Source organism: Wolbachia endosymbiont (group B) of Horisme vitalbata (assembly GCF_964028625.1).
In the GTDB taxonomy this organism is placed as follows: Bacteria; Pseudomonadota; Alphaproteobacteria; order Rickettsiales; family Anaplasmataceae; genus Wolbachia.
Map to the genome: position 1 here is coordinate 1,499,457 of NZ_OZ034797.1, position 57,671 is coordinate 1,557,127.

The window sequence follows — 57,671 nt, forward strand, 5'->3', positions numbered from 1 at the left end:
TCACTTTAACTGGTCATACTGACAATCGTGGTTCTCACGAGTATAATCTTGCACTAGGAGCTAGAAGAGCAGATGCAGCTAAAAAATTTATGGTCAGCTGTACACCTTATCTAGAAAATAGAATAAAAACTGCTTCTAAAGGTGAAACTGAGCCTTTGGTTAATGTAAAAGATGATTCTAGAAATTCTAAATATGAAAAAGAGCATGCTAAAAATCGTAGAGTGGAATTTTCATTTTCTGGAATAAAGAAGTAGTTTCTTGCATTAAAACCTGGATCCCAGTGTCAAGCACTGGGATGACAAAAGAGAGCAATTCCGCTGCTTGTTAGCGGGATCTATATATACCACAAATAAGTCGCTGTATGACGTAGAGACTATCTGGCCATCAAGAAACATAATGAAATTAGAGTTATTATTTCAAAATATAGCTAATAGTTTTGCTTTCCATAACCAAATCGCAGTTGCAGTATCAGGTGGTGTAGATAGTATAGTCTTACTGCATTTAATGACTAACTGGGCAAAAAAAAACAAGCTTTCACTTCCTATAGCATTAACAGTAAATCATGGGTTACGTTCAGAGTCTCAAAAAGAAGCTGATTTTGTTATAAGTTATGCAAAAGAACTTGGAGCAAAGGAATCGTTCATATTAAATTGGGAGAAGCAAAATATTAAAGGTAATATTCAGTTACAGGCACGAAAAGCACGATATAAGTTACTAGCAGAGTGGTGTAAAAACAATAATGTTAAATGTTTGCTCGTTGCTCATCACAAAGATGATCAAGCAGAAACGTTCTTATTAAGATTGGAGCGAGGTAGTGGAGTAGATGGATTATCATCAATGGATTACAAATCTTTCTTAAATGGTATTTATATATTTAGGCCGTTGTTAAATTTTAGTCGTAGTGAAATAGAAAAGTACGCTAATCTTCACCGGTTAAAATGGATCGAAGATAGAAGCAATTATGACTTAAAATACAGACGAACTTTATACCGTAACTTACTTAAAGCAAGTGACAATCAAGAGATTTTAACAGAGCGAATATGCCTCACAGCCCTTCATATGAAAAGAGCTGCAAAAGCGTTGATGCACTACACACGCCTTGCACTTAATGACTGCGTTAATATTCATGATCTTGGTTATATTGAAATTAAACTAGATGAACTTTATAAACTGCCAGAGGAAATAGCTTTAAGGCTTCTTCTTTATTCTATAATGGCAATTGTCAACAAGCACTATAAACCAAGGTGCCGTAGCCTTATCGCAATATTTAATAGAATATTGCAACAAAATAGTGATGTTAATTGCACACTCTATGGATGCAAAATAAGAAAATATGGAGAAAGTATTTTGATAATGAGAGAATCGTCAAATATACAGGAAATTACTGTACACTTACCATTAAATGGTTCTATTGAATGGGATAACAGGTTTAGCTGCACAATATTTGGAGATCAGGAGTGTTCAGTAACTATTGCTCCGCTAAAAAAAACACAAAAAATCCCTGAATTTCTAAAAAATTATGATTATTGCTCTGAAGTTTACTATTCTTTGCCTACAGTACAAAAAGATGGAAAGATGCTTGCTTATCCATGTATAAAACATGATAGCAAGCATATTGGTGATGATGAGATTAAATATTTTATCACTAGCATAATAAAGGAAAATTTGCTAAAGTTAATTGATGTTTAATTAAGGATTACAATGAGTGGGGCAAGGTTTTTTAAATTTGTTTTATTATGTCTAACAATCGCTGCTTTTATTTATCTTATGTATGTTCTTTTTTTTAATTAAAGCTGCTGCAGCCACTATATCCTTCATGCCTATTATTATAACATCTGCTGTAGTGACATGTTCAGTAATATGCACTGCAGCTGTATTAGGTTTTGTTATCTATTTAATGACACCATCTAAAGTAATAGAAGTTGAGCAAAGTAAGCAAGAAGTAACGTTTAACGATGTTATAGTATCAGATGAAGTAAAAGAAGAGTTACGAATGATTTGTGATATTATATCACAAGAGACAAAAATAATGTTTGAAAAAGTTGGCTTTAAGCCACCACAAGGTTACCTTTTACACGGTCCACCAGGAAATGGTAAAACACTTCTTGCTCGCACTGTTGCAGGTGAAGCTAAGCTTCCGTTTTTTTCCACTTCCGGAGCTATTATTGCTGGTCAATTTGTTAATCAAGGTGCACACAATATACAAGAACTTTTTCAAACAGCAAGAAAAAAGGCTCCTTGTGTAATTTTTATAGATGAGATAGATTCTATCGGTTCAGAACGTATTGACTCTAGGAGCCAATCTAATAGAGCTATAAACGAGGACCATAACAAAACTTTAAACCAATTATTGATTGAAATGGATGGTTTTAATGTTAGCAAGGGTATAATAGTAATTGCTGCAACTAATCGTCGTGAAGTTTTAGATGAAGCGCTTCTTAGGCCTGGCCGTTTTTCTAAGCATATCTATATTCGCCTACCAGAATTGGGCTCACGAGAAAAGATATTAGATCTTTATATGAAGAATGTGCCAGTTGGATCAGATCTAAACCTTAAAGAAATTGCAGAAAAAACTGAAGGCTATTCAGGTGCTGAGTTATCTAATTTAGTAAATGAGGCCAAGCATAATACTGTAAGGCGTACTCAAGAGCAAAAAATGGAAGAACCTGTTGTTAGCATGGGTGATTTTACAAAAGCACTTGAAGAGTTTAATAGTACACATAAAAAATTCAAGAATAGAAAAGCGAGCAATACAGGTAATAATGTAATAAGTGCATTACTACAACCTACTGTAGAAAATTATATGCAGCAGCATCTTACCAGTACATAACACATATACTTATTGCAGTGAAAAACAATTTTTTAAATTTGTAATTATTTTTCTAAAGTTTACTACTCTTTTCCAACAGTGAAAAAAATGGAAAGGTGGTTGCTTATCCTGATGTAAATTACAACGGAGAAATACGGTGATGATAAGATTCGATGCATTATTAATAGCACGATAAAACAAAATTTGGTAAGCTTGATTAGTATTTAATTAGAAATGTAAATGAAAAAATTTTTAGAAGGCTTATTGATCTGGTTAGTGATTATTGTTCTTATTTCAGTTGCTTATATTCAATTTAGCGGAAGTATAGGTAAGAGTAAAACAACCATACCTTTTTCAGAATTTTTAACTAGACTAGAAGATAATGATATAGAAAATATTACAATAAGAAACCAAAGCATCGAAGGGAAGTTTAGGGATGGGTCAGCCTTTAACTCAAGTGGTGTTATATATAGTGACTTAATAAAAAGTTTGCATGATAGGAAAGTGAAGTTCTCCTTTTCAATTGGAGACTCTGCAATAGGTATAATTGGTGGATTACTTATTCAATGGGTTCCGACCCTTATCTTTATCGGTTTATTACTTTTCCTTTTTAAACAAACGCAAGCAGGAGGTAATAGAACTATAAGCTTTGGCAAATCAAAAGCTAGGCTTATGACTACTGGAAAAAAAGTGACATTTGATGATGTTGCTGGGATTGATGAAGCAAAAGAAGAGTTGGTTGAAATTGTTGATTTTCTTAAACAAAGGCAAAAATTTCAAGTGTTAGGTGGGAAGATACCAAAAGGATGCCTTTTAATTGGTTCCCCTGGAACTGGTAAAACTCTACTTGCTCGTGCAATTGCAGGTGAAGCTAATGTACCGTTTTTTAGTATTTCTGGATCTGATTTCGTTGAAATGTTTGTCGGTGTTGGTGCAAGCCGTGTCCGGGATATGTTTGATCAAGGTAAGAAAAATGCTCCTTGTATAATTTTCATAGACGAAATAGATGCAGTAGGTAGGCATCGCGGCATCGGTCTTGGTGGCGGTAACGACGAAAGGGAACAAACATTAAACCAGTTACTGGTTGAGATGGATGGTTTCGAGTCTAATGAAGGTGTGATAATAATTGCTGCAACTAACCGTCCAGACGTCCTAGATCCAGCACTACTTAGACCTGGTCGTTTTGACCGACAGATTACTATTTCTTTACCTGATATAAATGGGCGTGAGAGAATATTAAATACGCATATAAAGAAAATATCGATAGCACCAGATGTAAACGTAAAAACAGTTGCGAGGGGAACGCCAGGTTTTTCAGGGGCTGATCTAGCAAATTTAGTGAATGAGTCTGCGCTTATTGCTGCAAGAAGAAATAAGAAAATTGTTACCATGGATGATTTTGAGTATGCACGTGATAAAGTGATGATGGGCATGGAAAGAAGGTCCTTAGTCATTACAGAAGAAGAAAAAAAGCTTACTGCTTACCATGAAGCTGGTCATGCAGTAGTTTCAGTTAATATGCCTGCTTCTGATCCTATACACAAAGCAACAATTATTCCACGTGGTAGAGCACTCGGTTTAGTTATGAGACTACCAGAAACAGATAGAGTGTCCCTCACAAGAGAAAAGATGCTAGCAGATATAACTGTTGCAATGGGTGGACGTGTGGCAGAAGAGCTAATTTTTGGCTATGATAAAGTCACAAGCGGTGCATCTTCAGATATAAAACTAGCATCAGATTTATCACGTTCTATGGTGACAAAGTGGGGAATGAGCGACAAAATAGGTCCGATCTATCATAATCGCGAACAAATCACACATGATTCTGAGACAATTTCTGAAGATACGTTAAGACTTATAGATGAGGAAGTAAAGAAAGTCGTATTTTCTTGCTATGAAAAAGCAAAAGACATTTTAACCAAGCGTAGGAAAGACTTGGAGCTCATTGCTGAAAATCTACTGGAGTTTGAAACTTTAACAGGAGATGAAATAAGAGACATATTAAGTGGAAAAAAAATTGTTAGAAGTGAAAATGAAGGTAAAGAAGAGATAAGAAGATCCTCTCTCTAATAAGATCTGGCTTTATTTAACCGCTAAAACAAAAATTTTTAATTAATTAGCTTAAGTTATAAGATCATAGTTAAGCCGATGTATTTTATAAATGGACTTTTTTGAACATTCTTCCAATTTTTTTCTAAATAACTCTTTGCCTATTTAAATAAGTATGTTCAGTATTAGAGCTTTCCAGACCGCTACTAGGAGAAAGATTAGGTTCTTGACCTTTAAACATCTCTATTAGCTTTAATACAGGAGCAGTTCCTGCTACAATAGCTCCTATAACAGCAGTAGCACCCATGATGAGAAGAATCGGTTCTGCAGTGGTGATTACACAAAGCTCAATACATAAACCAGCAATGACCATACCAACCATTATACCAATGAAAGCACCTACAATTATGGATGAAACTACACCAATTAATTCTCCTATTTTTGAACTAAGTGGTACTTCTCTTTCACGTCTAATACGCCTAATATAGCGTGACCTCATTTGTCCTCTCATTATTACATTTTCATCCCTGTTTCCAAAGAGATTCAATGACGCTTCTCTTTACTCTAATAAAATTTGGCCGCATTTGTTGTTCTCTTGCCCTTCTTCGCTCTCTCATTATTATGTTTTCCTCAAAGAGGTTTAGTGGTACTTCTCTCTCACCTCTAATTCTAACATGATTTAGCTGTGCTTGTTCTACTAATAACCTTATTGTACTTTTTATTTCATTTAGCGGTGCTCTTCCTCCAATATCCTTAATTGCCTTCTCAAATTTTAATAGCGACTTGTTATTTAGTCTGACATTATTCTGAGAATCACAAACAATAACCCAATCTAAAATTGGCTTTTTTTGACCACCATACTCTATATAATCATTAATGTGTTCCTTTAGTTTTTTAATTATCTCTACTGCTCTTGTTTCCATAGCTTCTATGGCGCTATCTTCACTTTCTATGAGTATATTGAAAACAATTCCTAATAACTCCTGTTGTAAATCCTTTCGTTCTTTAATATTCATAATTAGCCTCAACTTTTATATGCTATTTTGCCAAAATAATTTTACCAAATAAGTAATATATATACAATAATTCTCGTTTAAAAATTTTTTTACATTGGCTTATCTCAGTTATGTTTTAGGATGTAAAAGCTTCTTACTTTAATAATTTATTAAAGTAAACCATATATGGATTGCTATTTAGGAGCAGCTGTTGTACTTTAATCAGAAGGTACAGTAATGTAAGAAGGAGGTACTTTATGTCTTTAAAAAATGAAATTTCTGAATTGATAGAGCAACAGCTTGGCATTAAATATCATGACAATTGCTTAGCTTACACTATCCATAATTCGGCTGCAGGTGAAATATCCGATTCTATTGCTCTTTGCATAGTTGGCTGTGGCGATTGTGAGATTAAGTATCAAGGTATTGCTAATTCATTTAACATAACGAAAGAAGAAATTAACCAAAGTAATATAGAAAGCATAAAAAATAAGATAGAAAGTGAAGCTAGAAAAGAAGGTAGTGAATTTTCCGAGTTGATTTCTAAGATGGATCAATCGCTGAAAGAACAAAGTGAAAAGTCTATTATACAGATTTTAAATTCATCTGCTGAAGAGATGTTAAGGAGTTTTTGTGGTAGTTCTATACAGAGAACAGAGGATAAAGAAGTTAGTCTGTCCTCTGCTTCACATGAAGAGCCTGCTACAGAAGATTCGGAAACTACTATTAATTCTGATCTTTTATCAATTTAACCAGCTCCTCATATAAATTTTTTCTGTACCCAAGCTATATGTTTGTGAGAGGATAGTAAGCACTACATTTTTCTATTTCCATTATAACAGATTCGTCTATTTTCATGATGATCTTACTATTTGTACTCTGTCTAGGACTAAGCAATAGAAATAGTAGGATAACAGTAGTCAACCAAGATTCCAGCATCACGTACTAGGATGATATAAGTATCATGATTTACGATTAGATTGACATAGGGTAAAGAGTAAATTAAAAATTAAATAGATCTTTTAATGCAGAATAAATGCCTATAGAAATATTGATGCCCGCTCTTTCCCCAACAATGAGTAAAACTGGAGGGAAAATTGTAAAGTGGTGTAAAAAAGAACAAGATAAAGTTGAAATAGGTGATGTAATCGCTGAAATTGAGACTGATAAAGCCATAATGGAGTTTGAATCTGTCGATGAAGGAGTTTTAGCAAAAATTTTAGTGTCGGAAGGAACAAGTGGTGTGCCTGTAAATCAACTGATAGCTCTAATGTTAGAGGAAGGGGAAGATAAAAGCGCACTTGATTTAGCTTCTGCCATCAATACCAAGGTTGAGAAGGAGGTTGAAGCCGATTTTTCAGTATCATCCAACCCTTCGATTTCATCTAGCTCTTCAATGTCATCCAAGTGCGTGACACTGGGATCTAAAAAAGAGGATAGAGCAACAGAAAATAGAATAAAAGTAAGCCCCTTAGCTAAAAAAATAGCTCAAAATGAAGGTGTTGATATAAAGCGATTAAAAGGTACAGGTCCATATGGTCGTATCATCAAAGCTGATGTATTAGAATTTTTAGATCAAACTAAAAGCTATGAGAGATTTGAGGAAAATACAACAGTTGAAGTAAGTAATATGCGCCAAGTGATAGCGAAGCGCCTAGTTGAATCTAAGCAAAATATTCCACACTTTTATTTAACTGTAGACTGCCACGTTGATAAGCTAATATCGCTCAAAAATGAGGTTAATTCAGCAAATGAGAACAATAAAGTAACAATTAATGACTTAATTATAAAAGCTGTGGCTTTCAGCATGAAAAAATTTCCTGACATAAACTCATCGTGGATAGATACTAAGATAGTAAAATATTCAAATATAGATATCTCAATTGCTGTAGCGCTTGAGGATGGACTTATTACTCCTATAGTAAAAAATGCTGATGAAAAAAGTGTTTTATCTATATCAAAAGAAGTGAAAGATTTAGTAAATAGAGCACGATCTGGAAAATTAAGGCCTGAAGAATTTCAAGGAGGAGGGTTTACCATTTCTAATTTAGGCATGTTTGGTATAAAAACTTTCAGTGCTATAATCAATCCACCACAGTCTTGCATTATGGCTGTCGGCGCATCTAAAAAACAACCAGTTGTCATAAGTGAAAAAATAAAGATAGCAGAGGTAATGACAGTTACTCTCTCTGTTGACCACAGAGCAGTTGATGGAGCACTCGGAGCAAAATTTTTAAATGCCTTTAAGTACTATATAGAAAACCCTACGGTGATGCTTCTTGAGCCTTTATTATTATAATAAAATTAATACCTCTTAGTTTATACTTTTGTTAGTTAATAGGTTTAGAGGTAAAATATGACTGATAAAAAGATAGAAAAACGTAGTATATCTTTTGATGCTACAAAATCAAAATTTTCAAACGATAGGTTTCAAATAGATTCCTCATCTAATGAGTCAATAGATACCATTGGTAAAAAATTTAAGTATGAAGTGAAACTTCCAGGTGTTATTCACACTACAACAAGAAAAAATAATGTTGGAAGCGGATTAAATGAGTTAGATCTAAGAAAGAAAAATGAAAACTCTTTCAAGACACCAATAAAGAATATTGAAGAATCAGATAGTAAGAGAAACCAAAGTCATTTGCTGTTTCAGGAGGACTCATTTCCAGAACTACCAGCATGTGCATATAAGCCAGCACTGCTGCCAAAACCATCAAAAGAAAAAATAAAGGAAGCTGTAGATAAAATGCGCAATAATAGAAAAGCTCATAATTCTGCAAGTGTTGAAAATGGTGTTAGTTCAGACAGGTTCAAAGTGCGCCCGTTCTTATGTAGTGATATAGATGGATATGTAGCTCCTGACAAACGTGACCGTAATCTAGAAAGGTGTAGGGTTACACATGATAGCAGTAAGCTTGAAGCACAAATGGAAAGAAAGCATGGGTTTCAATCAGATCCAAGTGTTAAGCATGTAAAGGCTGATACTGTAGTATGTTCTATTACTAAAGGTCATGACAAAAAAGGCGTTAAATCTGATGTCTCATATACACAAGAGCCTATATCAGAAATGTCTAAGGTCAATGTGAGAGAATTAGCAAATAGGTTCCGCGGCTAATCATTTAACAATTGCTTAAGATTTTATAAACTGTGCATATAGTACTCTATAAGAGAAAGAGAAGTGTGACAGCCTCTCTCTTTCTTAACCACTTGCTGAAGAACGTTTATCTTCTGTGGCATCTGGTGATGGAGCAACTAATCTGCTCAAAATCTCATCTTTTGGTCCCATATCATAAATAACACCATCTGACATGATAATCACTTTATCAACTACGGATAGTAACGGTAGCTTATGAGTGATGATAACAGTGGTAGTATTTTGCTTTCTTGCAACATTGATTGCATTAATCAAGCGCTCCTCTCCATTACTGTCTAAGTTAGCATTCGGTTCATCAAGCACTAAAAGCTTAGTATTACCATAAAAAGCCCTTGCAAGTCCAAGAAGCTGTTTTTGGCCACCAGAGAGTATTACTCCTCCAGGTCCTCCTATTGTTGTATCATACCCATTTGGTAAGCTCAGTATTAATTCATGTATTCCTGCAGTTTTTGCTGCTTTGATTATTTCTTCAGGATTTGGGTCTGGTCTCATTCGAGCAATATTAGCTTTAACACTAGTGTTGAACAACTCAATATCTTGAGGTAAGTAGCCAACATAATTACCAAAATTTTCTCGATTCCAAGTGTATACATCAGCACCATCTAGTCTGACTACACCAGATATGGGTTTCCATACACCAACAATTAGCTTGGCAATGGTGGACTTACCAGAAGCGCTTGCGCCAATAACACCAACTACATCCCCTGGTTCTATTAAAAATGATATTCCTTTTACTGTTGGCTTATTACTCCCATAAGGAGTAAAGAATACTCTATCAAATTCCAACTTCCCTTCAGGCTCTGGTAGAGCCATAGTTTGCTCTCTTTTTGGTGATGTTAGGATAAGTCTTTGCAGCCTGCCATATGACATTTTGGCTTGATTTAAAAATTTCCAAGTATGAACTGCTGCATCAAATGGAGCCAATACTCTACCCATCAAAATTGAGGCAGCAATGATACTACCAGCAGTTTTGTGAGCTGTGATTGCGAGTAATGCACCTGTTCCAATTACTGAAATTTGGAGAGTCGAGCGTAAAAACTTAGTAATCCCAGTAATCACATTAGAACGATTCTGCGCTGTAACTTGCATTGCACGATTTTGATCATTCCGTTTACACCAATCAGAAACTATAAATTCTGACATACCCATAGCTTCAACCACCTCTGCATTTCGTGTTGCAACATCTATAGCATTAATATTACGTATAGTTTCTTCATTGGTTTCTCTCAATATACGCTTAGTAGCAAGTTCATTCCATACTGCCATTGAAACTAATATAATAATTCCGGCAATAGCTATAAACCCTGTAGAGGTATGTATCATAAAGATGAAAACAAGGTAAATTAACGACCATGGAGTATCAAATAGTGAAAATATACCATTTCCTGTAATGAAATTTTTTATTACCCCAAGATCTCGTATTGCTTCACCGCTGGAAGTTGAGCTCTGCACTGATGTTAGCCTAATTGACCTTACTATTAGGTCTGGTGTTGCAGTTTTATCAATCCAGTCGCCAATTTTTGCCATGGCTAAATATCGACAAGTTTCAAGCATTGCAGAACATGCAAACGCAGATAAAGTAATAATCGTCAGCATAACTAATGTTGATACACTCTCGCTCGATATCACTCGATCAAGTACCTGAGAAGTATAGAGTGGCAAAAATAACATCAACGCATTAATCCCTGAACTAAACCAGAAAATGAACCAAAACGCACTCTTGCATTTCTCTAGACAAGTGTATAGTATACTTTGCTTTAATTCTTTTTTTATTGATGGAGTAATTTCCACAATCTTCCTTTTAACTTAACTATATGCACCATATATAACTTTTATTTCAAAAGTATTAACAGCTATTGCCTTACCCTATCGTTAATATAATAAAATGTTAACATATGCGAATAGGAAAACATAAACTTTTTTATAGCAAGACTATCTAATTCCTTCTCTACTATAATCTTATACGATAGCCTTGCCAATTGTTCTATGTTTTCCTTATCTACTACTCAATGACAGTTTACTATAATGCTTACTATCACTCCTCTGAAAGTTGATGCTATCAGAGTCAGTGATTACAATCTGCATCTATTTTCCTCTTTCTATATGATCAGGAAGTATTACATATTCCAATGATCTAGCTGTAATTGCTCTTTTTCTCACACAAGATGGACTTGAATATAACCTTGGTCTATATCTTTCGAATTTAAAACAGTCAACAGTAATCCCCTCCTCAAAGTTAGAAAGTATTAGAGATGGAGATTTACTAACTTCCTTATCACTCACAGAATTATTTGCACTACCATAACTCACATGACGCGCTGCACTATGATTGTTACCACACTCTTCTCTTGAGGTTGAACCGCTTGGATTAAAAGGAGTCGAAAATGTTGAATACCCATTGGTATCACCAAATCGTTTTATCAACCCACAGTTTTCTTCATTCATTTTTGTAATATTCTCTTGATTAGCACCTTCTGATAAGCTTGATGAAGCAATAAGATCTTCTTTTTTCTTACTAAAGATATTGCCTATTTTTAGCTTGGTTGCAACATTCTTGAATTTGTTTTTCGGAGCTTTTGGTTTAATTTCTGGATGCTCATTTATAGTAATTACACATGATGGATTATCTAACTTGTCCATTGTATTTTGTACTCTACTGTTGCGTCTTGAAAACAGACTAAGTTTTGCTGTTAAATCATTCAAAACAGGTGAACTTTTTCTACCTTCTAAAGAATTATTCGAACATGGTACTGCACTACCACCCCTACTCATTTTCTGAGGAGAAATATTGAGTTTGTCTTTACTCTCTAATCTAGTTTCATGCGTAAACTTGTAAAGTTCATTTTCCAATCGTGAAATATCTTCTGCATTCTTTATTAATAGTTCCAATATTGAGTTGTATTCCTCCAAATCATGATCCCCTACTTTTGTCTTAGCTAACTTTCCTGTAACCTCTTCAATTCTGTTCATTTTTTCAGTATAGTTTTCTATCTTACGTTTAACAGGTTCTTTTTGAAGGCCAATCACTAAGTTGTATAAGATAAGTAAAAATGATATCGAAGAAAATGCAATGGAAATCCAGGTAAGAATTTCTTCCTTTTCAGGTTCTGCATTATTATACTTAACGCAAACAGAAATAATCACACTTGATATTGACATGGCCAGATTATAGTAGTCTAGAAGCTTTTTGCTTCTTTCTTGATCTTCCATATTAAGTCTATCATATTTCCTTTTTTTGTTTTCCCTTATTTCATAAAAGAAATCTAAAAATAACCTCAAGATATTTGTGTCGCCATGTTTAAAAGCATAATCTAAAGCTGTTTTTTTTGCATTATCCTTTATATCAAAATTTATCTTCTTATTTACAGTTTTCTCTCCGGTGCTGATTGTTAGGTAGAATAAGGCTTTAATAGCTTTTTCCCTTAAGCGCTCATTTTGTTTACGCTTTTCTAAAACCAACTTTTTCAAAAATTGACCTTGCTTAAAATCCTCATTTATAGTTTTTTCAAAATCATTATCACTCATTACAAGATAGTGTAATGCTGTTCTTCCAGATTTAGATACAACATTTAACATTTTCTTATTATAGGGGTAATGATTATCTGTCATAAAATATTCTATTAACTCAGCATTAAGGCTCATGGCAGCTAAATGTAGAGGTATAAGCCCTTGACTGTTTGTGTTAAAAAGTGGTACTGTGTTCCTAATAATTGACTTAGCAATACTTTCAATAACATACTGAGAGAATCCTATGTCGTCGGCAAGAGCAGCCATGTGTAACGGTGTATTGTCATTTTCATCATATAACACTTTGATGTTAGCAGCCACCTTTTTACCTACAAGTTCTTTTGACACAAATTCAAGACATTCCTTATTGCCGCTCAAAATAGCTGCAAATAACAACTTTTTTTGTGTATCTTGTTCTAAAAAAATACCCTTTGGGCTTTTTTTTACCAAATACTTAACGCATTCTACTCTTCCACTGAGGATAGATAAGTGTAGTAAAGTTTGTCCATCCTTATTTTTCTTACTTAATATTTCTCCCACTCTCTCTTTTTTAAAAAGGTGCTCAAGGCATGATTTATTACCAACACGTGCTGCCATATGAAAGACGGTGTCACCGTTGCTATTCTCACGCAAAACCTCTTGATAAACGTCAAATTTCTTCTCTTCCAACTTTTTTTCTATCATGCTTAAAAACGATAAATCAAGTTGGGCAGCAAAATGTAAAGGGGTGTTTCCTTCATTATTACTCTTATTTACTTGCATGCTTCTGTCTATTAATAGACTCACACATTTTTTTCTTAGTTCTGTTTCTGTATTACTCGATAGAGCTAAGTGTAGGGCCATATTTCCTTTGCGTGTTTCTGTACTTAAATCGTAATCAGGAAATTTATTGAGTAAAAATGTTAGACAATCATACTTCCCGTACATTGCAGCTAAATGTACAAGATCTCTTCCATACTCACCTTTGGATTGAAGTATGCTATTTCCTATATTTTCATAAAATAGCTCTATACAATATGTATTACCATGTATAATAGCAATATGTAAGGGGGTGTTACCTTGTTTATTCTGAACAATTTTTGCACCTGATTTAATAAACAATTCTATTAGCTGTTTATTTCCATGTTTTGCAGCTATATGCAATGGGGTGTTACCATCTACATTTTCTTGATCAATTTTACTGTTTGGTCTACCTAAAAATTCTAGATGCTTTATAAGAAAATTTATGGCATTTTCTTGAGTTTCTGAGTTACCTGCAATCTTATGAAAAGGATTCTCATTATATTTATTTTTTAAAAATTGTACTTGATTATCAATGAAGAATTTTATGCACTCAGCATTTCCAGATTGCACAGCATAGTGTAATGCGTTATTTCCATATTTATCTGTTTTAATTTTCTCCTTATCAAAAATTCCTTTTGCTGTCAATATTTCTTTTAAATATTCTAGGAGGTTAGGACTTCCGCTTCTGGCAGCATAGTGTAACTCAGTTTTATTATTGGTAGTGCAACTAAAATCTGCTTCATTTTCTATGAGAATTTTCAAGCATTCTTTATTACCAGATTTAGCCGCATAGTGTAGTGGTGTTTTGCCATCTCTATCTTTATTCCTTAATGCTTCTTCAATGTCAAAATTAGAATTTTCTATCACAAAACGTAAAATATCTTCTTTACCCAACTCAGCTAAATAATGTAGAAGTGTTTTATCATTACTATCTGCAAAATTCTCCAGTTTTGTAATCAATTCTTTCTTCATACCAAGAATTAGAGATACAGCCATTTTAATATCACAATCCCTATTTTTCTTTTGTTGTCTTTCCCTAATTCTTTCAATAGCCACTGTTAATAGCGAAGAACCATCATTACTTATTATATTCCATCCATCTTGACAAAATTTTTCAGCTAATGAATCACTTATATTTTCTTCTAAAATCCTGCTTTTTATATAATCAAGATTATTAGTACATATATTATAGTTTTCTTCTTGAGTTACTTTGTTAATATAATCATATATGATTATTAGGTCTTGCTTATTGACTTTATCTTCTGAATTGCCTTGTAATGAAGAGAGGTCTATATTACTAATTGCTTTGGCCATACCAACGTTTACCGAAACAAATAAACCCGACCTGAGTGTCTTTGCGCTTGTACTAGATTTAGCTTTGAAAACATTAGTAACTGTGTCAAATTTATTTTTGAACATACTGTACCTCATAAATAATAATGCCGGTAGTGAATAAGGCTTTAGTAGATACCACTGTAATTTTTAAGCCTACAAAAATTCACCAGCGGCCGCATTATATAGTAGATAATTTTTTGTGCTAGTAATATTTTTCTAATTCCCACTTTTGCCTTGGTGCAAAGTCAAGAGAGTCTACATAGTTTCTCTGTAACCTTTCAATTCCTGTCCATCCAACCATCACTGCATTGTCTGTACATAAATTGCTTGGAGGAGAAAGCACGTTCAAATCTATGTATTTTTTCAATCTCTCCTTCAGAAAATTATTTGCTGCAACTCCACCGGTAATTACAAAATCATTGATTTTAATATTTAAAGATGCAGTGATATCAATAGCATTTCTGACTCTATCGAGTAATATGTCGCTAATACACTCTTGAAACGAAGCACACATATCGCAAACATCTTGCTTGCTCATTGCAAGCTCTTTAACTAAGTTTTTTACTGCTGTTTTAATTCCAGAAAATGAGAAGTCACATCCAGAACGTTTTATCATTGCTCTTGGCAGCTTAAATCTCATACCATCACCTTTTTTAGCTAACTCTTCAATCAATGGACCTCCAGGATAGCTTAGATCCAGCATCTTAGCAATTTTATCAAACGCTTCACCCAGCGAGTCATCAAGTGTTTTTCCAAGTTTAATATACTTACCTACATCCTGTGCAATTAAAAATTGACAATGGCCACCCGATATAAGTAGGACTAGAAATGGAAATTTAACCTCATATAGCAGCCTAATAACTAATGTGTGTGCCTCTAAGTGATTAACTGCAATAAACGGTTTTTGTGCTACATGCGAAATTGCTTTAGCCATCATTGTACCAACTATTAGTCCACCTATGAGTCCTGGTCCTGATGTTGCTGCAATTGCATCTAGATCACAAAAGTTAAGGTTAGATTTTTCTATAGCGCTTTTTACTAGACCACTTAAATGCTTCATATGAGCACGTGACGCTATTTCAGGTATTACCCCACCGCGTTTTTTGTGCTCTTCCTGAGAAAGAATTTCGTGAGCAAGGACTTGCTTATTACTATTTACAATTGCTGCTGCAGTTTCATCACAGCTTGTTTCAACAGCTAATATAGTTTTCATATATATTTGAACTCTTTAATTGTGAGAACTATAACTTGAAATGTTGAAGAAGTGAACTTTGTTCTGTTAAGCTAATTATCATCTCCAAATATAGAACCAATTTTTTTACTCCCAGAGGAAAATTTATTAGTCCAACTGCTTTGTACTTTGTTTATATCTTTAAAGGCAGTTTTATTGCTATACTCCTTTACTTCTTTATCTATTATCTTCATTATTTGTGGATCCAGGCATCTCTTTTTCCATTGGTTAGTAGCAAGAAATACTTTATTTAAATCTTGAGTGCGAATTAGATATTCTTTATCTTTAGGATAAACTTCCTGAGCCCAAGCAAACAGCTCAAAATAGCGTGCGAATAACTCAGACGCACGTGATTTTGGAGTTTGGTAAACTTGTATCTCCTTAAATATAATTTGACCAATAATTTTTTGTACCAGAATATTTGACTGCTTTAAGTTCTGCTCAATATCCTGATAAACTTTATAGAGAAATTCTTGCTCTAAGCTTAAGTTCAGTTCATTTTCAACCATATGTGAAAGTTCATGTACTATGATGTAAGGATTTGACCTTCTTAGCACAATAACATACTTATTTAAACCAGAAGAACGAATTGTCTTACACACTCCCTCTTCCATATCCACTAATCCTTCTTGATATATTTCAAACGAGAGTCTAGTTTGCTTTATTAGTGACAAAGTGAGGTTTAATGTATTTCTAAACTTCTCAAATTGATAGAGATATTTGACATATTGTATTACGTTTTCACTATTTCCTACTTGAGTTGCTTGTTTTATTAAGTTCCTGATTAGCATGCTTCATTATTAAAGGAATTTTCTTTATGCTCAAGAATTATAAAGTGTTTTCAGGAAGTATAGCTAAAAAAAGTTTAATTTACTTACATTCCGCTACTTATTATTAGCCAAGAGGTATCACGTCAGTATGACTTAGGAATGTACTAGATATAAAAGTGCAATATCAAATATATTTTACTAAAAATCAATCAACTTTTCACATGTTTGCTCTTCATAAAAGAAGCTCAATGTTATCGTAGTACCAAGTTTTGCTTCACTTTGAATGTTGAAAGTCCCACCCATTAACTCTACTAATTTCTTGCTTAGAGGTAATCCGATACCTGTGCCTTCGTTTCTATATCCCGAATCTGCTTGGCCAAAAACGGACATAACTTTATATATGTCCTGCTGCATTATCCCTATTCCATTATCATGAAACTCAATAGTTAATAAATTTTTTTCTATATTCTCTTTAATAATCATTCTTATTAAACCACCTTGAGGAGTGAACTTGATTGCATTTGATAACAAATTTATTATAACTTGCTTCATTCTTTTGGGATCGGCGATAACTAATAATTGTTTATCAGATATCTCTTTCTTTAAACTAATACCTGTTTCTTTTAGTTTAGGTGATAACATTTTTAAGCACGAATCTATTATCTTATTCAGATTAAACTTCACTTTCTCTACTGTTAAACTACTTGATTCAGCTTTAGAAAAATCGAGCACATCATTAATCAAAGCAAGTAAATGTGTACCAGCATTATATATATCGTCTACGTATTCCTTGTATTTAGAGTGATCTACCGAACCTAAAGTTTCATTTTTGATCAACTTTGCAAATCCAATAATAGCATTAAGAGGTGTACGCAACTCATGTGTAACACTTGCAAAAAATTTTATCTTATTTGCATTTTCTTGCTCTAATGCCTCTTTAACCCTTTGTAATTCAATATTAGTTTTATGCTGCTTGGCTAGCATTTGGGTATTGGAAAAGTGCAAATAAAGCATTATTAGTATTAAGATAACCAGTAATAAGCCCATTAATATTGAAAATAGACTATATACCATAATATAAGAGTCATTATAGCTTTGAATGATCTTCAAAAAAAATGAAGGCTTAATGTCATCTTCATGAAATATAGGGAAAGTAGAAGTTAATGTATTTCCTGTAGCGTAAAATATTTCTTGATTGCTTAGCAATTTATCAATTTCATCATTTGTAAGCAACTGCTCATAGTCATGACCTTGAGTATTAAAATTACTGAAAATTACTCTGGCATTTTGATCATACAGTATTAAGCTAAAATTTCTTACTTTGCTTACTGATTGTAACAATTCAGCACGCAATTTTACCAACTGGTTTATGTAATCAAAACTGTTATATTTAATATGATGTTTTTCTATTAGTAAATAATGATATTTTTTTATTATACTATTTTCCAATAGATCTTTTAAGTTTGCATTTGAATTACGGTAAAAAGAAAGAAAATTATTCTTTAATGAATAACTGCGGTATATTGTGCCCAATAAAACCACAAAAATTAATAAGAATAGCGAGATAATTTTTGTATATCTATTTGTTTTTAGTGTAGTAAAAATTAATTTACTTAATTTATACATATTCTTCTCATTGTGAAATAACGTCTTTTATGGTATTAATAAAAAATTAGCATATCATACTTTTATGACAATTTCTCCTATCTTGCCAGTTTATTCTCCTGTTAACATAAATTTTTCTTATGGCAAAGGTATTTACTTGTATGATATCGATAATAAGCGCTATATAGATTTTCACTCTGGAATAGCTGTTAGCAGTTTAGGTCATGCCAACCCACGATTAACTGATGTCCTAAAATTACAAGGAGAAAAACTATGGCATATATCAAATACCTATAATATATCTACTGCCAACAAATTTGCAGAAAATTTAATAAACAACAGCTTTGCTAATACTGTATTTTTTGCAAATTCTGGATCAGAAGCAGTGGAATGTGGACTTAAAATCGCTAGGGCCTATCAAAATGGAAAAGGTAATAAAAATCGCTATAGAATTCTAACATTTCATGGTGCATTTCATGGAAGGACATTTTTAACTTGTGCAACAAACGATAGACAGAAATTTTCTGAATTACTGAATCCTTATATTGACTGGTGTGATAACATAGAGCCCAATATTGAGAGTGTAAAGAAAGCAATTTCTAATGGCATAGGTGTTATATTAATAGAACCAATACAGGGACAAGGTGGTATTAAAGTAATGAGTGAAGTCTTCATGAAAGAGCTAAGAGAACTATGTAACGAAAACGACATACTGCTATTTTTTGATTGCGTTCAGTGCGGTGCTGGCAGGACAGGAAAGTTATTTGCATATGAACACATAGGAATTAAGCCTGACATATGTGCTCTTGCAAAAGGAATAGGAGGAGGTTTCCCTCTGGGGACTTGTCTTGCAACTGAAAAGGTTGCTAAGTACATGGCGGTCGGTATGCATGGTTCTACTTTTGGTGGTAATCCACTTGCAACTTCAGTAGGTAATGCTGTATTGGATGAATTGCTCAGCCCTGGCTTCTTAGAAAATGTTGAAGTTAGAGGTAAGTACTTAAAAAACAAACTAGAAAATTTAGCAAGCAAGTTTCCAATGATAGAAGAAGTGAGAGGAAAAGGGTTGATGCTAGGAATAAAAGTAAAAATGAATAACCAAAAATTTGCAGAAGAGCTAAGTCACCGTGGTTTACTCACTGTTGGAGTAACATCAGATAACGTTGTAAGAATCTTGCCTCCACTCATTATCACTGAAAAAGAGATTGATGAAGGCATTGAAATCCTCACTCAGTATTTATCTGAAAAGTTCTAGTTAAAAACTAAACCTTCCTGCTCACTAGTTGTTGGCTGTATCAAAATTGCTGATAAAGCAGTAGCTACAACTTTATCAGCTACTTCATTTGTACACTTTGCCTTTTCCTGTTCTCTTATCAGTGTAAGCTCATTTATATCACTTAGTGAGTCAAATTTTGTTATATCCTCAAATATAAACGATTGCACGATGTCTTTCGGAATATTGAAAAAAGCCGAGTTACCAAGCGATAATGTCATATCTAACAAACTTTTCATTAAGCCGTTTCTCAAAACACATTTAGACAGTTCTCCTAAAAGAATTGGCACTCCAAAAGTAAAAAATGCTCCTCTCACTAAATAGGTTGTTATTTCATATAACAATGCACCACACAAGAGTGCCAATGGTCCAAATACTATAAAACCGCAAAGTAAAGGCAATGGCATGGTCTGACCTGATGATATTCTACCTATAAGCTCCATTGAAATTATAAACCCAATAAGTAACATAGCTCTACCTAGATATGTCCTTTCTTTAGAGCGTTTGTTAAAGTTTTTCTCACGTAACTTAGAAAAATCATTGTTAACTCTGACTTCAAAAATATTATGGTTGATTTTTAATTTTAGCTCTAAGTCCTCTATTCCATGATGCCACTTATGACACCTTACAATTTCATCAATTATCGTACTAACTTGATTATTGATTTTGTATAATTTGCTTTCTTGATATAAGTTGCCTTGATAATATTTTTCTCTCAAGTCTACACAATTTAAATTCTTTAAATCACATAAAAAATCTTTGATTTCTTGTGCCATTTTATTAGCATCATCTTCGTAGCCTACAGCTTTCAAAATTGTTACCAAGTGTTTATTTTCAATTTGAGCAATTGTTCTATCTAATGCACGTATATATTGCTTGGATTGAAAATATGAGATGATTTTTTCTTTACATCTATCCTCATTGCCTTCGTACAAACTATTTCTTTTGAAACTGCTGTCATGTTCTTTGGCAATTTCTAATGCATGAACCAATACATTTTGCGCCTTCACACTACTTTCACAGTGACAGTTTCTGATTATGTGTACATACGCTCTTGCACTGGTATCTCCAGATTTATCTATATTGTACGCTTTAGCCAAAAAGACTAAATAGTCAAACCCTGCCCAAAGATAATACATTACCTTTGTTATAGCACTCCCCACAGAAAATAAAGCTGAGCGTGTGCAAGATAATTTACCGTTGTTTTTAATTCTGTTCTCATATGAACGAAGGTATGCCTCTGTACTTTTTAAAATCTTATGTAAATCTTGTTCTGTCTTTTTGACATCAAAATCATTTATATCATGAACTTTTTCATACGTTTCTTTTATCAAATCACTAGAAAACTTCTTCAGAGCTGAATCATCAATATTTCCTAATGCATCAATATTTTTACTAATATAGATTTCTATTTTTCTTCCAAGTTCTTCTCCCATTCTATTTTTTAGCAACTTATTGTATTTATTAGTAGCTGGAAACAAAACTTTCTGACAAAATTTCTGTGGTTCGTTTTTAAAATTTGCTAAGATCTTATTCACAAATAGCTCAACTTCTTCACCTGCAGCAGCGAAAAACCATGATTGTCTGCTCTCATTACGCTCTCTATTTCTTCCAAGATTCTGTAGGGCTTCAGATGGATTATTGAACTGACTAACCGAATCTGCAAATATTGATGCAACATGATTATATTCACTATCAAATCCACGACCTTTCGATCCATCTATAACCGTTGTCAACGCATATTTAGCCAATGAATCAAAATCTCTTTTTTCATAATCACAATAAAGAGTTCGATATCCACCTATCTGATTACGTATTATCGCTGAAAAGAGTCTGTTTTCTCCAATACCAAGATCATTTTTCCCAATTCCTGCAAAGATACATTTATTTTGTTTGCAGAAATCAATGAGACTATGTAGTATACCTTCCTCTCTTTCCATGAGGTCATGGAGCTCTTTGCTTAAGCGCCAATTATCAACTATTAAGCTGCATTGCTCATTATCACTTTTACTCAGTGCTTCAATTACTGTCTTTATTTGCAGTAAGAGCTCATCTCTAGCAAATTGCTCACTAAAGCCTTTTCTCTCTAGGTAGCTTATAATATTGTTATCATTAGTGGTGCTAACATTCTTTTTAACATCTTCTATCAATTCACTCAAACCTTCTCTTCTTTTTTTATCTAAAGTAATATTATCACACTTCATTAAATATGAGAGAGTAAGATCGATCATTGAATGCATTACTCTATATTTTAGATATTCAGCAGTACTACTGAAATCCACCTTTTCTTTTAATTCAGATATCTGCTCTTCTGTCAGACTAGGATGTTGCTTTTTAACGCAGCTTATAAAGTTCGCTTCGCGTAACTTGAGCCTATAGTCTTGATAAGATATCCCTTCAGGCTGAAATTTATTATACACTTCATAACGTGTACTACCTTCATATACTAAATTATCTCTACCCTGCAACGCAAAGTTAAGATTAACTATACTATTTACATCATCAGCTAAAAGCAGAGCACTTTCTCCAATTGGGCTTTGCACATTCCATCTTATAGAAGTTAATAAATCATCGGTATCAACAAGCTTATTGTAATTAAAAACTTCTTCGCTCTCTTCAACATATTCATGAGCTGGGCTCGATTTTTCTCTAGTAAATAAGCTACGCACGTTAGCAAGAAATCTAGAAAGCAGTTCTTTTGACTCTACACCAGTTGCTTTAGTTAGTACCCACCAAATTGGCAACATTACTATACCAAATATAAACATAGAAATTGTATAATATAAGTTTCCAATCAAAGCAGAATACAGCCAATAATCTGAAGTTAGACCAATTACAGCAGCAACATTACTATTTATAACAGGAAATAATGTAATCATAGGTATTATAGTAACAGCAATATTCACTACAAATGCTAGAGTGAAATTTGTTCTCCTATTGGTTTTTGCAATAACACTTGCTGTTTCGATGGCGTTTGCAATACAACGTCTACTCAATCTTGTCGGGCTGATAACTTTTCCGCATCTATTTAAAATCCTTCTCTTTGGTGTTGCAGTTAGGTAAGTCGTAGGATATTTCTCATCAAGCTTGCACATATTCTCAAAATCCTGCTGCTTGTTAATACTGTCTGCTTCATCAACACTAATCCACAACTTGGTATTTTGGTCTTTAAATTTACGATCATTTTCTTGCTGTAATAACAGGTCATGTGTCACTATAATTGTTGTAGGTTTAGTTGCCTTCAGTGCATTTTTAATTTCCTCAGCAGTTTTAGGTGTCCTAATGTTTACAGTAAATGCACTACTCATCATTTTTTTAGCTTGGTTTACTAGATCACTGCTTGGTACTGCAACAAGATGATGAAATCCTGCTTGGGCTAGTACATGACTCAGTATTCCAATGTCGTAAGTCTTACCAAATCCAGTTTCTGCATCGATCATAACATTACAGTTAGCAATGGAAGGGTTTTTGAGATGTTCCAATATCCCTTTAACAACAGATTTACGACGTGCTACTATTATAGATTCCTTTGTATCATCAAGTTTTATAGATTCACCTTTTAGCTTGCAGTTGATTTTTTCTAAGCTACTTATAATACTTTGCTTTTCTTGATTACTGATAGAACTCACACATTACCCGCTATAATTATTACAATATTAATTGTATGTTAATTCAGTAAATTGTCAATTCTATGGACAAAAAGCTGATTTCAACTATCATATTAATATGAATATATGCCTCGGAATAATTACTTCTCCTCATGGAATCAAAGGAGCTGTCAAAATAAAAACCTTTACTGAAAAGCCCGAAAATATTTTCCTATATGGTGAACTAATAATCGAAAGTGAAAATTATAAAATAAGCTTGGTGTCTGTTGTCAGTAATAATTTAGTAATAGCAACAATTAGCGGTGTGAACTCCCGTAATGAAGCAGAACTTTTAAGAAATAAAAAGTTATATATAGAGAGAAATAAGCTACCACAATTAAATGATGAGGATGAATTTTACCAAAATGATCTTGTGAATATGGAAGTAAGATTAGAAAGTAATGAATTATATGGCTATGTGAAGTCTGTACATAATTTTGGCTCAGAGGATATATTAGAAATTTTGGTTATCAGCACAAAAAAAAACATTATGCTATCTTTCACTAAAGAAATATTTCCATACATCAACATGAAGGAAAGATATATAGTAATCAACATGCCAGAATTCATTGGCCAATAAAAATTTTGATATTTGTATAAAGTTATTTATAATCATCAGACTAAATTAAAAGTGTAATTATGGCAGAAAGGGCTAATGATATCAGGCCAGGTCAGGTACTAGAACATAACGGTGGTTTATTTTCGGTTATAAGTATTATGCATACTCAACCTGGTAAGGGTGGTGCATATATACAAGCTGAAATGAAAAATATCCAAACAGGAGCAAAGTACTATGAGAGGTTTCGCTCTGATGCAACAATCAGAAGGGCAATTTTAGATGAAGAGGAATATGTTTATCTCTTTACTGAAGGGAATATCGTAAATCTTATGCATCCAAGTAGTTACGAGCAGATTGTTATAAATTTAGACTTATTAGGGGAAAAGAAGGCTTATTTGCAAGATAATATGAAAATTAAAGTAGTAACTTATCAAGATAAAATAATTTCTGCACATGTGCCTGATCACGTTACACTAACTGTAAAAGGAACAGAGTCTGTTATCAAAGGGCAGACTGTTACTGCTTCTTATAAGCCTGCAATTTTGGAAAACGGAATACGTGTTAACGTGCCTCAATTTATAAAAGAAGGGGATAAAATTGTAGTACATACTCCTGATAACAGCTATTACGAAAGAGTAAAAGAGTAAATGGCCATTTCATCACCACGAATCAATGTGATGCTTGATTCTGTACGCAGTGCCTCCAAGCAGCTTATACGTGATTTTAATGAATTGCAAATTTCAAGCGTTAAGTCAGCAGACTTTATCAATAAAACTTATTCAAAATCCAAGCAACTTATATACGATTGCTTGAAAAACTACAACCAGAACTATGACTTTATTTTTGAAGACGATGTGGGCCAAGATCTAAAAGACGGCAGTTATACTTGGTTTATTATGCCTATAGAAGGCAAGGAAAACCTTTTTAGTTGTATGGTTTATTTTGCAGTATCAGTTTGTCTCATTCATAAAAACAGAGTTGTAGCAGCTGTGATTGATGCTCCAGCGCTTAGAGAAACTTTCTGGGCAGAGGAAAAGAAAGGAGCTTTTCTTGAAGATTTCAAATCTCGCCATGTAAAAATGCGGATGAAAGCTCGTGAAGGGGGAATAATAGACATAAGTGGTAATTTGTTAAATAAATTACCACTTGACAATAATAATCTACGCTCCCTTGGCTCAACGGTACTAGGTTTTGCATATCTTGCTGCCGGAAGATACAATGGAATAATTTACTCTGGAATTAATAAATATAAAACTTCACTCGGTAGGCTTTTTCTGCAAGAAAGCGGTGGGAGATTAAGGGAAGATAACGCGCTTGTCATTGCTGGAGATATAAACTAAAGTTCATTCAAAAGAGCAAAAGTCACGTAGTGAAAATAATAAATGGTCTTACCTACCCCTCATTGCAGCAGGGTGGCAAAATAAGATAGACGAGAAAAGACAACTATAGGAACAAATAGGTGTCATTCCAGCACGTGACACTAGAATCCAGATTGTTTAGACTGGATCCTATGGTCAAGCCATAGGATGACAAAAGAGTAAACTTTACCTGTGTGAGCTATAGATCCCAGTGTTAGCTACTTTCATGACAAGAAATAAAGCACTGATTTTGTACATTAACCATGCTTTTAAATAGATACCTTATTCTTGGCAATTTTAAACTCAACAACAGACACAAACAGACAATTTCTCAAAAACTTTTACAAGAGATTTTGTTAAATGCTCTATCATTTCATTTGTATGGTAAGGCGTAGGAGTAATACGGAAGCGCTCAGTCCCCTTTGAAACTGTTGGGTAATTTATATGTTGTACATATATTCCATACTCATCAAATAACAATTTTGATGCTTTTTTGGACAACTCAGGATCGCCAATTATGATTGGAATTATATGAGTTTCTGTTTGCATAAAATTCACTCCTGCGTTTCTCAGTGAGTCTTTTACCTTTTCAACAGACTGCTTTTGCTTCTCTCTTTCAACATTGCTCGATTTTAAATGCTCAACGCTTGCCTTTGCTGCTGCTGCTAAAACGGGTGACATAGCAGTAGTAAAAATAAATCCTGGGGCTGAACTTCTTATTACATCCACCAAGCTCTTTGAAGACGCTATATATCCACCCATCACTCCAAAAGCCTTTGATAATGTACCCTGAATAACAGTTATTCTATCCATCAAACCTTCTCTTTCTGCAATTCCGCCACCGCGCGGTCCATACATGCCAACTGCGTGTACCTCATCCAAATAGGTAATTGCATTATACTGATCTGCTAGATCACATATCGCTTCAAGCGGTGCTACATCACCATCCATTGAGTATACAGATTCAAGTGCTATTATTTTCGGCGTTTTTATATCTATAGACTTTAGCAACTGCTCTAAGTGATCAACATCATTATGCCTAAATATGTGCTTCGGTCTTTTTCCTGATTTTATACCTTCTATCATTGAAGAATGGTTTTTCTCATCTGAAAAAATTACCACGCCCGGAATAACAGACGACAAAGTGCTAAGCGTAGTTTGGTTGGCAAGGTAGCCACAAGCAAAAGTTAAAGCAGCTTCTTTTTGATGCAAGTCAGCCAAAGACTTCTCGAGTTCAACAACTTCTTTTGTTGTACCTGATATATTTCTTGTTCCTCCAGCACCAACAGATGAATTTTGAATAGCAGCAATGACACTATCGTTTTGTGACATTCCCAGATAATTATTACTGCACCAGACAATAACCTCTCTATTTCTTTCATAATCCATAATATAGGGAAGTTTGCCAGGTAATGCCGCAAAATGAGTAAATTCACGATAGCGCCCTTCTTCTTTTATATCTTTGATTTTATTTAAGAATATTTTTTCGTAGTCTACCAAGTTTTTATCTATTAACAATCAATATAATTATAATAAATTATTAAATGATAGACTACTATTTCTTAACTTGCTTCTACAGCAGCATTACGAACAACCTCCTCAACATCTGGTCCTTTAAGTGGACCTGAAGGTGCCTTATTATAATAATGTACAGCTATAGCAGCAACTATACAGAAAGCTCCAATGCCTGCCGCTACTCCTGCTACCAGCAAACTAGTACCGAGAACAAAATATGCAACTGGTGCAGCAGCTAATGAAAGTACTCCAGTTACTGCAAACATCCATGTAGCCACAGTAGGCCATTTTACGCTATTCTCTTTTGTGTAAATTTTGTTGCTATTACTAGCTTGCTTATTAGCTACTGATTTTGGTTGTATATTTTCGTTAGCAACTTGTTCTACATGCTTGGCGGGTTTATTAGAAGTTTGCTCTTTTCTGTTATTATCAATTGATATTACGGTATTTACACTACCGACAATGTTGCAAAAAACATAAAAATAAAACTAGAGAAAACCATTTCTCGAAAACTTCTGTGTCCAGAACCAAGAGTCCGATTTACTTATAGCGCTAATAATCAATTAACCATCGGCTTTAAGGAATGATATGAACATATTATTTCAAGGAAAAGTCATGAGAAACAAGAGATTAGCTATCCAAATTAGCTGTAGCTATGAACCTAATCGGTTAGCAGAACAATGCTTATCAGATGCTTATGAAAAGGTAGTGTCAAAGGAAATAAGTCAAAAAAACTTAAAACATAAAAATGGGATTCAAGGAGGGTCAAATGGTAACAGTATGTTTATATGCGAGAGTTTCTTCGGGGAAACAAGTAGAAGGAAATACGATAGAAAGTCAAATTGCAGCTTTAGAGAAGCAAATTAATCTGGACGGATACAGATTGTTAAGTGAGTATAAATTTATTGATAACGGCTACAGTGGATCTCATTTAGTCCGCCCTGATTTAGAAAAATTACGTGATAAAGTAACAGAAGGTAAAATTGATAAGATTTACATTCATTCTCCTGATCGTTTATCTAGAAAATATGCATATCAAATGGTGCTGATTGAAGAATTTGAAAAAGCAGGAGCAAAAGTGGTTTTTTTAAATTATGAGATTAACGGTAACCCAGAATCTCAATTACTGTTACAAATGCAAGGTATGATAGCAGAATATGAACGTGCGAAAATTATGGAACGAAGTCGTCGTGGTAAAATCTATGCAGCTAACAAAGGCTATGTAAATGTAATGGGAGGAGCTCCTTATGGTTATCGTTATATAGATAAGCATATGGGAGGAGGACAAGCTTTATTTGAGATTAACGAAAAAGAAGCTGATGTCGTTCGTAAAGTATTTTTGTGGATAGGCAGAGAAAGAACAAGTATTGGGGAAGTATGTCGTCGGCTAAATACTATGTCCATTAAGACACAAAAAGGAAAAGAACGCTGGAATAAAGGTACAATTTGGAGTATGTTGAAAAACCCTGCTTACAAAGGACAAGCAGCTTTTGGTAGAAGAAGGTTAGGAGTAAGATTAAAGCAAGTAAGACCACAGAAAGGCTCTTGTGAGCAGCCAAAAAGTAACCACTCTGTCTATCCTGTTGAAAAAGCAAATTGGATTTATATTAAAGTGCCAAATATAGTAGATGAAGATATATTTGATATTGTTCAAGAACAATTAGCTGAAAATAGAAAAGTAGCAAGGACAAGAAAAAGAGGAGCAAAGTACTTACTACAAGGTTTAGTCATATGTAAGCGTTGTAATTACGGATGTTACGGAACTTGCATGAGAAGTAGACGAGAAGAAGAAGGTGGTCATTATGCATATTACCGTTGTAGTGGTAAAGATTCTTACCGTTTTGGTGGTAATAAGATTTGTGACAATAAACCCATTCGCTCAGATGCATTAGAAACAGCTGTGTGGGAAGAGGTTAAGCAGTTATTGAAAAATCCAAACAGGATTTTAGAAGAATACAAGCGTAGGCTTTCAGAACTAAAAAAATCATCATTGGATCAAAAAAGTGACCTGCTAGAGAAACAAGAAAATAAATTAAAACGTGGTATTGCTAGACTTATCGATAGTTATGCTCAAGAATATATCAATCAAGAGGAATTTGAACCACGAATTAAAGCAATGAAACAAAGCTTAAAAACAATTAAAGAAGAGAAGAAAAAGATATTTTATCAAAAGGAATTAGAACAGGAGGTAACTCTGGTTGTGGCCAATTTAGAAGACTTTTCTTCCAATATTACGTTAAACCTTGATAACGCAGACTGGTTAACTAAACGTGATATTATCAGAACATTGGTCAAGAGAATTGAAATTAACCTTGAGGACGTAAATGTGGTATTTCGCGTAAAAGAGCTACCGAACTCTTCTGGACATAATGGAAAGGAAAATAAAAATTTGCAACATTGTCGTAGGTGTATTAACACTTTCATTTGCAAAACCTAATGATGATGATTGAGGTAGAACAGTAAAATCTTCTTCATTGTGTGCAGTACCACATTGACTTTCGGGAATAGGCGATGTACCCTGATCTACAGCTGTAGGTATTGTAAGATTTTGCTGATCATCTTTTTCGTTATTTAGATCATCAGACTTTCCCTCAGTGACCATTGAAGGCATTTCTGCTGCAGTTTCAGGTACTTCTGTTTCATAAATAATATCAAACGAAGGAGAATCTGAAGAAATTCTAGGAGAATCGTCACTTTCAAGTTTAGAAAAATCATCATCTTCAGAACTCGACGATGCTAAATTTGATTCACTTCCTTCAGACTCCACCACAGGAGCTTTTTTACTACTTGCGGTAGTTTTCACATCATCGCTCACTGGTGATGCAGCAGCGATGTTCTCAAGCTCTTTTTCAAGAAATATTTTAATTTTTGCGAGCTTGCTTTTAGATTCTTTATCTTTCTTACCAACTTCCGTCTTATTAGCGTCTTCTAAGGCTTTATTCAAGATTTGCTTTGTGTCTACACTATTGTCCTCTTTCCTTACCTTTTCCACTAAAGACATTACTTCTTCATAATTAAGAGCGAAGATAGCATTAGACAATTTCTCTTCTATATTTTTAGGCATTTTACCCCTCCTATAATTATTATTATCTATAGTTTCTTCTATTGAAACCTTTTTATTATTCATAATATTTTCTTCTTTATCAACAATACTCCTTTGTGGCCGTTGATTATCAATATTTTTGGATTCTGGATCTTTTTTAATATTTAAATGCAAAGGTGTTTTATCATCTAAACCTTCAAGAAATTTTGTGATTTTTGATTCACTAGAAGATTTTTCCCTGTTTTCTTCCCTTACCAAATATAAACTTTTCGTTCCTACCAGATCTAAAGCTGTTTTGCCATCTCTATCTTTAATGTTCCAATCAGCTCCCTTGTTTACAAGTAATTTTACTATTTCAAATTTATCATGGTAAGCAGCCCAATGTAAAGCTGTTCTGCCATGCCTCCCATCTTGAACATCAACATTAGCACCATTTTCAATAAGTAAGCTTATTAGTTTAAAATTATCACGTGCTACAGCATAATGCAAAGGTGCAATTCCAGAATTATCTATACTATTAATATCAACAACTTTACGATTAACAATTACCTCTGCCGCTTTACTTTCAGGAGCTAAGTGTATAGCATAGTGCAAAAGTTTAGATGAAAAAATAATTCTACCTTCAGCCTCAGTATTCTTAAACCTATTTAGTATCACTTCTACGCATTTTTGATTACCAACAAAAGATGCCCTTTCAAGTTTTTTACATATACCATCCAAAAACATAGTATGATTCGGCTTATCCAAATGCTCTAATAAAAACTTAATATAGCATTGTCCACCAACACCAATAAGTAGCCTATCGAGCCCTTCATCTTGCGTAAATAATATACTTTTATGCGTTTCTGCATATCTTTCCACAAGCGTATCATTAGCTGCAATGGCTAGTAGTGAAAGCTCTTTTACTGAATGATTATAATAACCATTTGTTTCATCATAACTATTATTCAACAGCACATTGTGCGTATGATCAGTCAAATTAAGCTGTTGAGAGCAAAAATCCTTCAAATTACCACAATTCAAATCAGTAATAAATCTATTGCTTTCCTCTATATTATTTATAGTTTTATCTAAATCTGCATAATCACCATAATTTTTTGCTTTATTTATAACGTCTATTAATCCATCAAAGGTTAAATTTTCAGGGATAATGGTAAATTCTTCTTCATTATGCCTTGGTTCTATATTAACCTGATCTTGAGGCCAAAATAACTCTGTTGCTACAACTGCTGTAACTTCTGCAACACCTACCAATACATTCGCAACATTACCTAAAATGCCTGGATCAGTAACTACTTTGTTTGCTACTTCACTACTATCAGATGAACTCTCAGTAATAGACAAGTCTTCAGCAGCAAATGACTTAGGTCCTTCATTCATATTTTTCTCAAGAGTCTCTGTAATTCTATTATCCTCATCTTCGAAATGCCTATTTATTTCATCTAACAAACTTTTGCCATCAGCTTTGTAATTCTCTAATTGTTCAGGAATAGCAAATGTTACTTTGCCGTTTTCATACTCTACCTTACTATCTCGAAACTTAAGGGTGAACTCTAAAATAGCATCAACCCTGCATATTTCTTTACCCAGTTGCTTAACAGGCATATTTGGACAATATTTAACGTTTAAAGAATCCTGATCACTACAGACAATCTCTATATGTCTATCATTAGCATCAGGCAATTGCAAACCGTGTCCCAAAAATATAAGAGAGAGCTGCATTAACAAAGAGCCATCATAACCAGCCTGATTGCAACTAGTAATTAATTCTTCTAATAGATTATCATTTGGAATTTCTGCTTTAGCATGTTCAAACATTTTTGTAAAAACATGTTTTGCAATTTGGCGTTGGTCATTTTGATTACATTTATCACGAAGCTGGCTAACGAAATTCTTGTCTATAACTTGACCATTAATTACAAAATCCATCCTGGGTAGGTCTTTGTAAGCTTGCTTGCCAGAATTTGCATTCCTATTATTCTCACTTGCCTTTACTTGACTTAGCAGAGATTGTGTTAGTTGAAACTGTAACATAATTGGTACACTAGGTTCAACATCAGAATCCCTCACATCAGCTTCTTCTTGACTCTCATCACCTGAATCTCCAGAGTAGCGACGCTCCTTAATTTCTTCTCGCCCTAAAATTTCAAACTCCTCTTCAGTGCCTGAATCTCCAGAATGGCGTCGCTCACTTTCTCCTGCAGTATCTACTGCTGGCGGCATGAGCCCACCAAGTAAATTCCACCCCATGTTTTACCCCCTAATTATTAGCTAAACTAAGTATAGCATTAAATAGAAATTTTGCCAAGCAAGTTATTGAGCCTTTTAGCAAATAGACTTACGTCTTCCATCTCTTCACCTTCCACTATACAAGCTTGATAGAACAATAAGTAAATCATATCTCCAAGTGTTGGATTTTCACCATTTTCAGCGTGAGATTCCATTATGTTTCTTATCAAAGGATGCTTAATGTTAATTTCAAGTACTTTTGGCGTGCGGTAATTTAGCTGCTTCTGTTCACGTAAAAAACGCTCCATACGGAGATCCATAGTTCCTTCATCAACTGCTAGACACACAGGACTATCGGTTAATTTCTTAGAGATCTTTACACTTTTTACTAAGCTTCCAAGAACCTTGGTGAAGTATTCGAGTATAGAATCCGCGTTTTCTTCGCTTTTGTTTTCATCTGATTTATTTTCTTCATCTTTCTTACCTTCTTCTGAAGAGAATTTTTCTAAATCAACATCTGCACGAGTTACAGACTTAAATTTTTGATCTTTATATTCATGAATTACGCTAGTCCAGAAATCATCAACTGGATCAACAAATAGAAGCACCTCCAATCCCTTACTGACAAATCCTTCAAGTTGTGGACTGTTTTTCACTGAATCGAGACTATTACCTGTGAGATAGTAGATATGTTCCTGTTCAGGCTTCATTCTGCTTATATAATCATCAATGCTAACTAGCTTACCATCACTGGTGCTATGAAATCTGCAAATGGAAAGCAATGCTTCTCTTTCATCAGTTGGCATAGCTTCGCAAAGACCTTCTTTTAACACCGCACCAAAATTGCCCCAGAATTTTGTATATTCCTCTAAATTCTCTTTTGCTTTTTTGCCGAGCTCTGATATTATGCGCTTAGTTAAAGATTTCCTAATCTGCTCAACAACGCGATTATTCTGCAGTGTTTCTCTGCTGATGTTAAGAGGCAAATCCGGTGAATCAACCACACCTTTCAAAAAACGCAAGTACTGCGGTATAATCTGCACATTATCTTCAGTGATAAACACTTTATTTACATACAATTTTACAGAGCAGCGTCTATCTGGATGAAATAAATCAAAAGGCTTGATAGAAGGAACATAAAGCAAGTTCGTATACTCTATTGCACCTTCATTTTTATTATGAAATATCATCCAAGGCTCACCGCCCACATGTGCAACACCACGGAAGAAGTCGTTGTGCTCTTCTGGAGTAACGTCATTTTTTGGCTTAGTCCAAATTGCAGCTTTGCTATTTAATTTTTCACTTTTTCCTTCTTCATTTACAAACTCAACGGGAAAATTTATGTGGTCAGAGTAAGTAGTAACGATGTTTTCAATACGGAATTTGTCTAAAAATTCGCTTTCTTCAGGACGCATGATGAGCGTAATTTTTGTGCCACGAGAGATTTGACCATCTAATTTGCTGATTGAATACTCTCCATCTCCTTTAGATTTCCACACCCAAGACTCTTCTTCTCCGGCTTTCCTTGATTCTACTATAACTTCTGAAGCAACCATGAAGCTTGAATAAAAACCAACACCAAACTTTCCAATCAGCTCTACAGCTTGGCTCGAATCTTTATTATTCTTAATTGCATCCAAGAATTTTTGCGTACCAGAACTTGCAATCGTGCCAAGATTATCTATTAAATCTTGCCTGTTCATGCCAATTCCATTGTCGGTTATATACAGCTCATTCTTATCTTTACTGGAGCTAATAGTAATCTTCAACTCATCACTTGAATCTAATAAATCAGCATTTAATTGTGATTCATAGCGCAATTTATCACATGCATCTGATGCATTTGATATTAACTCACGCAAGAAAATATCCTTATTAGTATAAAGTGAATGAATTACTATATTTAGTACTTTGCCTACTTCAGCGTCAAATTTTAAACTTTCAGTTTCTTGTATGTTGTGCATTTTGAGCTCCATTATTAGCCTACTACTCTAATAATTTAAGTATTGCACTGCGATCTTTCAAGGTCACACATGCTAAAATTTATGTGGGCCAACTTATGGTTCCAATGCTAAACTGGAATAAGTACAACCATTGTGTCATGCAAATTAAGAAGAAAGTGCTAGAATATAATATCTCTTATTTGCTTCAAAGATTTGTTAGTCTTTGATTCTTTTTTTTTAAAAGTAGTCTCAAGAGAGATTTTAAGCTTTTTCCATTCTTCTTGACCATTTGGCATTAAATCACTCTCAATCTTCTCCAGTACTTTCTGAGGTGATGAATATAATTCCTCGTACAAATCAGTGTTTACTGACTGTAGTATTACTAAAAATGTAAATAAATTCGGATCAAGTAATTCTTCTTTTGCATGGTTCAAAAAACATAGCTTTATTCTCCTTATACAGTATTGTATTGCCTGCAGTGATAATGAGAAGCTTTCTGCATAAAATATAAAGCTATCTATAATTAAGCTCTTTGATTTTTTCGGTAATTCAGAACTTTCAAACAGTTTTCTTATAAACTGCTCTGTTGGCTGTTTTGGCAAATGCAAAGAGAGATCAGTAAAAGATTTTAGGCTAAAATTTGGTCCAAGTATTGTGCTAATTGCTCTTTGCACATTACTCTTATCTTGGCTAACAGAGATAATGAAAACCAGTCCCTCGACATCAAGCATGTACTTTATGGATTCTAAAAAATCGACAATGAATTTAGGGCGACATATATCAAGATCATCGACCATTATATAAATGTTTTTGTCTTTCCTGATTTTATTAACCACATCTGCTAGTTGTATCTTAAAGTCTCTAATGTTCTCTTTTCTCCTTTGGAGAAGATTTAATTCACCCAAGACAAAACCAATGTCTTTCTTATCAGCCTCTTTTGCAGCATCGAGAAATACTGAAAGCATAGCAAGTGGAGATTTACTGATCAGCTTTCCTAATGTATTGAGAGAAAATAGTTCTTGGTTTATGTTTTTGAACTGCTGTATAACACTCCTTTTTACTTTGTATGATGCGAATAGATCCTCAAACAAGAAATGCAAAAAAGAAGGCAATGGTTGATCTAGCGCACTAATATCCCATGCGCTGTAATAAGCTGCAATTTCATTTTGCTGCTCTAGATCTTTTACCCATTCTTTCAAAAAAAATGTCTTACCCCACTTATCATATCCTTCTAAGGATACGATTGAAAAAGACTTATCGATTGTCTTGATTATAGAACTAAATTTACTTGCAATTTGCTTATAACCCAAGCAATCACCTTCCCAATTTATTACCTTAGGCAATTGTTTCTCTTCTTTTTTTCTGAAGGTTATTAGCGATGTAAGTTTTTTTAAGCACATACCTTACTTTATATTTAACTCATACTCTTGTCTTGACGTAAGCGCTATCTTCAGAGTCCCTTCATCTAGGTAGTCAATTTCTCCACCTATCGGTATACCACAAGCAAGGCGCGATATTTTTACATTCGAATTCTTTAGCAATTCAATTATATATTGCGCAGTAACTTGGCCTTCTAATGTCGGATTGATTGCAATAATGACCTCTTCAATTTTAAATTCTGTAACTTTTTTGGGAATGTTATCAAGATTCAGTTCTTTTGGACCTATGCCATTTATTGCTGATAGCCTTCCACCCAAAACATGATACATACCTGAATATATATTCCCTTTTTCAAATGCCCATAGATCACCCAATTCTTCTACTACACACATTAACTTGGTGTCACGCTTTGGGTTAGTACAAATAGAACACGGCGATTTAGTATCTAGGTTTCCACAAATTTTGCACTCTATTATAAGATCCGCTAGCTCTCTAATCAAAGATGCAAGCGGTAGCATGACTTTCTCTTTATTTTGGAGCAAATGTATAACTAACCTTCGTGATGATGATGGACCTAAACTTGGCAATTTAGAAAAAGCATGAACTAAATTCTTTATATTAATGTTCATTTAACAAATTCAGGATATAGTTTATAAAATGATAACATCAAACCTTTCGTAAAGAAAGCTTAGTTTGATTGGCTATGAAAAAGATTTCCCACTTTTTTTTAGAACTGTCTTGAAAAAATTAATGTAATCACAATCTACTGTAACCTAACTCTGATTCAGGTATAACTGAAATTATCTCACACATTTGCGCAGTTACTACGGTACTTCTTTTTTGAAAATGACGTAATTTATTTTTCAACATATTTCTTTCTTCCACATAACTGTCCGATTCTTTATTCAAACTAGAATTTTTTTCTTCATACTTGGAAAGTATTGTATCGATCAAATAATTAAAAAATAATATTAGACCTGTAGTGTTGGAGAGCAATTCAAGAGAATAATATAACATATCTTCACTCACTTCTTCATTTATTATGTCATGAGAATTTTTATACATTCTAAAACAAGAGCCGAAGGCTGCTAAGCATACGCAAGTAAGTTTTGTTTTGTTTAGGACGCACTTAATTCGCGCTAGTTTTTTATTATTATCTTCTAATTTTATACGCAACTCACTAATTTTACTACTATAGTGCTTAATAAACAATTCTATTGCCTCTTTGTTATTAGCATAATTATATGCTTTGTAAGATTCCTTATCCATAAATTCAGTATCTATATCTCTTGATTTTAGAAGCTCTTTGATTACTTCATTCTTGCCAAGAAGCACAGCTTCGTGTAGAGGTGTGTACTCACTTTCAACATCTTTCCTTCTGTTAATATGTTCACGAGTTAAGTAGTCGAAAAGAACTGAAACGCATTTTGAATTATTACCTTCAATAGCCAGAGTAATTACATCTTTTTCGTCTTTGTTCTTAGTATTAATAACTTTAGAAAGCGGCTTTTCATTCTCTTGCTTACGTTCAAAATATTTGTGCTTGTAAAACTCATTCGAACAGTATGGTTCCTTAAGAATAGACAAAAGCTTTTTTACAAAATCAGCACGATTTTTTTTTATGGCCAAATGTAAAGGTGTGTCCTGATTTTTCTTATCTTGCAACAATAAGGCATCATACAAACAGCCCTCTTTATATAGAGAATCAATCTCTTGGTCAAAATAGATATCTTCTTCTTCTCCTTCACAGATATTTAATAGCCGTGACCCTATACTTTCTGTAGTACTGTAATCAATTGCAGAGCTACGTTTCACTTTAGATTGATAAAGGTTTATGTTCATACTACCCCTGCCTTTAAACAACCCAGCTATACCTCTAAACAGTTCAGCTATACCTGATTCACTCCGAGTGGCACAAGGTGTTTCATCTGGAATGTTAATCTCAACATTTTCACTAGAAAAAAGTTCTAAAACATGCGAGCTGCTTCTTCTACTGGAAAAAGGCACATCGTTCTTTTTATCTTTAATCTCAGCACTCTTTGCATTCAAAGAATTTAGAGAGTTAGCTAAACAATCAAGATCTGTAGCATTTTTAGACTCAAGGTCTTCTGCTTGAAAATTTGCTGCAGTGTTTATTTCACCTTTCATATTTCTTTATTTTACAGGGATTGCATTTCAGGTAGGGTATCTCATCTTTAAAATTTTTCAACTCTATTTAAATTTTTTTAAAATAGTTTTTGATAAAAATATTTATGACACTAACTTTTTGGTTCTCTTGTTAAACTTTTACAAGACAGAATTATTTTATAGCTAAAAAAATTACTTCCGCATATTTTGAATCTGATTATAATAACAATTAGAGATATTTATTGAGCTCAAAAATCTATCTCCGTCTGCAGACCTTTTTTATTAAACTCATAAAAAATGTAGCGTATCCTCTTCAGTGTATACTTAATTTCTGTCATATGTGCGCTGCATTTTTTTCTAATCTTTTTTACAGGGGGATTTTATGTCCAGAATTCCAGATATTTGACCTTTACTTTAGCTAATAAAAACCAACTGGTACCTGCGGTTTTTATAGCTACGTTTCTCAAACAAGTTTCAAATGAATAGATTTCTTGCATAACTGGAATTCAAAAGTTGATGTCATTCTAGCGCGTGACGCTAGAATCCAGTCCTTTTGTGCGAAAAACGTTGTAAAGTAACTTAGTTGGATCCCAGTGGGCTTTTTAACTGTTGAAGAAAAAATATGCCACAGAAAATGAAAGTCAGTAACCAAAACGAATATAACAAATTCCTTGAAAAAAGGGGGAATATTTTTCGTTACATCGATGAAGCTATCGAAAATTGGTATGAAAATAGTCCAAAAATGCAGGGCGGCAACTATATTTATAGTGATAAAGTTGTGATTTTAGTGCATATAATCGTCAGTTTCTTTAGAATTGGTTTAAGACAAACAGTCGGGTTTATAAAAGGATATCTGCAACAAATAGGAAAAAATTTGCAGCTATTCACAAGCATCAAAAAAAAACTTAATATTAAGATAAATGATTGCAGGATTGATAAAAGCAACATGGAAAATATTGAAATTATCATAGATAGCACAAATTTACAGTAACACTCCTGGCCACAGTAAGGAAAACAGTGCAGATAGAAAGTACCGAAGCTACGAGCAAGTAAGAAAGTTACATGTTATGTTAAGTGTGAATAGTAAAAAAGCTATAGCTGCAAGATACAGTAATGGCGTCTACTCTGACCACTTGCGATTTGCTTGAAGAAGTTAATTTTCAGCACAAAATAAAAGCATTATATGCAGATAGGGCATACGATAGGCAAAAACTTTATAAATTGTGTAAGAAATACGATATAAAGACAAAAGTTCTACCAAAAAAGGATGCAGCAGAACATTCAAAAATAGATTATATGTCTGACAGAAATGCTGCTATTAGGTTAATAAAATTATATGGACAAGATGGTGTAAAAGAGTGGAAAAAGGAAGTACATTATGGGAAAAGATCTTATATAGAAGGATTTTTCTCAAGGTTGAAGCAAGTATTTGTTTAGGAATAAATCTGAGATAAATCGAGAAAAAGAACTAAATGCTATTTGCTTAATAAATTCACTGGTATTGGTATGGCTAAATTTGAAATCATTACATAAATTTGTCGTAAACCATCACTGCTTAAGGTGCTATGAAACAAAGCCATCCCAGACTGGGATGACAGAAGAAGAGTATTTTAGGTAACAGCTGTTTACTCCAAAGTAATGTTGCAAAAGGTCTAACATATAAATTATAAGACTAATATAGAATATACCTTGCTAAAAAAAAAAAAAAGTATAACCTTTGATAAGGTATGCAGGCAAAAATTCTGTAACTTGGTCAGGTCAGAAATGAAGCAACCATATCAGAATCTTTTTGGGTTGCATACCTATTTGTACTATTTGTTTTATTCTAGGCTATGAACATAGCATTAAAATATCGTCCTAGTAGCTTTAAAGATTTAGTAGGTCAAGATATATTGGTGCGTATACTACAAAATGCTTTTACTCTCAACAAAATTCCACAATCTATACTGCTTTCTGGTAGCAGTGGAATTGGTAAAACCACCACTGCAAGAATAATAGCTTTATGTTTGAACTGCTCATTGGGGCCAACTTTTGAACCTTGTGGATCATGTACAAGTTGTCTGGCAATAAAAAATTCAAGCCATCCAGATGTAGTTGAAATCGATGCGGCAAGTCACACTAGTGTTGAGGATGTTAGAGCGATCTTGGGAGATATTTGCTATTTACCAATAAGTTCTAAATTTAAGGTTTACATTATAGATGAAGTACACATGTTATCCAGTAATGCATTTAATGCATTACTTAAAACTCTAGAAGAACCACCATCTAGCGTAAAGTTTATTCTAGCAACTACAGAAATAAAAAAGATACCAATAACTGTTATTGCACGTTGTCAAAGGTTTGACTTACATAACATTCCTTCAGCTAAGATAATGGAGCGTTTAAATGATATTGCACAAAAAGAAAATTATTTTATTGAAAAAGAAGCATCGGAATTAATTGCGCACCACTGTAGTAATTCAATGCGTAACGCTTTATTTTTGATGAATCAAGCAGTGCTATATAGCAAAGATGGTACAATATCCACTCAAAGTGTTACAGACATACTTGGTCTAGTAGATAGAAACGTTATATTTGATCTACTGGAAGCAGTATTAGACAGTGATTTACAGAAGGCTTTGTTAGTATTCGACAATGTGGTAAAAACAGCAAATCCGCTCAATATTTTTGAAGATCTACTGCAAACAATCCAGTTAATATGCCGTTTTTTAATTACAAAAGAGATTGATACAGAATATGAGAAGAGCAGAGTAAAAGATTTGAGTGCGAAAAAGTCTTTAATATTTTTTTCGAGATTGTGGAAGGTGCTGCTTAAGGGTATTCAAGATATAAAAATTTCAACATGCAATGAGGTTGCTGCTGAAATGATGTTAATTAGCCTTTGTTATCTTTCTGATTTGCCTTCTCCGGAACAGGTGATCAAAAAAATTCTTTCACAGAATGTAGAGCAAGGAAATAGACAGGGCAGACCTGTTGCACCTTCCCCATCTGTCGTCCAAGTAGCTGACTACTCGGATCCAAAAAAATATGTGGAAAAACCCCACTCTGTCATCCCAGTGCGCGACACTGGGATCCATGTGAAAAATAAACAACAAAATTACGATTTTGATAAGATTTTGCAACTATTAAGGCGGAGTAACCAAATTTATCTTTACAAACAACTGTGTAGTAATCTAAAATTAATAGATTGTAAATTTGGGTATTTAAAATTAAAAGCTGTATCTAACTTGAACAGTAATTTTTGTAATGACTTGAAAAGTTACTTAAATCAAGCTACTAATCAGGAGTGGGTTATTATAGTTGATACGAGTTATATGAATAGGGAAGTGAGTAATTTAAATTATGCACCTGTAGTTAAGGATATATTAAATACGTTTAAAGGTGCAAAGGTAGTTAATATAGAAAATAAGGAGTAGGTTGTGGATTTCAGTCAAATAATGAAGCAAGCGCAAGAAATGCAAAAAAAGCTTGCGGAAGCCCAAGAAAAATATATTGGAAAAGAGTTTCAAGGTATTTCTGGTGGTGGCAAAGTTTCTGTATTAGTGGAAGTTATAAAAATAGGTGGCTATAAAGCTAAAAAGGTAAACATAGACTTAGAGCTTATGAGAAATGAAGAAAAAGACATAGTAGAAGATTTAGTGACAGCAGCGTTTAATGATGCCATTAAAAAAGCAGAAGAAGATATGGCAAATGCAACCTCTGATCTCGCAGGTATGATGGGGTTACCACCTGGATTTAAACTTCCTTTTTAAATTTACTACTGAAGTTTGCCTTAATGCAGTAACTAAGTGTTTTCCTTTTATACTAGTACTTCCATGAAGTACATTCATATTACTGCATGAATATGCAGCAATTCACAATGATGAATGCAGATCAGAAGATAAAAAGACATTAGTGAAATAGGTGTCAGAAGATCAAGAGTAAAAAAAGTAGAGTAACTCTATTTATTAATTAATAAAATCTTTGTATTTTCCTAAAAGTTAGTTAAGATACAGAAGGTTTTGTGTTATTAAGTTAGCACTTGACTTAACTTTAGTTATTATTTAGACTGCTAAAGTGGAATTTTAATTTTTTTAACGAGGGCAATTATGCATTATAAAAAGTTTTTTTCGGCAGCTGCTTTAGTGACGTTGCTAAGCCTATCAAACTCTGCTTTTTCATCAGACCCTATTGGTCCAATAAGTGATGAAGAAACTAGCTACTACGTTCGTTTACAATACAACGGTGAAATTTTACCTTTTTATACAAAAGTTGATGGTATTACAAATGCAAAAGATAAAGAAAAGGATAGTCCCTTAACAAGATCTTTTATAGCTGGTGGTGGTGCATTTGGTTATAAAATGGATGATATTAGAGTTGATGTTGAAGGGCTTTACTCACAATTGGCTAAAGATACAGCTGTAGTAAATACTTCTGAAACAAATGTTGCAGACAGTTTAACAGCATTTTCAGGATTGGTTAACGTTTATTACGATATAGCGATTGAAGATATGCCTATCACTCCATACGTTGGTGTTGGTGTTGGTGCAGCATATATCAGCAATCCTTCAAAAGCTGATGCAGTTAAAGATCAAAAAGGATTTGGTTTTGCTTATCAAGCAAAAGCTGGTGTTAGTTATGATGTAACCCCAGAAATCAAACTCTTTGCTGGAGCTCGTTACTTCGGTTCTTATGGTGCTAGTTTTGATAAGGCAGCTAAGGATGATACTGGTATCAAAAATGTTGTTTACAGCACTGTTGGTGCAGAAGCTGGAGTAGCGTTTAATTTCTAGTCTATCTTTGTCTTATTATCCCAGTGGGTTTTTCTTGTCATTCAAGTAGCATGACACTGGGATCTAGAAAAAAGAAATGTGAATTCCAGTGTTTTAGCACTGGAATAACACATTATTTATTTAATGTAGTTTTTATCGTTACACGCTAGCAATGTTAATCAGGTAGCTGATACTGAAGTGTATTGCTACTAAGATCTCAATTAGATGTAAAATTGTGCTTTTTTAATTAAAGCTTGAATTTTTCACTGAAAATCAATATATTATATGTATAGAGTTTTAATTTAAGTTATTATGTTGACCCCAGTAGCAAATTTATGTGTTAATAGTAGCACTAATCTCATGCAATATATTGCTGAAGTGCGAAAATTTCCTATGCTTTCCCAAGAAGAGGAAGTGCGATTAGCAAAAAATTGGCAAGAATACCAGGATATTTCTTCTGCTCACAGGTTGATTACTAGCCATTTGAATTTGGTAGTAAAAATTGCAATGAAATTTAAGAATTACGGTCTATTGTTGATGGACCTGGTCATGGAAGGAAATATGGGTTTAATGCATGCAGTGAAAAAGTTCAATCCTAACTTGGGATTTCGTTTTTCAACTTATGCAGTATGGTGGATTGAAGCTTCAATGAAAGACTTTATATTAAAATCTTGGTCACTTGTAAAAATAGGTACAACGCAAGCACAAAGGAGATTGTTTTTTAGTTTACGTAAAATAAAAAAAAGAATTTTACAATACACAAACAGAGAAACTTTGAGTAAAGAAGAAATAAAAGCAATATCAAATGAGCTTTCTGTATCTGAAGAAGATGTTGTACAGATGAGCTATCGTCTGGCTTGTAAGGATCAGTCGTTAAATAATTGTATAAAAATAGGTGATGACTCTAAAAAGGAGTTACAAGATATGATTCCGTGTAATTTAGTTAGTCAAGAAGTAGCTTACCAGAATCATGAAGAAAAGGCATTAAAAGAAACAATTTTAAGCAATGCGCTGGCAAGTCTTAATGAAAGATCAAGAGACATTTTCATTAGCAGATATTTATGTGAAAGTACTCAGACTTTGGATGAGCTTAGCAAAAAATATTGTGTTTCAAGAGAAAGAATAAGACAATTGGCTAAGCAAGCAATGAGTAAGGTAAAACAACATGTAAAATCAGAGAGTTTGAAACTTGGTTTACATGCGTAGTCTTTTTGTATTTCTAATACTTTTTTCAATAGGTACTCTTGCATCGGTTAGTAACGTACAACTGAAGGAAAAATATAAAGATTGGCTTGTGTACACTGCATTGGAAGATGGTGAAAAAGTGTGTTACATTGTATCTCATCCTAAGAAAAAAAGTGAACATTATACAGCTGACCGCAAGCCGTATGTAATGGTCAGTTACGTTGATAAAAAAGCAGATGAGGTGAGCGTCACTTCTGGCTTTCAGTATAATAATGAGCCTGTAGTTCTCAATATCGATAAAAAAATTAAATATCAATTGCCAATAATACAGGGAAGTCTTGCGTGGACAGATGATACAAAAATGGACCAAGATTTGATTCTAAAAATGAAGCAGGGATTATCAATGGTAGTTAATGGAAAAGTAAAAACAGCAAATGTTGATGATACTTATTCCTTGCTTGGCTTTCAAAAAGCGTACCAAAAAATGCATGACTTATGCCATACAAAGCAAATTATTGATCACTAAAGTATAAGATAGGCTGTTTTGTCTCTCAGACAAAAATATGGATATCACTTTACATAGAATATGAATATCATTTAAAATATATTTTTGAGAATTAATATGTCAAAAATTGTAGATATAGGAATCAAAGAACAAAGTTCTGTGTGTGAACAAATGCGTTTTAGTGTAAGTCGTGCAAGCCTTTTAAATACGCTATCCAGGGTAAGTGGAGTGGTTGAAAGGCGCAACGCGATAGATGTTTTAGCGTGTATAAATATCAAAGCACAACATGGCAACATAAAATTGAAGGCTACTGATCTTGACATTTCAATATTTGCCTCACTTACTGCAAATGTATCAGCAGAAGGAGAAGTGAAAATCTCAGCACATACTTTACATGACATAGTGAAAAAATTGCCAACTAATTTGGATGTCAATTTCGAAATGAATAATCAAGGAAAATTATTGATATCCTGTGGAAATGCAAATTTTTCTTTACCGAACGTAGTTTCAAATAACTTCCCTGTTCTTGAAGAAGGTGATCATCAATACGATTTCACTCTACTAAGTGCAGATTTGGTAGACTTGTTGACTAAAACGAAGTTTGCTGTGTCGCTGGATGATACAAGGTATAATTTAAACGGGATATATCTGCATACAGATGAGCAATTTCTGTACTGCGTTGCAACTGATGGCCACCGTTTATCATGTATAAAAAGGCCTAAACCTGAAGATATCAACGGAGAATTTGGGGTGATCATTCCACGTAAAACTATCATGGAACTGTTGAAAGTATTGGGTGATTGTAATGAGATAAATATAAAACTTTCAGATAGAAAAATCAAATTTACATGTGGTGAGTATATTCTAATATCAAAATTGATAGATGGGACTTTTCCAGATTACAAAGCTGTCATTCCAACGTCTCAAGATAAACAAATGATTGTTGAGAGTAGCAAACTTGCTAGTGTTATAGACCGAGTTTCCGTTGTTGTGTCCGATAAAATAAAATCAATTAAATTTTCATTGCAAGAGAATTTATTAACTCTACATTCAAATTCCCAAGAGTGCAGTGATGCGACTGAGTCTATAGAGGTGGATTACGATGGAGCTCTTATGGAAGTAGGATTTAATTCTCGTTATTTGCTTGATGCTTTATCTTGTATAAAAAACAAATGTAAGGTCAGCCTATCAGATGGTAATAGCGCTACAATTATCACTGATGAAGATGATCCAAGTGCACTATATATAGTAATGCCAATGAGGACTTAAGCTAGTAATCTATCTTTACTAAGTATAAGCCGTGAGGCGGCGCAGTGACCCCAGCGGCGTTTCTTTTGCATTGACTTAATATATTTAACATTTCTTGTGGATTAGTTCTATTTTTTCCAAATTCAACTAAAGTGCCAACAATAATCCTCACTTGGTTATGCAAAAAGGAAATCGCAGATATTTTGATGTATATGTGACTTCCATTTTGTACTATATCAATATCATCGATTGTTCTGACCGGATTTGTAGCTTGACAATCTTTTGAGCGGAAGCTTGAAAGATTATGTTTTCCAAGCAGGTGTCTAGCAGCTTCACGCATGATGTTTACGTCAAGTGGGTTAAATACTTGCCACACATAACCGATTTCCAGAGCTGCAGGAGCGTAGCGATTAATTATTCTATATTCATAATATCTTTTTTTTGCTGAAAATCGCGCATGAAATGCATCATCTACGGCTTCTGCACTAAGCACAACTATAGGAATAGCTTTTAAGTGATAGTTTATTCCATTTCTTATTCTGTAAAGCTCAAATTGCCTTTCCATATTGAAATGAGCAACTTGCCCTAAAGCATGAACCCCTGTGTCAGTTCTGCCACCACAATGCAAAGAGACTCTCTCGCCACTGAAATTAAATATAGCGTTTTCTATGGTTTCCTGAATTGAGTTAGCAGAGTGTTGTTGCTTTTGCCAGCCAGAGAAACCACTACCATTGTATTCTATCGTTATTTTGTATCGCACTACAAAGTCTATCTATCTAATTTTAGGTAACTAACGTTCTTCGTTATTAAAAAACCCTTGGCAGATTGGTTGCGTTCAATTACCATGGAGACTATACAAGTTAATAAATGATCCATGGCACATAATCCAGAAGAAAGAAATAATGATAAGCAAAAAGCACTAGATAATGCAATAAGTCAAATTGAAAAAGCATTCGGTAAAGGTGCAATAATGAAGCTAAAGCAAAACCCTGTAGAAAAAATAGACACGATATCTACAGGGTCGATTGCACTTGATTCAGCTCTGGGTGTTGGGGGATTGCCAAAAGGACGTATAATTGAGATATTTGGCCCTGAGAGTTCTGGTAAAACTACCCTTGCTTTGCATGTAATTGCTGAAGCACAGAAAAAAGGAGGTTTATGTGCATTTATCGATGCGGAACACGCACTGGATGTTATATATGCTCGTAAACTTGGAGTGAAAACTGATGATTTGGTAATTTCACAACCAGACACTGGAGAGCAGGCGTTGCATATTGTTGAGTATTTAGTGTGTTCTAGTGCAGTTGATGTAATAGTTATTGATTCTGTTGCAGCACTAACTCCAAGAGCTGAAATTGAAGGGGATATGGGCGATCAGCACATGGGATTGCAAGCAAGGCTTCTAAGCCATGGACTCAGGAAACTAACTTCTGTAGTTTCAAAAGCAAACTGTATATTGATATTTATCAACCAAATTCGTATGAAAATAGGAGTAGTATATGGAAATCCTGAAACTACCACTGGTGGAAATGCGTTAAAATTCTATACTTCTATAAGACTTGATATAAGAAAAGTTGGTGCGATAAAGGATAAAGAGAATATTACGGGTAATGAAACGAGAGTTAAAGTTGTAAAAAATAAAGTCGCTCCTCCATTTAGAGAGGCAAAATTTGATATAATGTATAATGAAGGCATATCAAAACTTGGGGAAATAATAGATATAGGAGCAAAACTTGGTGTCCTTGAAAAGGCAGGCGCTTATTATTCATATAACAATACGCGTCTTGGCCAAGGAAGAGAAAATGTAAAAAGTTACCTCAAGGCAAACAAAGAAATTGCAAATGAAATAGAAACAAAAATCAGAGATTTATTTAAAAATCACGATAACTCTATTGCAATAGAAGAGGAACGCGAACAACTTCTAGAAGAATCAGTATTCTAATCTAAATTAGTTTGTATTGGGCAGTATTCGTTTGCTATACTAAAGTTTCACTCTCAACCGAGTTGATAAAAGCTGCGATATCTCCTTGTAGCATTAGGTGTATATTTTTTGCTATTTTTTCCACTAAGAGGATAACATTATCAAAATTTTCAAATTTTGATAATACATAATCTGCTAAGCTTTTCCGATTTTCAGGCCTACCTACTCCAAATCTCAAACGCCAATAATCGTTACCAATAAAGCTATCTATAGACTTAAGTCCATTATGTCCAGCAGAACTACCACCTTTTTTTACTTTTATTCTTCCAAATTTCAAGTCAGCATCATCATGTATGACAACAATATTGTCTAGCGATAATTTGTAAAAATTTTTTATTTTTGCAACAGGAATACCTGAATTATTCATAAATGAAGAAGGCTTTATTAGCATAACTTTATTATTGTTAATTATGGCAGAGGTTATCAAGTAATCGGCTTTCTTAGAAAATGACTGAAAATTCCAATATTTGTGAATTGCGTCAATAACGATAAAACCAATATTATGGTGAGTTAATTCATATTTACTACCAGGATTACCAAGCCCAGCTATTAAATGCACTACTCCTCTGTTTTTGTTTGAGGCTCTTCAACATCACTATCGGCAGCAGAGATTGTTACAATGGTGAAATTTTCTTCCTCATGAGCTACAAATTTAACACCTTCTGGCAATTTTACATCATTGATATGTATAGACTGACCAATCATTTTGCCAGACAAATCAATTTCTATGACTTGAGGTATTTTCTCAGGAGAGCATTTGACAGTAATAGAACGACACAGAACATTAAGCACTCCACCTAATTTGATTCCTGGTGATTTACTTTCATTGATGAATGATAAAGGTATATCTATTTTAATTTCACTACCTTTATCAACAAACTGAAAATCAACATGTTGCACAGTATCCTTTACTACATGCCATTGAATATCACGAACAAGAGCATATTCTTTTTTCCCTGAAATATCTAGTTCTATTAAATGTGCAGAAAGAGCACCTGATTTATATTGTTTAGTAAATTCCTTTGCAGACAATGTCAAATTTACGTTATCATGCCCTTTACCATATATAACTGCAGGTATACTTCCCTTCTCCCTCAGAGCCTGAATCGCTTTCTTTTTTTTTACATCACGTAACTCTGCATTAATTGTTACCATTTCTTGCTGTGCCATCGATTACTCCTATTCAGCTAATCCTTTTTATATAATTTAATAATATAACATAAAAATATTTATTTCAAACTTCATTCTTTCACACTAATTCTTTGTGGAAAAATTTATTTAGATATATACTTAAGATTACGTAGTAAGAGCTATGAGTATTAACGATCAAGTAGTTTTTAAGATTTATAAGCCAACAAAAACTGCAACACAATCTGGCTTAGGTAATACAAAATTCTGGTACCTAAAAATTGAGCCTTGTTCTTACTATATTGAACCTTTGATGGGATGGGTTGGCTCAAAAGATCCCCAAAAACAGATTGTATTAAAGTTTGATTCTCTTGAAAAAGCAATATCTTACGCAAAGAAACACAACACAAAGTACACAATTGAAATACCAAAAGATGTTAAAAGACTGCCAAAATCTTATGCGAATAATTTCGTATCAAAGTAAGTTTTATCGTAGTGTGTTTATCTAAAAACCTAAACCTAATCGTTACTATGATTTTGCTAACACACTGCGGCTATTTAGAGAGTTGAACCTGGCTAGCTAGTATCAAAGAGTTATTTTTTAGGTATTTCTCCGTAAGACTGCAAGTTTTTTTGGATTACTCAAATAACTTCATTCTGCTTGAAGAACTTTTATGTTGCTTTGCACTAAATTAATTTCACGTTTTATTTGTGTTAGCTATTTATTTAGTGAGTGGACATGTAATTTTACCTTAAATAACCCTATAATAAAAACATAGTTATTGAAATAATACAGAAGGTTCTCATGACAACCTCTGTATAGCTCTTAATTTTGCTGAACGCGCACGTGGATTTGCATTTACTTCTTCTTCACTTGCTTTCATCACTTTTTTGTTTAAAAGGGAGAATGTCTTGGTAGGTCCTGGTTCACACAAATCTTTAAAAAGGGTTTTAACTATACGATCTTCTAGAGAATGAAAGGTAACTACAATTAATTTGCCGTTTTCACTTAAAATCTCAGATGCAGCTTTAATACCCTTTTCAAGCTCTCCTAGCTCATCATTTACCCATATTCTGATTGCCTGAAATGTCCTAGTTGCAGGGTCAATCTTGCTTTTTCCACGAAACACTACAGAACGTACAATATCCGCAAGTTCAAATGTAGTTTTGATAATTTTCTTCTTCCGCGCATTTACTATCGCTCTTGCGATTTTACGAGAATGACGCTCACCCCCATAATTATATATAGTGTTCGCAATCTCTTCTTCACGTAAAGCGTTAACAAACGTCGAAGCATTCATATGAGAATAGTTATCCATGCTCATGTTAAGTGGGCCATCACGTAGAAATGAGAATCCTCTATCTCCATTATCAAGCTGCATAGATGAAACTCCAACGTCGAAAACTATTCCATTGATACCTTTAATATTATTACTATCTAATAAATTTTTAATATTACTAAATTTCTCAATAAATAGATTTATTCTATCAGGGTATTTAACGTTCAGATCATCATAAAATTTGGTAACTGTTTCATCCCTATCAATTGCATACACTTTGCAATCAGCGGATTCCAATATTGCTTTGCTATATCCTCCAGCCCCAAATGTAGCATCTACATATATGCCACCACTTTGTGGTGCTAATTGAAGTAGCATCTCTTTTAACAAAACTGGAGTATGTGTCATATCAAGAGACTTTGTGCACTTAAATTAAAATAACTTTCTCGCCAAAAAATATATGGAAATATATAGGTATAGTATAAGAATATTTAAATATAATCAACGATATAAAAATTTAATAAGATAATATTATTAATATAACATTTACATAATTCACGTTTGAAAAAGTAAGTAATATTACTATAATATCAAACAAATTACGGAAGATTTCGTGCAACAAATAACAAAAGTAATACTATCAAGTTTAATTTGTAACACTTTGTTGTGGTATGATCACATGCTTTTCAGCCATCTAATAAGCATAATCGGAGATGTGTTTTTTCCATCAGACGACAAATTAGTCAGCATACTTAAAGCTTTTGGAGTGTTTGCAGTGGGTTTCTTAATAAGACCAATTGGTGCTGCTATATTTGGCCACATTGGCGATAAATATGGAAGAAGGATTGCTCTATTTCTCTCTATCATATTGATGACTCTATCAACCGTACTTATTGCATTTGTTCCAGGGTATCAGAACATTGGGGTACTCGCATCAGTACTGGTGGTATGTTTAAGATTATTGCAGGGTATATCTCTTGGAGGAGAGGCAGGAAATGCCCCATTTTTAATAGAGCATGCTCCTAAAAATAAAAGAGGATTCTTTGGCAGTATTGAAGTATTGAGCGCAATTCTTGGCTCAATATTAAGTCTTATAGTGGTGCTTATATGCAAAAAAGTATCCGATTTTGAATCTTGGGGATGGAGATTGCCTTTTATTTTCAGTTTTGTAATAGGATTAATCAGTATATATATGAGATATATACTCGATGAAAGCCCAGAATATAAAAAGCAGGAAAAGCCACATGAATTACCGTTAAAAGAACTGTTAAATGGCTATAAAAAACCTTTTCTAATATCAATTGGAGTTGACATAGTTGAGAATGCATCTCTTTACATATATTTAGTGTTTTTTAATGTACTTGCATCAACAATAAACACTCACTTTAATCACGCAGTAGAAATATTGAATCAGGTTGCACTTGGAGGATTGACTATACTATTTGCAATACTTTCTGATAAGGTAGGGAGAGAAAGAGTCATGAAATTTGCATTTGTAACTTTTATAGTAGTAAGTTATCCAGTTTTTTCAATGATACTAAGTGGTAATAATTTGCTCACCATAATGGCGCACGTTCTTTTTATAATCCCAATAGCTGCTTCTCTTGGTCCTGTTAGCGCGTTTATGTGCGAATTATTCCCAATAAAGGTACGATACAGTGGATTTGGTTTATCAAGAAATATAGCTTCGGGATTTTTTGGTGGTCTTGCACCATTTATATGCACAACTATTATCAAAGTTACAGGACAAGGAACTTTAGCAAGTTTTTACATGATTTTCTGTGCACTAATTGGGTTAGTTGCTATATCACAAGTTAAGAGTTAGGTTTTTTCAAAAACCAAGTGTTTAAAAAATCTAATCATAAGGTGGAAAATGCCAATTTTTAGGTGATAGTGTAAATATTTCAACTCCATCTTTTGTGACTCCAAGCGTATGCTCAAACTGTGCAGAAAGTGAAAGATCACGTGTTGTCACTGTCCAGCCATCTAGCTTGCTGAGAAGAGTTTCATGTTTTCCAGCATTGATCATTGGTTCTACCGTAAAAAACATGCCTTCTTTTAAGATAAGATCCTCACCTTCATCATAAAAATGTACAACATTTGGTGGAGCATGAAAAACCTTTCCTATGCCATGTCCACAATAATTGCGTACGATAGAATATCCAAAATCTTCAATATATTTTTCTATAGCAAATCCTATTTCATTTAACTTATTGCCGGGCTTAACTTGTTTTATCGCTTCCATTAGCGCATTGTAGGCAGCATTACACAAACGCTTTGCTTTTATTGAGGGTTTACCGGTCCAAAACATGCGACTTGTATCACCATACCAGCCATTTAAAATCACTGTAACGTCAATATTTAAAATATCTCCATCTTTAAGAGGTTTATCATCAGGAATACCATGACATACAACAGCATTTTTCGAAGTACAAATTGATTTCGGATATCCCTTATAATTCAGTGGTGCTGGAATTGCACCTGCATTGATTATAAAATCATGACATAGATCATTTAATTCATTAGTTGTTACGCCTACTTTGACGTATGGTGCAATAAAATCAAGGGTTTCAGCTGCAAGCCTGCCAGCTTTACGCATAAAGTCAAAGTCTTCTTGTGAATGTATAGTTATGTTCATATCTTCCATTTCTTATTATAATTCACATCTTGCATAGTAGATAATGTCATTCCACTGCTTGACACATAATTGTACGAATATTGAATGCAAAAGTACAAAAAATAGTGTCATCAGAATGCCTTTTTTTCCTGTCATCCCAGTGTCAGCTACTCTGATGACACCAAAGGAGCACTTGGATAGAGGCTACTTGAATAACACCATCATAAGGTGAAACTAGATTCCAGTGTCAAGCACTGGAATGACAAGGAAAGGGCTACTTGGATGACAAGAAAAAGGACGCTGATATGACACCAAAGAGGCTGACACCACCATAAAGTAAATTCCACTAACACTATAGGAGACTAACATGAACTTTTTAAAATTTATCGAACTATGCTTTCAAACGGTGATGCCGGGATGTGAGTATAACAATTATCAGTATATAAAAATTATAGCAGACAGGCTTGAAGCAGCAAGCACTGGTGAAGTGAAGCGAATAATATTCAATATGCCTCCGCGCTCGATGAAGTCTATGTGCGTGAGTGTTGCATGGCCCGCATGGATACTTGGTAATCAGCCAACCGCAAGAATAATAGTTGCAAGCTATTCTCAGCGGCTTAGCGAAAAGCATTCGCTTGACACCAGGTGCGTGATGCAGTCTAGTTGGTATAGAGTGCTATTTCCAGAGGTAGAACTATGCAAAGACCAGAACACTAAATATAAATTTCAAACAGTGCAGAGAGGATGTAGGATTGCAACATCTGTTGGTGGAACACTGACTGGTGAAGGTGGAGATTTTATCGTCGTGGATGATCCACTGAGTTCCTCTCAAGCTTTGAGCGAGACGTTTAGAAAACGTGCCACAAACTGGTTCGATCAGACTCTAATAACCAGGCTCAATGATAGGAAAAAAGGAGTTATCGTTGTTGTAATGCATAGACTACATCAAGAGGATTTGACTGCGCATCTTCTCTCCAAACCAAGAAATATATGGCATCATATTTGTTTGCCAATGATCTCTGAAAATAAGGAAATTATCTATTCAATCAAAAGATCAATTCTCCCTTCTCCTGTTCCTATTATTCAAGTAACTACAAATGAGTGCAAAAGCTCAACAGGCGCTACATCTTCAAGGATTTTATACTTAAAAAAGGAAGGTCAGCTGCTATATCCCCTAGATGTAGGAGAAATTGAAATGATAAAGGCTGAACTTGGGAGTTACGCTTTTGCTGCTCAATATCAACAAAATCCTCTGCCACTTTCAAGTGGTATAATTAAGCAAGAATGGTTGAAACGCTATAGAAATTTTCCTGACAATCTCTTACATATAACTCAGAGCTGGGATACTGCAGTTTCAACAAACGATTCTAGCGGCTTTAGTGTCTGCACCACCTGGACAAAGGTGAATAATAAGTTTTATTTACTCGATGTATACCGTGCGAAGCTTGAGTATCCAAAACTTAAAGAACAAGTTCTATCACTAGCTGCAAGGTGGAAGCCACACGCAATTTTAATCGAAGCAAAAACAAGCGGTCAACAATTGATTCAAGAGCTAAAGACAATACCTGTTATTGAGATAGTGCCGCATAACAGTAAAATCGCTCGATTCCACCAGATTGTTCCGATAATAGAATCCGGCAAGGTTTTTCTGCCGCATCAAGCAATATGGCTCAGCGATTTTGAGTATGAAATTTTAATGTTCCCAGAAACCCGCCACGACGATCAAGCAGACAGCGCTGTGCAATACCTTCAGTGGATGAGAGATAGTAGCTTCAGGGTTGCAGCTATACGAACATTGTGATTCAAGAGGCAATAATTTGCTACCCACAATTTCAATTATAAGCTCATTTAAAATAAATATTGCTTTTCTAGTATAATATGTGATAGTTAGATATTTTACTCTAGTTTAAAGGTAAAGTTATGGCAAAAGGATATGAAACACTGAAAAAAGTATTGAATGTAATTAACGATAAGCAAGATTTTAATAAAGATAACATAATTGAGAAAATACAAGAAGAACTAGAGAGGCAGGATCAAGATTTACATAAAGAGTGGATTGATGAGAAATTCGATATAAATCATGAATTTACCTCAGATCATCCTAAATATTTAAAGTTTACGTTATCAAGGATAGCTGCTGAGGCAGGCTATGCAAATGTGTTGGATGCTCTAATATCATCAGGATCAAACATTAGCGATAAGAGTGGAAAAGGTTGGACTCCTGTATTAAATTTAGCAGCTAAACATGGCCATATAGGAACAGTAGAAGCTCTATTAAAGATCGAAGGAATTAAAATTGATGAAAGGAATGAACATGGGTTTACCCCATTACACAATGCTGTTCATAAAGATCACAAAGAGATAGTAGAGGTTTTACTCCAAGCAGGAGCAAATGTTGATGCGCAACATTTGTATGGAACTCCTTTACATTATGCTGTTTCTTATTGTCACAAAGAGACAGTAGATGTTTTACTCGAAAAAGGAGCAAATGTTAATGCAGTAAATACACATGGAATGACCCCTTTAGATTATGCCAAGGGTCAAAACGTAGAAGTTCTATTAAAGGCAGGAGGACGTTCTTTTGTGAAAGCATTTAATAAAGGGATTGCTACCGCTGTAAAAACTGCATTATTAGGCACTGCTATAGCAGCGGTACTTTTTGCAACTGAAACAATTGCAATACCTATAGCAGTGGTTGCAGTTATAGCAGTAGCACTAGCAGTTGGTGGTGCTACATATATGATGTTAAAGCCCAGTACTAAAGTTGATGGAGTAGCAGTCTTAATGGATGGGCGTCAAGAAGCTGCTAGCGCTGGTAGGTTTGCCTAGCGCGTATTCGACCTAGCTGCATAAATACTGATCATAGAAAATGACATTACAGGGACAGTGGAATAACGTAGGAGAGAGCGCTGACAACTTTCGTTTAGGCAAGATTATACCTTGAAAAAATTAAGCTTTAGTGCTATTAAATAGTTGTAAATTTTGTCTCTTTGGTAGCTTTATGAATGTTGAAAGTAAGAAAATACATGATACTAAAATAAAATTACCAATATTTCTCGATTATCAATCTACTACTAAAGTAGATCCTCGTGTTTTGGAGGTGATGATACCTTATTTTGGTGAGTTTAGTAATGCACACTCTCGTAGCCATTCATTTGGTTGGAAAGCTGAGGAAGCAGTAGAAAAAGCAAGGAAGCACATTGCTGATTTAGTGAATGCAGACAGCAAAGAAATCGTCTTTACCTCGGGTGCAACCGAATCAAATAACATGGCTATCAAAGGTGTTGCTCATTTTTATAAGAATAAGGGAAATCATATAATAACTGTCTGCACAGAGCATAAGTGCGTTTTAGATTCTTGTCGACATCTGGAAAATGAAGGCTTTAAAGTTACATATTTGTCCGTTAAGCAAAACGGAATTATAGATTTGTTGAAACTTGAGAAGGCAATCACTGATAAAACAATTCTGATTTCAGTGATGATGGCAAATAATGAAATCGGAGTAATGCAACCTGTCAAAGAAATTGGTGCAATGTGTAGAAAGCATAATATATTTTTTCATACAGACGCTGCCCAAAGCTTTGGAAAAGTTCCAATAGACGTAAATGAAATGAACATTGATCTTATGAGCCTTTCTAGCCATAAAATTTATGGACCTATGGGAATAGGTGCATTATATGTCCGTAGAAAAAATCCTCGTGTTAGGTTGACGCCACTAATTAGTGGTGGTGGACAGGAGAGAGGCATGCGCTCTGGAACAGTTCCCACTCCCCTTGCAGTTGGTTTTGGTGAAGCGGCACGTATTGCTAAAGAAGAAATGGGAGCAGAAGCAAGTAAATTAGAAGAACTGAGAGATATTTTGTACAACAAAATAAAAGAAGCATTTCCTGATGTTGTTTTAAATGGTGACTATGAAAATAGGATTCCTGGTAACCTCAACTTAAGTTTTCCTTATGTTGAGGGTGAGTCTCTTATCATGGCAATCAAGGATTTAGCAGTAAGCTCTGGTTCTGCATGCACATCTGCATCCCTTGAGCCTTCTTATGTCATAAGATCACTAAACAATGGCCACGATCTTGAGCATTCATCAATTAGATTTGGCCTTGGCCGATTTACAACTAAAGATGAAGTTCTATATGCAGCAGATCTTGTTACTAAAAATGTTGGACGGCTAAGAGAAATGAGCCCACTTTTGGAAATGGTACAAGAGGGAATAGATTTAAGCACCGTAAAATGGGATTCTCATTGAAGAATAAGACGTTAACCATTAGCAGAGTGATGGTTGTCTAAGCTCTTTCTATGGGTGAAATCGGAAACTTAGCTTTAAGTCCTTTATAGATGCCACGGAACTAAGTAGCAATCCTATACATATTAAGCTCGCAGCAGTTGTGCTTCCGCCATAGGATAGAAATGGAAGTGGGTCACCTATTATAGGTAATAGGCCTATTGTCATTCCAATGTTTATAAAGAAATGAGCACCAAAAAAGGCGAAAACCCCGATAGATATTAACTTAGAAAAGTAATTTTTTGACCTGTAAGCAATGGAGAATATTATAGCAAGCAATGTGGTATAGAGTAAAATCAAAGCCATGCTGCCTAAGAACCCCCATTCCTCACTAAGTACCGCAAAAGCAAAATCTGTGCGTTTCTCTGGCAAAAATCCAAGTTGAGTTTGACTCCCATTAACAAACCCCTTACCAAACAAACCTCCTGAACCAATAGCTATTTGAGATTGCTGTGCATTATAACCTATTCCAAGTGGATCTACTGATGAATCCAAAAATGATAATATCCTTTGCTTGTGATAAGGGCGCAAAAAAGGCCAAATAGCTGGTATTGCGAAAATGCCAAGCGTTCCAAAAATTATTAAATGAGGTCTTTCCATTATTGCTGTGAATATAATTGATGCTCCTATAAACAATATTATTACAGCTGTTCCTAAATTAGGTTGCTTCAATACAAGGAATACAGGTAAGAAAATAATTATAAGTGGCTTAAATAAGCTTTGAAATTTCATCATTTTATACACACTTTGTTTATTAAAATAACAAGCAAGTGCAAGTATTAAGCCCACTTTTACAAATTCTGATGGTTGTAAACTAATTGACCCAATTCTTATCCATCTCGTTGCACCCATTATATGCGAGCCAAAAAAATTTACTGCTAACAGCGCAATTACTGCTACTATGTAAAAAAAATAAGCGTGCTTCAAATAAAAATCTAGCTCTATAAATGACATAGCTATAGCAAGCAAAAAGAAGAAAGAGAATATGACCAATTGGTGAATTGCAAATGGAGCCCACTTTCCTCCAGCAGAAGAATATTGCACAACAATGCCAACGCAAAACAGAGCTATTACGTTAATGACTAATAATAAGTGAATCTTCTTCAGCTTATCCACAGCAAAAACTTTACAGACTTTGAGATACAATAAAACATAAGAAAATCAAAAAGCAAATTTATTAATTACCAACCGAATTGGACTACTATATATCCCAGTTATTACCGTTAAAATTGCCATAAATAATAGACAAAAGAGCATAAGCAATGGTACCTCATTAAGTGTCATTCCAGCGTTTGATGCTGCGCTATTTTCAAAATACATTTTCTCTACCACCCTCCACATATATATTAGTGCAAGAAAAGAGCCAGCAGCAAAAA

46 protein-coding genes, 1 other RNA gene and 2 pseudogenes (2 of these 49 cut by a window edge) are annotated in these 57,671 nt (G+C 34.1%); 28 read left to right on the forward strand and 21 right to left on the reverse strand.

Annotation, left to right across the window (positions count from 1 at the left end):
- The 5 genes and pseudogenes from ABWU56_RS07205 to ftsH all read left to right on the forward strand — a co-directional run.
- A protein-coding gene (locus tag ABWU56_RS07205) for an OmpA family protein (RefSeq protein ID WP_007302208.1) crosses the window boundary here: on the forward strand, positions 1 to 254 show its 3' portion. It extends 226 nt beyond the left edge of the window; the window shows 254 of its 480 coding nt (coding positions 227-480); the start codon falls outside the window, past its left edge; it ends in the stop codon at positions 252 to 254.
- A gap of 142 nt (positions 255 to 396) precedes the next feature.
- Positions 397 to 1,689, forward strand: coding sequence for a tRNA lysidine(34) synthetase TilS (gene tilS / locus ABWU56_RS07210; RefSeq protein ID WP_265041825.1), 1,293 nt, complete (start codon positions 397 to 399; stop codon positions 1,687 to 1,689).
- Positions 1,690 to 1,816: 127 nt separating this feature from the next.
- On the forward strand, positions 1,817 to 2,830 hold the full coding sequence (locus ABWU56_RS07215; RefSeq protein ID WP_353281465.1) for an ATP-binding protein: 1,014 nt from the start codon (positions 1,817 to 1,819) through the stop codon (positions 2,828 to 2,830).
- 57 nt (positions 2,831 to 2,887) lie between these two features.
- Positions 2,888 to 3,037, forward strand: a pseudogene (locus ABWU56_RS07220) (tRNA(Ile)-lysidine synthetase); the annotation flags it as partial.
- A gap of 12 nt (positions 3,038 to 3,049) precedes the next feature.
- Positions 3,050 to 4,879 (forward strand): ATP-dependent zinc metalloprotease FtsH, encoded by a 1,830-nt coding sequence (gene ftsH, locus ABWU56_RS07225; protein ID WP_265041821.1) that lies wholly within the window; start codon positions 3,050 to 3,052, stop codon positions 4,877 to 4,879.
- 124 nt (positions 4,880 to 5,003) lie between these two features.
- Here the strand turns inward: ftsH and ABWU56_RS07510 are convergent.
- Positions 5,004 to 5,874, reverse strand: a pseudogene (locus ABWU56_RS07510) (hypothetical protein).
- A 236-nt stretch (positions 5,875 to 6,110) separates the two neighbouring features.
- On the opposite strand from ABWU56_RS07510, the gene ABWU56_RS07240 reads away from it, so the two are divergent.
- From ABWU56_RS07240 to ABWU56_RS07250, 3 genes are all read left to right on the forward strand, one after another.
- Positions 6,111 to 6,605, forward strand: coding sequence for a hypothetical protein (locus ABWU56_RS07240; RefSeq protein ID WP_010403296.1), 495 nt, complete (start codon positions 6,111 to 6,113; stop codon positions 6,603 to 6,605).
- Positions 6,606 to 6,889: 284 nt separating this feature from the next.
- A complete protein-coding gene (locus ABWU56_RS07245; RefSeq protein WP_353281471.1) occupies positions 6,890 to 8,152 on the forward strand; it encodes a pyruvate dehydrogenase complex dihydrolipoamide acetyltransferase in 1,263 nt (420 codons plus the stop codon).
- 57 nt (positions 8,153 to 8,209) lie between these two features.
- Positions 8,210 to 8,971 (forward strand): hypothetical protein, encoded by a 762-nt coding sequence (locus tag ABWU56_RS07250; RefSeq protein WP_010403294.1) that lies wholly within the window; start codon positions 8,210 to 8,212, stop codon positions 8,969 to 8,971.
- A gap of 84 nt (positions 8,972 to 9,055) precedes the next feature.
- Here the strand turns inward: ABWU56_RS07250 and ABWU56_RS07255 are convergent, their stop codons facing one another.
- The 5 genes from ABWU56_RS07255 to ABWU56_RS07275 form a co-directional block, all read right to left on the reverse strand.
- On the reverse strand, positions 9,056 to 10,801 hold the full coding sequence (locus tag ABWU56_RS07255) for a type I secretion system permease/ATPase (RefSeq protein WP_353281473.1): 1,746 nt from the start codon (positions 10,799 to 10,801) through the stop codon (positions 9,056 to 9,058).
- Between the two features lie 294 nt (positions 10,802 to 11,095).
- Positions 11,096 to 14,719 (reverse strand): ankyrin repeat domain-containing protein, encoded by a 3,624-nt coding sequence (locus ABWU56_RS07260; RefSeq protein ID WP_264704547.1) that lies wholly within the window; start codon positions 14,717 to 14,719, stop codon positions 11,096 to 11,098.
- 118 nt (positions 14,720 to 14,837) lie between these two features.
- Positions 14,838 to 15,848 carry a tRNA (adenosine(37)-N6)-threonylcarbamoyltransferase complex transferase subunit TsaD gene (tsaD, locus tag ABWU56_RS07265; RefSeq protein ID WP_064085270.1) on the reverse strand — a complete coding sequence of 337 codons (1,011 nt, stop codon included), beginning with the start codon at positions 15,846 to 15,848 and terminating at the stop codon, positions 14,838 to 14,840.
- A gap of 71 nt (positions 15,849 to 15,919) precedes the next feature.
- A complete protein-coding gene (locus ABWU56_RS07270; RefSeq protein WP_010403278.1) occupies positions 15,920 to 16,657 on the reverse strand; it encodes a hypothetical protein in 738 nt (245 codons plus the stop codon).
- A 177-nt stretch (positions 16,658 to 16,834) separates the two neighbouring features.
- Complete coding sequence (locus ABWU56_RS07275) at positions 16,835 to 18,262, reverse strand: sensor histidine kinase (protein WP_010403276.1); 1,428 nt, start codon at positions 18,260 to 18,262, stop codon at positions 16,835 to 16,837.
- Between the two features lie 64 nt (positions 18,263 to 18,326).
- Between ABWU56_RS07275 and ABWU56_RS07280 the strand changes: the two genes are divergently transcribed.
- Complete coding sequence (locus tag ABWU56_RS07280; RefSeq protein WP_353281475.1) at positions 18,327 to 19,496, forward strand: aspartate aminotransferase family protein; 1,170 nt, start codon at positions 18,327 to 18,329, stop codon at positions 19,494 to 19,496.
- Here the strand turns inward: ABWU56_RS07280 and ABWU56_RS07285 are convergent.
- Positions 19,493 to 23,143: a DEAD/DEAH box helicase gene (locus ABWU56_RS07285; RefSeq protein ID WP_353281477.1), complete on the reverse strand. Its 3,651-nt coding sequence runs from the start codon at positions 23,141 to 23,143 to the stop codon at positions 19,493 to 19,495. The genes ABWU56_RS07280 and ABWU56_RS07285 overlap by 4 nt on opposite strands.
- 97 nt (positions 23,144 to 23,240) lie before the next feature.
- On the opposite strand from ABWU56_RS07285, the gene rimM reads away from it, so the two are divergent.
- Genes rimM through ABWU56_RS07300 form a run of 3 tightly spaced genes read left to right on the forward strand, consistent with a single transcriptional unit; the run spans position 23,241 to position 25,060 of the window.
- Positions 23,241 to 23,741, forward strand: a complete 501-nt coding sequence (gene rimM / locus ABWU56_RS07290; RefSeq protein ID WP_353281479.1) for a ribosome maturation factor RimM — start codon at positions 23,241 to 23,243, stop codon at positions 23,739 to 23,741.
- 59 nt (positions 23,742 to 23,800) lie between these two features.
- Positions 23,801 to 24,367 (forward strand): elongation factor P, encoded by a 567-nt coding sequence (efp, locus tag ABWU56_RS07295; protein WP_010403241.1) that lies wholly within the window; start codon positions 23,801 to 23,803, stop codon positions 24,365 to 24,367.
- A complete protein-coding gene (locus tag ABWU56_RS07300) occupies positions 24,368 to 25,060 on the forward strand; it encodes an inositol monophosphatase family protein (protein WP_064085955.1) in 693 nt (230 codons plus the stop codon).
- Between the two features lie 321 nt (positions 25,061 to 25,381).
- On the opposite strand, the gene hemA is transcribed toward ABWU56_RS07300, so the two are convergent.
- Both hemA and ABWU56_RS07310 read right to left on the reverse strand, forming a co-directional pair.
- Positions 25,382 to 26,578, reverse strand: coding sequence for a 5-aminolevulinate synthase (hemA, locus tag ABWU56_RS07305; protein ID WP_353281972.1), 1,197 nt, complete (start codon positions 26,576 to 26,578; stop codon positions 25,382 to 25,384).
- A gap of 62 nt (positions 26,579 to 26,640) precedes the next feature.
- The gene (locus ABWU56_RS07310) at positions 26,641 to 26,859 is read right to left on the reverse strand and encodes a hypothetical protein (protein WP_353281481.1); all 219 of its coding nucleotides are present in this window, start codon (positions 26,857 to 26,859) and stop codon (positions 26,641 to 26,643) included.
- Positions 26,860 to 27,341: 482 nt separating this feature from the next.
- Here ABWU56_RS07310 and ABWU56_RS07315 point away from each other — a divergent pair, with 482 nt between their 5' ends.
- The gene (locus ABWU56_RS07315; RefSeq protein ID WP_264953053.1) at positions 27,342 to 29,030 is read left to right on the forward strand and encodes a recombinase family protein; all 1,689 of its coding nucleotides are present in this window, start codon (positions 27,342 to 27,344) and stop codon (positions 29,028 to 29,030) included.
- On the opposite strand, the gene ABWU56_RS07320 is transcribed toward ABWU56_RS07315, so the two are convergent.
- From ABWU56_RS07320 to ABWU56_RS07340, 5 genes are all read right to left on the reverse strand, one after another.
- The gene (locus ABWU56_RS07320; protein ID WP_353281483.1) at positions 28,941 to 31,886 is read right to left on the reverse strand and encodes an ankyrin repeat domain-containing protein; all 2,946 of its coding nucleotides are present in this window, start codon (positions 31,884 to 31,886) and stop codon (positions 28,941 to 28,943) included. The two genes, ABWU56_RS07315 and ABWU56_RS07320, sit on opposite strands and share 90 nt — an antisense overlap.
- A 38-nt stretch (positions 31,887 to 31,924) precedes the next feature.
- Positions 31,925 to 33,829 (reverse strand): molecular chaperone HtpG, encoded by a 1,905-nt coding sequence (gene htpG / locus ABWU56_RS07325; RefSeq protein WP_010403187.1) that lies wholly within the window; start codon positions 33,827 to 33,829, stop codon positions 31,925 to 31,927.
- Positions 33,830 to 33,987: 158 nt separating this feature from the next.
- The gene (locus ABWU56_RS07330; RefSeq protein ID WP_010403185.1) at positions 33,988 to 35,208 is read right to left on the reverse strand and encodes a P-loop NTPase fold protein; all 1,221 of its coding nucleotides are present in this window, start codon (positions 35,206 to 35,208) and stop codon (positions 33,988 to 33,990) included.
- 3 nt (positions 35,209 to 35,211) lie between these two features.
- Positions 35,212 to 35,817, reverse strand: coding sequence for a recombination mediator RecR (gene recR / locus ABWU56_RS07335; RefSeq protein WP_064085684.1), 606 nt, complete (start codon positions 35,815 to 35,817; stop codon positions 35,212 to 35,214).
- Positions 35,818 to 35,944: 127 nt separating this feature from the next.
- The gene (locus ABWU56_RS07340; protein WP_353281485.1) at positions 35,945 to 37,336 is read right to left on the reverse strand and encodes an ankyrin repeat domain-containing protein; all 1,392 of its coding nucleotides are present in this window, start codon (positions 37,334 to 37,336) and stop codon (positions 35,945 to 35,947) included.
- 601 nt (positions 37,337 to 37,937) lie between these two features.
- Between ABWU56_RS07340 and ABWU56_RS07345 the strand changes: the two genes are divergently transcribed.
- The 9 genes from ABWU56_RS07345 to dnaN all read left to right on the forward strand — a co-directional run bounded on the left by ABWU56_RS07345 (position 37,938) and on the right by dnaN (position 45,025).
- Complete coding sequence (locus ABWU56_RS07345) at positions 37,938 to 38,306, forward strand: transposase (protein WP_353281487.1); 369 nt, start codon at positions 37,938 to 37,940, stop codon at positions 38,304 to 38,306.
- 122 nt (positions 38,307 to 38,428) lie between these two features.
- Complete coding sequence (locus ABWU56_RS07350; protein ID WP_264376059.1) at positions 38,429 to 38,752, forward strand: transposase; 324 nt, start codon at positions 38,429 to 38,431, stop codon at positions 38,750 to 38,752.
- A 280-nt stretch (positions 38,753 to 39,032) separates the two neighbouring features.
- Positions 39,033 to 39,131, forward strand: an RNA gene (ffs, locus tag ABWU56_RS07355) — signal recognition particle sRNA small type.
- 16 nt (positions 39,132 to 39,147) lie between these two features.
- Positions 39,148 to 40,731 (forward strand): DNA polymerase III subunit gamma/tau, encoded by a 1,584-nt coding sequence (gene dnaX / locus ABWU56_RS07360; RefSeq protein ID WP_353281489.1) that lies wholly within the window; start codon positions 39,148 to 39,150, stop codon positions 40,729 to 40,731.
- A gap of 21 nt (positions 40,732 to 40,752) precedes the next feature.
- Positions 40,753 to 41,067 (forward strand): YbaB/EbfC family nucleoid-associated protein, encoded by a 315-nt coding sequence (locus ABWU56_RS07365; protein ID WP_006013488.1) that lies wholly within the window; start codon positions 40,753 to 40,755, stop codon positions 41,065 to 41,067.
- A gap of 336 nt (positions 41,068 to 41,403) precedes the next feature.
- Entirely contained in the window at positions 41,404 to 42,087 is a 684-nt protein-coding gene (locus ABWU56_RS07370; RefSeq protein ID WP_264684882.1) for a P44/Msp2 family outer membrane protein, read from the forward strand.
- A 291-nt stretch (positions 42,088 to 42,378) separates the two neighbouring features.
- The gene (locus ABWU56_RS07375; RefSeq protein ID WP_353281490.1) at positions 42,379 to 43,272 is read left to right on the forward strand and encodes an RNA polymerase factor sigma-32; all 894 of its coding nucleotides are present in this window, start codon (positions 42,379 to 42,381) and stop codon (positions 43,270 to 43,272) included.
- On the forward strand, positions 43,265 to 43,777 hold the full coding sequence (locus tag ABWU56_RS07380; protein WP_064085618.1) for an invasion associated locus B family protein: 513 nt from the start codon (positions 43,265 to 43,267) through the stop codon (positions 43,775 to 43,777). Before ABWU56_RS07375 ends, ABWU56_RS07380 begins: the two co-directional genes overlap by 8 nt.
- A gap of 96 nt (positions 43,778 to 43,873) precedes the next feature.
- Positions 43,874 to 45,025 carry a DNA polymerase III subunit beta gene (dnaN, locus tag ABWU56_RS07385; RefSeq protein WP_353281492.1) on the forward strand — a complete coding sequence of 384 codons (1,152 nt, stop codon included), beginning with the start codon at positions 43,874 to 43,876 and terminating at the stop codon, positions 45,023 to 45,025.
- A 1-nt stretch (position 45,026) separates the two neighbouring features.
- Here the strand turns inward: dnaN and truA are convergent, their stop codons facing one another.
- On the reverse strand, positions 45,027 to 45,764 hold the full coding sequence (gene truA, locus ABWU56_RS07390) for a tRNA pseudouridine(38-40) synthase TruA (protein WP_264336495.1): 738 nt from the start codon (positions 45,762 to 45,764) through the stop codon (positions 45,027 to 45,029).
- Between the two features lie 114 nt (positions 45,765 to 45,878).
- Here truA and recA point away from each other — a divergent pair, with 114 nt between their 5' ends.
- On the forward strand, positions 45,879 to 46,946 hold the full coding sequence (gene recA, locus ABWU56_RS07395) for a recombinase RecA (RefSeq protein ID WP_264376085.1): 1,068 nt from the start codon (positions 45,879 to 45,881) through the stop codon (positions 46,944 to 46,946).
- A gap of 34 nt (positions 46,947 to 46,980) precedes the next feature.
- Here the strand turns inward: recA and pth are convergent, their stop codons facing one another.
- Complete coding sequence (gene pth, locus ABWU56_RS07400) at positions 46,981 to 47,544, reverse strand: aminoacyl-tRNA hydrolase (RefSeq protein ID WP_353281494.1); 564 nt, start codon at positions 47,542 to 47,544, stop codon at positions 46,981 to 46,983.
- A complete protein-coding gene (locus ABWU56_RS07405; protein ID WP_264376083.1) occupies positions 47,544 to 48,155 on the reverse strand; it encodes a 50S ribosomal protein L25/general stress protein Ctc in 612 nt (203 codons plus the stop codon). Before ABWU56_RS07405 ends, pth begins: the two co-directional genes overlap by 1 nt.
- A 142-nt stretch (positions 48,156 to 48,297) precedes the next feature.
- Between ABWU56_RS07405 and ABWU56_RS07410 the strand changes: the two genes are divergently transcribed.
- On the forward strand, positions 48,298 to 48,597 hold the full coding sequence (locus ABWU56_RS07410; protein WP_265041778.1) for an ETC complex I subunit: 300 nt from the start codon (positions 48,298 to 48,300) through the stop codon (positions 48,595 to 48,597).
- A gap of 319 nt (positions 48,598 to 48,916) precedes the next feature.
- Here the strand turns inward: ABWU56_RS07410 and rsmH are convergent, their stop codons facing one another.
- On the reverse strand, positions 48,917 to 49,801 hold the full coding sequence (gene rsmH, locus ABWU56_RS07415; protein ID WP_353281496.1) for a 16S rRNA (cytosine(1402)-N(4))-methyltransferase RsmH: 885 nt from the start codon (positions 49,799 to 49,801) through the stop codon (positions 48,917 to 48,919).
- A gap of 205 nt (positions 49,802 to 50,006) precedes the next feature.
- Here rsmH and ABWU56_RS07420 point away from each other — a divergent pair, with 205 nt between their 5' ends.
- Complete coding sequence (locus ABWU56_RS07420) at positions 50,007 to 51,218, forward strand: MFS transporter (RefSeq protein ID WP_353281498.1); 1,212 nt, start codon at positions 50,007 to 50,009, stop codon at positions 51,216 to 51,218.
- A 30-nt stretch (positions 51,219 to 51,248) separates the two neighbouring features.
- On the opposite strand, the gene map is transcribed toward ABWU56_RS07420, so the two are convergent.
- Positions 51,249 to 52,031, reverse strand: coding sequence for a type I methionyl aminopeptidase (gene map, locus ABWU56_RS07425; RefSeq protein ID WP_010403864.1), 783 nt, complete (start codon positions 52,029 to 52,031; stop codon positions 51,249 to 51,251).
- A 346-nt stretch (positions 52,032 to 52,377) separates the two neighbouring features.
- Here map and terL point away from each other — a divergent pair, with 346 nt between their 5' ends.
- The 3 genes from terL to ABWU56_RS07440 all read left to right on the forward strand — a co-directional run bounded on the left by terL (position 52,378) and on the right by ABWU56_RS07440 (position 56,259).
- On the forward strand, positions 52,378 to 53,811 hold the full coding sequence (gene terL / locus ABWU56_RS07430; RefSeq protein WP_353281500.1) for a phage terminase large subunit: 1,434 nt from the start codon (positions 52,378 to 52,380) through the stop codon (positions 53,809 to 53,811).
- Positions 53,812 to 53,930: 119 nt separating this feature from the next.
- The gene (locus ABWU56_RS07435) at positions 53,931 to 54,839 is read left to right on the forward strand and encodes an ankyrin repeat domain-containing protein (protein WP_353281501.1); all 909 of its coding nucleotides are present in this window, start codon (positions 53,931 to 53,933) and stop codon (positions 54,837 to 54,839) included.
- 172 nt (positions 54,840 to 55,011) lie between these two features.
- On the forward strand, positions 55,012 to 56,259 hold the full coding sequence (locus tag ABWU56_RS07440; RefSeq protein ID WP_353281503.1) for an IscS subfamily cysteine desulfurase: 1,248 nt from the start codon (positions 55,012 to 55,014) through the stop codon (positions 56,257 to 56,259).
- Between the two features lie 48 nt (positions 56,260 to 56,307).
- On the opposite strand, the gene rodA is transcribed toward ABWU56_RS07440, so the two are convergent.
- On the reverse strand, positions 56,308 to 57,411 hold the full coding sequence (gene rodA, locus ABWU56_RS07445) for a rod shape-determining protein RodA (protein ID WP_353281505.1): 1,104 nt from the start codon (positions 57,409 to 57,411) through the stop codon (positions 56,308 to 56,310).
- Between the two features lie 45 nt (positions 57,412 to 57,456).
- Positions 57,457 to 57,671, reverse strand: the end of a protein-coding gene (locus ABWU56_RS07450) for a proton-conducting transporter membrane subunit (protein ID WP_353281507.1). It continues 1,234 nt past the right edge of the window; the window shows 215 of its 1,449 coding nt (coding positions 1,235-1,449); the start codon falls outside the window, past its right edge; it ends in the stop codon at positions 57,457 to 57,459.

Bases quoted from the DNA above. Each gene is read 5' to 3' on its own strand.
- ABWU56_RS07270 (WP_010403278.1), bottom strand. From the start codon at position 16,657: ATGCTAATCAGGAACTTAATAAAACAAGCAACTCAAGTAGGAAATAGT.
- map (WP_010403864.1), bottom strand. From the start codon at position 52,031: ATGAACATAACTATACATTCACAAGAAGACTTTGACTTTATGCGTAAA.
- ABWU56_RS07240 (WP_010403296.1), top strand. From the start codon at position 6,111: ATGTCTTTAAAAAATGAAATTTCTGAATTGATAGAGCAACAGCTTGGC.
- terL (WP_353281500.1), top strand. From the start codon at position 52,378: ATGAACTTTTTAAAATTTATCGAACTATGCTTTCAAACGGTGATGCCG.
- ABWU56_RS07280 (WP_353281475.1), top strand. From the start codon at position 18,327: ATGACAATTTCTCCTATCTTGCCAGTTTATTCTCCTGTTAACATAAAT.
- dnaX (WP_353281489.1), top strand. From the start codon at position 39,148: ATGAACATAGCATTAAAATATCGTCCTAGTAGCTTTAAAGATTTAGTA.
- recA (WP_264376085.1), top strand. From the start codon at position 45,879: ATGGCACATAATCCAGAAGAAAGAAATAATGATAAGCAAAAAGCACTA.
- ABWU56_RS07375 (WP_353281490.1), top strand. From the start codon at position 42,379: ATGTTGACCCCAGTAGCAAATTTATGTGTTAATAGTAGCACTAATCTC.
- htpG (WP_010403187.1), bottom strand. From the start codon at position 33,829: ATGCACAACATACAAGAAACTGAAAGTTTAAAATTTGACGCTGAAGTA.
- tilS (WP_265041825.1), top strand. From the start codon at position 397: ATGAAATTAGAGTTATTATTTCAAAATATAGCTAATAGTTTTGCTTTC.
- recR (WP_064085684.1), bottom strand. From the start codon at position 35,817: ATGAACATTAATATAAAGAATTTAGTTCATGCTTTTTCTAAATTGCCA.
- ABWU56_RS07245 (WP_353281471.1), top strand. From the start codon at position 6,890: ATGCCTATAGAAATATTGATGCCCGCTCTTTCCCCAACAATGAGTAAA.
- ABWU56_RS07405 (WP_264376083.1), bottom strand. From the start codon at position 48,155: ATGGCACAGCAAGAAATGGTAACAATTAATGCAGAGTTACGTGATGTA.
- ABWU56_RS07315 (WP_264953053.1), top strand. From the start codon at position 27,342: ATGGGATTCAAGGAGGGTCAAATGGTAACAGTATGTTTATATGCGAGA.
- ABWU56_RS07300 (WP_064085955.1), top strand. From the start codon at position 24,368: ATGGCCATTTCATCACCACGAATCAATGTGATGCTTGATTCTGTACGC.
- ABWU56_RS07345 (WP_353281487.1), top strand. From the start codon at position 37,938: ATGCCACAGAAAATGAAAGTCAGTAACCAAAACGAATATAACAAATTC.
- ABWU56_RS07365 (WP_006013488.1), top strand. From the start codon at position 40,753: ATGAAGCAAGCGCAAGAAATGCAAAAAAAGCTTGCGGAAGCCCAAGAA.
- ABWU56_RS07340 (WP_353281485.1), bottom strand. From the start codon at position 37,336: ATGAAAGGTGAAATAAACACTGCAGCAAATTTTCAAGCAGAAGACCTT.
- ABWU56_RS07320 (WP_353281483.1), bottom strand. From the start codon at position 31,886: ATGGGGTGGAATTTACTTGGTGGGCTCATGCCGCCAGCAGTAGATACT.
- rsmH (WP_353281496.1), bottom strand. From the start codon at position 49,801: ATGACACATACTCCAGTTTTGTTAAAAGAGATGCTACTTCAATTAGCA.
- ABWU56_RS07370 (WP_264684882.1), top strand. From the start codon at position 41,404: ATGCATTATAAAAAGTTTTTTTCGGCAGCTGCTTTAGTGACGTTGCTA.
- ABWU56_RS07350 (WP_264376059.1), top strand. From the start codon at position 38,429: ATGGCGTCTACTCTGACCACTTGCGATTTGCTTGAAGAAGTTAATTTT.
- ABWU56_RS07330 (WP_010403185.1), bottom strand. From the start codon at position 35,208: ATGTGCTTAAAAAAACTTACATCGCTAATAACCTTCAGAAAAAAAGAA.
- tsaD (WP_064085270.1), bottom strand. From the start codon at position 15,848: ATGAAAACTATATTAGCTGTTGAAACAAGCTGTGATGAAACTGCAGCA.
- ABWU56_RS07435 (WP_353281501.1), top strand. From the start codon at position 53,931: ATGGCAAAAGGATATGAAACACTGAAAAAAGTATTGAATGTAATTAAC.
- efp (WP_010403241.1), top strand. From the start codon at position 23,801: ATGGCAGAAAGGGCTAATGATATCAGGCCAGGTCAGGTACTAGAACAT.
- ftsH (WP_265041821.1), top strand. From the start codon at position 3,050: ATGAAAAAATTTTTAGAAGGCTTATTGATCTGGTTAGTGATTATTGTT.
- ABWU56_RS07215 (WP_353281465.1), top strand. From the start codon at position 1,817: ATGCCTATTATTATAACATCTGCTGTAGTGACATGTTCAGTAATATGC.
- ABWU56_RS07310 (WP_353281481.1), bottom strand. From the start codon at position 26,859: ATGTTTGCAGTAACTGGAGTACTTTCATTAGCTGCTGCACCAGTTGCA.
- ABWU56_RS07250 (WP_010403294.1), top strand. From the start codon at position 8,210: ATGACTGATAAAAAGATAGAAAAACGTAGTATATCTTTTGATGCTACA.
- ABWU56_RS07275 (WP_010403276.1), bottom strand. From the start codon at position 18,262: ATGTATAAATTAAGTAAATTAATTTTTACTACACTAAAAACAAATAGA.
- ABWU56_RS07380 (WP_064085618.1), top strand. From the start codon at position 43,265: ATGCGTAGTCTTTTTGTATTTCTAATACTTTTTTCAATAGGTACTCTT.
- rimM (WP_353281479.1), top strand. From the start codon at position 23,241: ATGAATATATGCCTCGGAATAATTACTTCTCCTCATGGAATCAAAGGA.
- ABWU56_RS07410 (WP_265041778.1), top strand. From the start codon at position 48,298: ATGAGTATTAACGATCAAGTAGTTTTTAAGATTTATAAGCCAACAAAA.
- ABWU56_RS07260 (WP_264704547.1), bottom strand. From the start codon at position 14,719: ATGTTCAAAAATAAATTTGACACAGTTACTAATGTTTTCAAAGCTAAA.
- dnaN (WP_353281492.1), top strand. From the start codon at position 43,874: ATGTCAAAAATTGTAGATATAGGAATCAAAGAACAAAGTTCTGTGTGT.
- ABWU56_RS07440 (WP_353281503.1), top strand. From the start codon at position 55,012: ATGAATGTTGAAAGTAAGAAAATACATGATACTAAAATAAAATTACCA.